The sequence below is a fragment of the Streptomyces sp. NPDC004788 genome (assembly GCF_053601115.1).
In genome coordinates this window covers 1-43,958 of the sequence record NZ_JBSGBF010000068.1, presented here as the reverse complement: position 1 = coordinate 43,958, position 43,958 = coordinate 1, and the positions used below count along the sequence as shown (strand labels likewise).

At 71.6% G+C, this 43,958-nt stretch carries 45 protein-coding genes; 19 read left to right on the top strand and 26 right to left on the bottom strand.

The window, feature by feature from the left end:
* Positions 1–305 precede the first annotated feature (305 nt).
* Positions 306–980, bottom strand: coding sequence for a DNA-3-methyladenine glycosylase (locus ACWEJX_RS26245; RefSeq protein WP_451609863.1), 675 nt, complete (start codon positions 978–980; stop codon positions 306–308).
* Between the two features lie 117 nt (positions 981–1,097).
* Between ACWEJX_RS26245 and ACWEJX_RS26240 the strand changes: the two genes are divergently transcribed.
* From ACWEJX_RS26240 to ACWEJX_RS26230, 3 genes are all read left to right on the top strand, one after another.
* Positions 1,098–1,880, top strand: coding sequence for a sporulation protein (locus ACWEJX_RS26240; RefSeq protein ID WP_451609862.1), 783 nt, complete (start codon positions 1,098–1,100; stop codon positions 1,878–1,880).
* A 42-nt stretch (positions 1,881–1,922) separates the two neighbouring features.
* The gene (locus tag ACWEJX_RS26235; protein WP_451609861.1) at positions 1,923–2,456 is read left to right on the top strand and encodes a YbhB/YbcL family Raf kinase inhibitor-like protein; all 534 of its coding nucleotides are present in this window, start codon (positions 1,923–1,925) and stop codon (positions 2,454–2,456) included.
* Between the two features lie 178 nt (positions 2,457–2,634).
* Complete coding sequence (locus ACWEJX_RS26230; RefSeq protein WP_451609860.1) at positions 2,635–3,144, top strand: HNH endonuclease; 510 nt, start codon at positions 2,635–2,637, stop codon at positions 3,142–3,144.
* Between the two features lie 83 nt (positions 3,145–3,227).
* Here ACWEJX_RS26230 and ACWEJX_RS26225 read toward each other — a convergent pair whose 3' ends face one another.
* From ACWEJX_RS26225 to ACWEJX_RS26210, 4 genes are all read right to left on the bottom strand, one after another.
* The gene (locus ACWEJX_RS26225; protein WP_451609859.1) at positions 3,228–4,001 is read right to left on the bottom strand and encodes a sulfite exporter TauE/SafE family protein; all 774 of its coding nucleotides are present in this window, start codon (positions 3,999–4,001) and stop codon (positions 3,228–3,230) included.
* Between the two features lie 116 nt (positions 4,002–4,117).
* Positions 4,118–5,068 (bottom strand): SPFH domain-containing protein, encoded by a 951-nt coding sequence (locus tag ACWEJX_RS26220; protein ID WP_451609858.1) that lies wholly within the window; start codon positions 5,066–5,068, stop codon positions 4,118–4,120.
* A gap of 105 nt (positions 5,069–5,173) precedes the next feature.
* Positions 5,174–5,602 (bottom strand): NfeD family protein, encoded by a 429-nt coding sequence (locus ACWEJX_RS26215; protein WP_403797563.1) that lies wholly within the window; start codon positions 5,600–5,602, stop codon positions 5,174–5,176.
* A 148-nt stretch (positions 5,603–5,750) separates the two neighbouring features.
* Positions 5,751–6,548 carry an ABC transporter ATP-binding protein gene (locus ACWEJX_RS26210; RefSeq protein WP_451609857.1) on the bottom strand — a complete coding sequence of 266 codons (798 nt, stop codon included), beginning with the start codon at positions 6,546–6,548 and terminating at the stop codon, positions 5,751–5,753.
* 165 nt (positions 6,549–6,713) lie between these two features.
* On the opposite strand from ACWEJX_RS26210, the gene ACWEJX_RS26205 reads away from it, so the two are divergent.
* A complete protein-coding gene (locus ACWEJX_RS26205; protein WP_451609856.1) occupies positions 6,714–7,505 on the top strand; it encodes a hypothetical protein in 792 nt (263 codons plus the stop codon).
* Between the two features lie 168 nt (positions 7,506–7,673).
* Here the strand turns inward: ACWEJX_RS26205 and ACWEJX_RS26200 are convergent, their stop codons facing one another.
* From ACWEJX_RS26200 to ACWEJX_RS26190, 3 genes are all read right to left on the bottom strand, one after another.
* Positions 7,674–7,919, bottom strand: coding sequence for a chaplin (locus ACWEJX_RS26200; RefSeq protein ID WP_451609855.1), 246 nt, complete (start codon positions 7,917–7,919; stop codon positions 7,674–7,676).
* A gap of 125 nt (positions 7,920–8,044) precedes the next feature.
* Entirely contained in the window at positions 8,045–8,695 is a 651-nt protein-coding gene (locus tag ACWEJX_RS26195; RefSeq protein ID WP_451609854.1) for a response regulator, read from the bottom strand.
* On the bottom strand, positions 8,688–9,833 hold the full coding sequence (locus ACWEJX_RS26190) for a GAF domain-containing sensor histidine kinase (RefSeq protein ID WP_451609853.1): 1,146 nt from the start codon (positions 9,831–9,833) through the stop codon (positions 8,688–8,690). Before ACWEJX_RS26190 ends, ACWEJX_RS26195 begins: the two co-directional genes overlap by 8 nt.
* A gap of 408 nt (positions 9,834–10,241) precedes the next feature.
* Here ACWEJX_RS26190 and ACWEJX_RS26185 point away from each other — a divergent pair, with 408 nt between their 5' ends.
* Complete coding sequence (locus tag ACWEJX_RS26185) at positions 10,242–11,009, top strand: transglycosylase SLT domain-containing protein (protein WP_451609852.1); 768 nt, start codon at positions 10,242–10,244, stop codon at positions 11,007–11,009.
* 88 nt (positions 11,010–11,097) lie between these two features.
* On the opposite strand, the gene ACWEJX_RS26180 is transcribed toward ACWEJX_RS26185, so the two are convergent.
* Positions 11,098–13,671, bottom strand: coding sequence for an FHA domain-containing protein (locus ACWEJX_RS26180; RefSeq protein ID WP_451609851.1), 2,574 nt, complete (start codon positions 13,669–13,671; stop codon positions 11,098–11,100).
* A gap of 279 nt (positions 13,672–13,950) precedes the next feature.
* Here ACWEJX_RS26180 and serB point away from each other — a divergent pair, with 279 nt between their 5' ends.
* A complete protein-coding gene (gene serB / locus ACWEJX_RS26175; protein WP_451609850.1) occupies positions 13,951–15,201 on the top strand; it encodes a phosphoserine phosphatase SerB in 1,251 nt (416 codons plus the stop codon).
* A 160-nt stretch (positions 15,202–15,361) separates the two neighbouring features.
* Here serB and ACWEJX_RS26170 read toward each other — a convergent pair whose 3' ends face one another.
* The 4 genes from ACWEJX_RS26170 to ACWEJX_RS26155 form a co-directional block, all read right to left on the bottom strand.
* On the bottom strand, positions 15,362–15,883 hold the full coding sequence (locus ACWEJX_RS26170; RefSeq protein ID WP_451609849.1) for a SixA phosphatase family protein: 522 nt from the start codon (positions 15,881–15,883) through the stop codon (positions 15,362–15,364).
* Between the two features lie 35 nt (positions 15,884–15,918).
* Positions 15,919–16,131 carry a hypothetical protein gene (locus ACWEJX_RS26165; protein WP_451609848.1) on the bottom strand — a complete coding sequence of 71 codons (213 nt, stop codon included), beginning with the start codon at positions 16,129–16,131 and terminating at the stop codon, positions 15,919–15,921.
* A 132-nt stretch (positions 16,132–16,263) separates the two neighbouring features.
* A complete protein-coding gene (locus tag ACWEJX_RS26160) occupies positions 16,264–16,383 on the bottom strand; it encodes an SGM_5486 family transporter-associated protein (protein WP_403797589.1) in 120 nt (39 codons plus the stop codon).
* Positions 16,384–16,400: 17 nt separating this feature from the next.
* Positions 16,401–17,789, bottom strand: coding sequence for a CynX/NimT family MFS transporter (locus tag ACWEJX_RS26155; protein ID WP_451609847.1), 1,389 nt, complete (start codon positions 17,787–17,789; stop codon positions 16,401–16,403).
* Between the two features lie 66 nt (positions 17,790–17,855).
* Here ACWEJX_RS26155 and ACWEJX_RS26150 point away from each other — a divergent pair, with 66 nt between their 5' ends.
* Positions 17,856–18,542 (top strand): FadR/GntR family transcriptional regulator, encoded by a 687-nt coding sequence (locus ACWEJX_RS26150; protein WP_451609846.1) that lies wholly within the window; start codon positions 17,856–17,858, stop codon positions 18,540–18,542.
* Here the strand turns inward: ACWEJX_RS26150 and ACWEJX_RS26145 are convergent.
* The 3 genes from ACWEJX_RS26145 to fabG all read right to left on the bottom strand — a co-directional run bounded on the left by ACWEJX_RS26145 (position 18,530) and on the right by fabG (position 20,563).
* Positions 18,530–18,919: a hypothetical protein gene (locus ACWEJX_RS26145; protein ID WP_451609845.1), complete on the bottom strand. Its 390-nt coding sequence runs from the start codon at positions 18,917–18,919 to the stop codon at positions 18,530–18,532. The two genes, ACWEJX_RS26150 and ACWEJX_RS26145, sit on opposite strands and share 13 nt — an antisense overlap.
* Before the next feature lie 146 nt (positions 18,920–19,065).
* Positions 19,066–19,842, bottom strand: coding sequence for an enoyl-ACP reductase FabI (gene fabI, locus ACWEJX_RS26140; RefSeq protein ID WP_451609844.1), 777 nt, complete (start codon positions 19,840–19,842; stop codon positions 19,066–19,068).
* A 4-nt stretch (positions 19,843–19,846) separates the two neighbouring features.
* Positions 19,847–20,563 (bottom strand): 3-oxoacyl-[acyl-carrier-protein] reductase, encoded by a 717-nt coding sequence (fabG, locus tag ACWEJX_RS26135; protein ID WP_403797604.1) that lies wholly within the window; start codon positions 20,561–20,563, stop codon positions 19,847–19,849.
* 186 nt (positions 20,564–20,749) lie between these two features.
* Between fabG and ACWEJX_RS26130 the strand changes: the two genes are divergently transcribed.
* The 3 genes from ACWEJX_RS26130 to tyrS all read left to right on the top strand — a co-directional run bounded on the left by ACWEJX_RS26130 (position 20,750) and on the right by tyrS (position 25,059).
* Positions 20,750–22,282, top strand: coding sequence for a TldD/PmbA family protein (locus ACWEJX_RS26130; protein ID WP_451609843.1), 1,533 nt, complete (start codon positions 20,750–20,752; stop codon positions 22,280–22,282).
* Positions 22,279–23,670 (top strand): metallopeptidase TldD-related protein, encoded by a 1,392-nt coding sequence (locus ACWEJX_RS26125; protein WP_451609842.1) that lies wholly within the window; start codon positions 22,279–22,281, stop codon positions 23,668–23,670. The genes ACWEJX_RS26130 and ACWEJX_RS26125 overlap by 4 nt, the downstream gene beginning before the upstream one ends.
* A gap of 117 nt (positions 23,671–23,787) precedes the next feature.
* Entirely contained in the window at positions 23,788–25,059 is a 1,272-nt protein-coding gene (gene tyrS, locus ACWEJX_RS26120) for a tyrosine--tRNA ligase (protein ID WP_451609841.1), read from the top strand.
* A gap of 71 nt (positions 25,060–25,130) precedes the next feature.
* Here the strand turns inward: tyrS and ACWEJX_RS26115 are convergent, their stop codons facing one another.
* Complete coding sequence (locus ACWEJX_RS26115; RefSeq protein WP_451609864.1) at positions 25,131–25,406, bottom strand: GlsB/YeaQ/YmgE family stress response membrane protein; 276 nt, start codon at positions 25,404–25,406, stop codon at positions 25,131–25,133.
* 181 nt (positions 25,407–25,587) lie between these two features.
* Here ACWEJX_RS26115 and ACWEJX_RS26110 point away from each other — a divergent pair, with 181 nt between their 5' ends.
* Entirely contained in the window at positions 25,588–25,923 is a 336-nt protein-coding gene (locus ACWEJX_RS26110; protein WP_451609840.1) for a DUF3099 domain-containing protein, read from the top strand.
* A 194-nt stretch (positions 25,924–26,117) separates the two neighbouring features.
* Positions 26,118–26,336 (top strand): hypothetical protein, encoded by a 219-nt coding sequence (locus tag ACWEJX_RS26105; protein ID WP_451609839.1) that lies wholly within the window; start codon positions 26,118–26,120, stop codon positions 26,334–26,336.
* Here the strand turns inward: ACWEJX_RS26105 and moaA are convergent.
* The 3 genes from moaA to ACWEJX_RS26090 form a co-directional block, all read right to left on the bottom strand.
* Complete coding sequence (gene moaA / locus ACWEJX_RS26100) at positions 26,319–27,308, bottom strand: GTP 3',8-cyclase MoaA (protein ID WP_451609838.1); 990 nt, start codon at positions 27,306–27,308, stop codon at positions 26,319–26,321. The genes ACWEJX_RS26105 and moaA overlap by 18 nt on opposite strands.
* Before the next feature lie 179 nt (positions 27,309–27,487).
* Positions 27,488–29,125 (bottom strand): solute symporter family protein, encoded by a 1,638-nt coding sequence (locus ACWEJX_RS26095; protein ID WP_451609837.1) that lies wholly within the window; start codon positions 29,123–29,125, stop codon positions 27,488–27,490.
* Positions 29,122–29,520: a DUF485 domain-containing protein gene (locus tag ACWEJX_RS26090; RefSeq protein ID WP_451609836.1), complete on the bottom strand. Its 399-nt coding sequence runs from the start codon at positions 29,518–29,520 to the stop codon at positions 29,122–29,124. Before ACWEJX_RS26090 ends, ACWEJX_RS26095 begins: the two co-directional genes overlap by 4 nt.
* A 273-nt stretch (positions 29,521–29,793) precedes the next feature.
* Here ACWEJX_RS26090 and ACWEJX_RS26085 point away from each other — a divergent pair, with 273 nt between their 5' ends.
* Together ACWEJX_RS26085 and ACWEJX_RS26080 are read left to right on the top strand one after the other, a co-directional pair.
* Positions 29,794–31,335 carry a S8 family peptidase gene (locus tag ACWEJX_RS26085; protein ID WP_451609835.1) on the top strand — a complete coding sequence of 514 codons (1,542 nt, stop codon included), beginning with the start codon at positions 29,794–29,796 and terminating at the stop codon, positions 31,333–31,335.
* Positions 31,336–31,399: 64 nt separating this feature from the next.
* On the top strand, positions 31,400–32,746 hold the full coding sequence (locus ACWEJX_RS26080; RefSeq protein WP_451609834.1) for a CoA transferase: 1,347 nt from the start codon (positions 31,400–31,402) through the stop codon (positions 32,744–32,746).
* 13 nt (positions 32,747–32,759) lie between these two features.
* Here the strand turns inward: ACWEJX_RS26080 and ACWEJX_RS26075 are convergent, their stop codons facing one another.
* From ACWEJX_RS26075 to ACWEJX_RS26050, 6 genes are all read right to left on the bottom strand, one after another.
* Complete coding sequence (locus ACWEJX_RS26075) at positions 32,760–33,803, bottom strand: zinc-dependent alcohol dehydrogenase family protein (protein ID WP_451609833.1); 1,044 nt, start codon at positions 33,801–33,803, stop codon at positions 32,760–32,762.
* Positions 33,804–33,924: 121 nt separating this feature from the next.
* Positions 33,925–34,638, bottom strand: a complete 714-nt coding sequence (locus ACWEJX_RS26070) for a VIT1/CCC1 transporter family protein (RefSeq protein ID WP_451609832.1) — start codon at positions 34,636–34,638, stop codon at positions 33,925–33,927.
* Between the two features lie 24 nt (positions 34,639–34,662).
* Positions 34,663–35,913 carry an amidohydrolase family protein gene (locus tag ACWEJX_RS26065; RefSeq protein WP_451609831.1) on the bottom strand — a complete coding sequence of 417 codons (1,251 nt, stop codon included), beginning with the start codon at positions 35,911–35,913 and terminating at the stop codon, positions 34,663–34,665.
* Positions 35,914–35,927: 14 nt separating this feature from the next.
* Entirely contained in the window at positions 35,928–37,220 is a 1,293-nt protein-coding gene (locus ACWEJX_RS26060) for an amidohydrolase family protein (protein ID WP_451609830.1), read from the bottom strand.
* Positions 37,221–37,231: 11 nt separating this feature from the next.
* Positions 37,232–38,116, bottom strand: coding sequence for an SDR family NAD(P)-dependent oxidoreductase (locus ACWEJX_RS26055; protein WP_451609829.1), 885 nt, complete (start codon positions 38,114–38,116; stop codon positions 37,232–37,234).
* Entirely contained in the window at positions 38,116–38,940 is an 825-nt protein-coding gene (locus tag ACWEJX_RS26050; protein WP_451609828.1) for an acetoacetate decarboxylase family protein, read from the bottom strand. Before ACWEJX_RS26050 ends, ACWEJX_RS26055 begins: the two co-directional genes overlap by 1 nt.
* A 113-nt stretch (positions 38,941–39,053) precedes the next feature.
* On the opposite strand from ACWEJX_RS26050, the gene ACWEJX_RS26045 reads away from it, so the two are divergent.
* The 5 genes from ACWEJX_RS26045 (at position 39,054) to ACWEJX_RS26025 (ending at position 43,922) form a co-directional block, all read left to right on the top strand.
* The gene (locus tag ACWEJX_RS26045) at positions 39,054–39,695 is read left to right on the top strand and encodes a TetR/AcrR family transcriptional regulator (protein WP_451609827.1); all 642 of its coding nucleotides are present in this window, start codon (positions 39,054–39,056) and stop codon (positions 39,693–39,695) included.
* Positions 39,696–39,783: 88 nt separating this feature from the next.
* On the top strand, positions 39,784–40,758 hold the full coding sequence (locus tag ACWEJX_RS26040; protein ID WP_451609826.1) for a DEDDh family exonuclease: 975 nt from the start codon (positions 39,784–39,786) through the stop codon (positions 40,756–40,758).
* Between the two features lie 132 nt (positions 40,759–40,890).
* Entirely contained in the window at positions 40,891–41,127 is a 237-nt protein-coding gene (locus ACWEJX_RS26035) for a hypothetical protein (RefSeq protein ID WP_403797656.1), read from the top strand.
* A 131-nt stretch (positions 41,128–41,258) separates the two neighbouring features.
* A complete protein-coding gene (locus ACWEJX_RS26030; protein ID WP_451609825.1) occupies positions 41,259–42,062 on the top strand; it encodes an SURF1 family cytochrome oxidase biogenesis protein in 804 nt (267 codons plus the stop codon).
* A gap of 60 nt (positions 42,063–42,122) precedes the next feature.
* A complete protein-coding gene (locus ACWEJX_RS26025) occupies positions 42,123–43,922 on the top strand; it encodes a glycoside hydrolase family 15 protein (RefSeq protein ID WP_451609824.1) in 1,800 nt (599 codons plus the stop codon).
* Positions 43,923–43,958 lie beyond the last annotated feature (36 nt).

Sequence of the window (43,958 nt, the reverse complement as noted above, 5' to 3'; positions counted from 1 at the left end):
TTCCTTTGTACTCACCCTCGCGGGCTTTCCTCCGGGCGCTTCCTTCGTTTCCGACTCTATCAGATCTTTCCGATCCGATTTCCTCGGTGCTTTCCAGTCCCGCTTTCCCGACTTTCGTCAGTTCTTTCGGGGCCTTCCGGCGTGTCCACTACTTTAGCGGGTTTCCCTGGCGACTCATAATCGAGCCGATTGGAACAAATTTCGGTATGCCGAAATAGGCCCCGCCGGGATCCGTTGTAAGTGAGTGAGTGGCCGCTCCGGGAGACTGGAGTAAGCACTGCCCGTCTCCAGCGGCTCGGGCTACATTACGCATCCCTCCGACCCGAGTCAAGTCCGGCGCCGGCCGTGCGCTTGCGTGGCACGTGGGCCCGGTAGGGGCTCACGGTGTGGTCGCCGTCGATCCAGAAGCGCCAGGGGTGTGGGGCTCCCTCACCGCCCACGCCGGTGCGGGGACCGCTGCGGATGAGGTCGGGTGCGGGCGGGGTGCCGTGGAGGACGGCGAGCGGGGCGTCCGGGCCGGCGCAGGCGTCGGTGCCGTTCAGCGTGCGGGCGACGTCGAGGGCCGTGGCGAGGCGGGCGGGGCCCTTCGCGAGTTCGGAGTCGTACCGCGCGGAGAGCCGGCGCTTCCGTGCCTGTTCCGCGCCCGTGCGGATCTCCCCCGCGCGGAGCAGTACTCCGCTCGCCTCGCCCTCCGGGCCGCACACCAGGTTGAGGCAGTGCCACATGCCGTAGGTGAAGTAGACGTACGCGTGTCCGGGCGGGCCGAACATGACGGCGTTGCGTGGGGTGCGGCCGCGGAAGGCGTGCGAGCCGGGGTCGATGGCGCCGGCGTACGCCTCCACCTCGGTGAGGCGCAGCTCGATGCGGCCGTCCGGGGAGTTCCGTACGAGCGTGCGGCCGAGGAGGTCGGGGGCGACCTCCAGGACCGGGCGGTCGAAGAAGCTCCGCGGGAGCGGCGTACGGTCGGGGCTCTCGCTCATGGCGTCCGAGCGTAACGGGGAGTGGTGGGGAACCGGCTACGGTCGTCGGGCGTATGTAGGGGTCAGGACAGCGCAGGACTGACAGGCGTACACAGAGACAGAGAGAAGGAGTCGTTCATGGGGTTCAAGAAGCTGCTCGCGAGCCTGGGGGCCGGCGGGGCTTCGGTGGAGACCGTGCTCACCGAGGAGAACGTCGTCCCGGGTGGCGTCGTCCAGGGTGAGGTGCGGATCCAGGGCGGTTCGGTGGCCCAGCAGATCGAGGGGCTGTCCGTCGGTCTGCAGGCGCGGGTCGAGGTCGAGAGCGGCGACTCGGAGTACAAGCAGGACATCGAGTTCGTGAAGGTGCGGCTCGGCGGGGCCTTCGAGGTGCAGGCCGGGGCGGTGCACGTGGTGCCGTTCGGTCTGGAGATCCCGTGGGAGACGCCGGTCACCGCGATCGCCGGGCAGCAGCTGCGCGGGATGCACATCGGGGTGACGACGGAGCTGGAGATCGCCCGTGCGGTGGACTCCGGTGACCTGGACCCGATCAACGTGCACCCGCTGCCGGCGCAGCAGGCGATCCTGGACGCCTTCATCCAGCTGGGCTTCCGCTTCAAGAACGCGGACATGGAGCGCGGCCACATCCGGGGTACGCGGCAGCGGCTGCCGTTCTACCAGGAGATCGAGTTCTTCGCTCCGTCGCAGTACCGGGGTCTGAACCAGGTCGAGGTCAGCTTCGTCGCGGACGACCAGGCGATGGACGTCGTCCTGGAGATGGACAAGAAGCCGGGTCTGTTCACCGAGGGCAGCGACTCGTACCGCGCCTTCCAGGTGGGGCTGCACGACTTCCACACGACCGACTGGGCGGCGTATCTGAACCAGTGGCTCGCCGAGGTCGGCGGGCGCCGCAACTGGTTCTAGGCTCGCCTTCACAAGGCTGGTCAGCGATACGGAGGTTCAGACGTGGCCGAGGGCAAGAGGGCACCACTTCCCCATGACTTCCACCCGCCGGTGGCGTCGTTCACGGTGGTGAGCGACGACGTCGTCGAGGGCGGGGTGCTGAAGGACGCTCAGGTGTACGCGGCGGGGAACACCTCGCCGCAGCTGCGCTGGGAGGGGTTCCCGGCGGAGACGAAGAGCTTCGCCGTGACGTGCTTCGATCCGGACGCGCCGACCGGCAGCGGGTTCTGGCACTGGGTGCTGTTCGACATCCCGGCGTCGGTGACGGAGCTGCCCGCGGGCGCCGGGTCGGGTTCGTTCGAGGGGTTGCCGGCGGGTGCCGTGCACGCCCGTAACGACTACGGCTCGAAGGACTTCGGCGGGGCCGCCCCGCCGAAGGGGGACGGGCCGCACCGGTACGTGTTCACCGTGTACGCGGTGGACCAGGAGAAGCTGGGGCCGGACGCCGACGCCTCGCCGGCCGCGGTCGGCTTCAATCTGCGCTTCCACACGCTCGGGCGGGCGCAGCTCGTGGGTGAGTACGAGAACCCCGCGTAGGAGTCCGCTCAGCTGAAGATTCGTTTGTTGTTTGCCCGCTTCTGGTCTTGGAGAGATCAGAAGCGGGCATCTTTCTTTGCGCGGATATTGCGTTGTCCTACCCGGCGCGCCCGGCCAGAGTTGATCCAAGCCCGGAGCCCACAAGGGGGGCTGGGCCGGCACACGGGAGGTGGGCACAATGCGGGACACGCTGGTACTGAACGCGAGCTTCGAGCCGCTTTCGACAGTCACACTCAACCGTGCGGTGGTGCTTGTCCTGCAGGACAAGGCCGTCGTGGAGCAGGAGCACCCCGGTCTGCGCGTTCGTGCCGCCGCCGTGGACATGCCGGTGCCGCGGGTGATCAGGCTCTGCCGGTACGTGCGGGTGCCGTTCCGAAGACAGGCCGCGTGGTCGAGGCGGGGTGTGCTGGTCCGGGACCAGCACCGGTGCGCGTACTGCGGGAAGCGTGCCACGACGGTGGACCATGTGGTGCCGCGGGCGCAGGGCGGTGGGGACCACTGGCTGAACACGGTCGCCTCGTGCGCGGAGGACAACCATCGCAAGGCGGACCGGACGCCGGAGCAGGCGGGGATGCCGCTGCTGCACCAGCCGTTCGTGCCGAGTCCGCAGGACGCGATGCTGCTCGCGCTGAAGGCGGCGGAGCGGTCGGAGCTGCCGGACTGGCTGGCCGGTCAGGCGGCCGCGTAACTCCTGCTGCTTCCGTACGACGTGCGGGCCCGTCCCTTTCCGGGGCGGGCCCGCTGCCGTTGTGCGGGTTGCCTCGGTGCGCGTTACTTCAGGGTGAGCTGGAGGATGGCGACGATGCCGACGGCGATGATGACGCCGCGCAGGACGGTGGGCGAGAGCCGTTTGCCGACCTTGGCGCCGATCTGGCCGCCGATGGTGGAGCCGACGGCGATGAGGAGGACGGCGGTCCAGTCGAAGTCGGCGACGAAGAGGAAGAAGACGGCGGCGATGCCGTTGACGACGGCGCCGAGGATGTTCTTGACGGCGTTGATGCGCTGCAGGCTGTCGTGGAGCAGCAGGCCCATCAGGGAGAGGTAGAGGACGCCCTGGGCGGCGCCGAAGTAGCCGCCGTACATGCTGGCGAAGAAGAGTCCGACGAGGAGGACCGGGCCGCCGTTCGGGTGGGCCTCGGTGCCGCTGGCCTCGCGGCGGCGCTGGACGGCGGCGGCGATGCGGGGCTGGAGGACGACGAGGACCAGGGCGAGTCCGATGAGGACGGGGACGATCGCGTCGAAGGCGTCGGACGGCAGGGCGAGGAGCAGGATCGCGCCGACGAGTCCGCCGACGAGGGTCACGCCGCCGAGGCGGAGGACCCGGGCGGTCTGGCCCTTGAGTTCGCTGCGGTAGCCGATGGCTCCGCTGATGGAGCCGGAGACGAGGCCGAGGGTGTTGGAGACGTTCGCGGTGACCGGCGGCAGGCCGGTGGCGAGCAGGACGGGGAACGTGATGAGCGTTCCTGATCCGACGATCGTGTTGATGGCGCCGGCTGCGGTGCCGGCGCCGAAGACTGCCAGTGCTTCCCAGATGGACAACGCCATCTCCTTACGGGGTCAGTGAGTCGCCTCCCCGCTCCGTCGCGGCGGAGTCGAGGGGCTCGCACTGATCATGCACCAGGAAGCGGATTACGTGTACGTGTCAGCCAACACCCGAACCGTCAGTCGACGGTGGGCTCTTCGCGGCGCTCGCCGCCGTCGTTCGGCGTGCCGCCCTTGGTGTTGAAGCCGGGGACGCCGGGGGCGACGTTGCCGAAGGCGCCGGAGAGGCCCTTGAGGGCGTCGCCGATCTCGCTGGGCACGATCCAGAGCTTGTTGGCGTCGCCCTCGGCGATCTTCGGGAGCATCTGGAGGTACTGGTAGGAGAGCAGCTTCTGGTCCGGGTCACCGGCGTGGATGGCCTCGAAGACCGTGCGTACGGCCTGGGCCTCGCCCTCGGCCTTGAGCGCGGCGGCCTTGGCCTCGCCCTCGGCGCGCAGGATCGCGGACTGCTTCTCGCCCTCGGCGGTGAGGATCTGGGACTGCCGGATGCCCTCGGCGGTGAGGATGGCGGCGCGCTTGTCGCGGTCGGCGCGCATCTGCTTCTCCATCGAGTCCTGGATGGAGGTGGGCGGCTCGATGGCCTTGAGCTCGACGCGGTTGACGCGGATGCCCCACTTGCCGGTGGCCTCGTCGAGGACGCCGCGCAGGGCCGCGTTGATCTCCTCGCGGGAGGTGAGGGTCCGCTCCAGGTCCATGCCGCCGATGATGTTGCGGAGGGTGGTGACGGTGAGCTGCTCGATGGCCTGGATGTAGCTGGCGACCTCGTAGGTGGCGGCGCGGGCGTCGGTCACCTGGTAGTAGATGACGGTGTCGATGTTGACGACCAGGTTGTCCTGGGTGATCACCGGCTGGGGCGGGAACGGGACGACCTGTTCGCGCAGGTCGATCCGGTTGCGGATGCGGTCGATGAACGGGACGACGATGTTGAGGCCGGCGTTGAGGGTGCGGGTGTAGCGGCCGAAGCGCTCGACGATGGCGGCGCTGGCCTGTGGGATGACCTGGATCGTCTTGATCAGGGCGATGAAGACAAGCACCACCAGAATGATCAGGACGATGATGATGGCTGACATCGTGTTCCCTGTGCCCTTCGCTGCCGGGTTGATGACCAGATGATGATCTCGATGATCGAGTTTCCCAGACCGCGGAGGGTCATGGGTGATGTTCGGTCACATGGGTCACATGACGACGGCGGTCGCGCCGTCGATGTCGACGACGTCGACCTGTTCGCCGGGTTCGAAGCTCTGCCCGGAGTCGAGGGCACGGGCGGACCAGACCTCGCCGGCCAGCTTGATGCGGCCTCCGCTGCCGTCGACCCGTTCCAGGACGACGGCCTGACGGCCTTTCAGGGCATCGATGCCGGTGGCGAGTTGGGGCCGGCCGTCGCGGTGGCGGGCCGCGACGGGGCGGACCACGGCGATGAGTGCGACGGAGACCACGGCGAAGACGACCACTTGGGAGACAACGCCGAAGCCGAGGGCGGCGGTCACCGCTCCGGCCACCGCGCCGACGGCGAGCATGCCGAACTCCGGCATCGCGGTGAGGACGAGAGGGATGCCGAGCCCCACCGCGCCGATCAGCCACCAGATCCATGCATCGATGTCCACATGGTCATGGTAGGGCGGTGGGGTCGTACGTGACAGGGCGCCGCAGCTGTGCGGACTCGGCGCTCGGAGGACTGCCGGACGACGGCCTGGAGGCTGCCGGACGGCTGCCGGATCACTGCCTGGAGGCTGCCGGACGGCTGCCCGGCGACTACTTGAGCGGCAGGCCGGTGGCCGTGTAGCGGTCGCCGTTGCGCTCGACGACGAGCGGCAGGCCGAAGCAGTGGGACAGGTTGCGGGAGGTCAGCTCGGTCTCCATCGGGCCCGCGGCGAGGACCTTGCCCTGGCGGATCATCAGGACGTGGGTGAAGCCGGGGGCGATCTCCTCGACGTGGTGGGTCACCATGATCATCGAGGGGGCGATGGGGTCGCGGGCGAGCCGGCCGAGGCGGCGGACCAGGTCCTCACGGCCGCCGAGGTCGAGGCCGGCGGCGGGCTCGTCGAGGAGCAGCAGCTCGGGGTCGGTCATCATCGCGCGGGCGATCAGGGTGCGCTTGCGCTCGCCCTCGGAGAGGGTACCGAACTTGCGGTCCAGGTAGTCGCTCATGCCGAGGCGGTCGAGGAAGGCCTTGGCGCGCTGCTCGTCGACCGGGTCGTAGTCCTCGTGCCAGGTGGCGGTCATGCCGTACGCGGCGGTGAGGACGGTCTGCAGGACGGTCTGGCGCTTGGGCAGCTTCTCCGCCATGGCGATGCCGGCCACGCCGATGCGGGGGCGCAGGTCGAAGACGTCGGTGCCGACGCCGCCGAGGCGCTCGCCGAGGACGGTGGCGCTGCCCTTGGTGGGGAAGAGGTAGCTGGAGGCGATGTTGAGGAGGGTGGTCTTGCCGGCGCCGTTGGGGCCGAGGATGACCCAGCGCTCGCCCTCCTTGACCGACCAGGAGACCTCGTCCACCAGAGCCCGTCCGTCGCGGACCACGGATACGTCCACCAGCTCCAGTACATCGCTCATGAGCGCGTTGTCTCCCCTTGTGGTCGAGTTCGGTCGTCGCCTTGCGCCGGTGGGCGCGGCGTCCAGGGAAAACCTACGCCACTGGCGGGCCGCGGCTGGCCCTGGGGGCTCCGTCGTGGCCCGGTTTGCGCCTTGGGGGTCGTCGGGAGTCCCTACTCTGGGGGCATGCTTTCGGAACCACGCTCAGGACGTCTGGTCGCCTGGGGCAATGCCCTGCTGGCCGGTGCGGTGTCGCCGGACGACGCGGCGCTCGCCATTGTCGGGGAGGACGCGGTGCACCGCGTCGAGGGGCTGCCGGGCGAGGCGGGGCCGGTGGGCCTGACGCTGGCGCTCGGGCGGCTGCGGCGGCTCGGGGTGACCGGGTGGCGGGTCGCGCTGCCGGCGCCGGGGCATCCGCTGGGGCTGAGCGGTCCGCCGGAGTTCAACGAGCGGGCGCTCGACGCGGAGGAGGCGGCGGTCGGCTTCGGCGCGCCGTACGGCCTGGTGCCGCAGGTCTCGGCGGCGGGGCCGGCGGGCGATCTGCACGTGGAGGTCGTCTGGCACTGCCTGCCGGTGCGGGAGGCGCCGCCGGCGGACGTCCCCTCGCTCGGCGAGGCGGAGCGGGAGCTGGCGGAGGCGCTGCGCGAGGCGACGACGGTCCTCACCCGCCTCGACGTCGCCGCCTCCGGCCCGGCGGCCGACGCGGCCCGCGACGCCTACCGCGCCCGCGCCGAGGCCGGCCGCGAGATCCTCGCCCCCGGCTACCCGCCCCGCGCGGTCCGCGTCCTGGAGCTGGCCCAGCGCATCGGCCTCCTCGTCGACCTGGCGTACGACCACGGCCACGGCGGCGCGGTGAGCGCCTCGGAGATGGCCGCGAGGGGCGCGGCGCTGCGGCCCGTGGAGCGGGTGGCACGCAGGGCGCAGGTCGCCGCGTACAACGCGTACGTGGAGGAGAGGGAGAGGGACAGGGGCTTCTAGCCGGTCCCGTCCGGCGGCGCCTGCGCCACGACCGGCGGACGCCCGTCGCGCGGCGACCGATGTCACGGCGACGCAGCGGGGCGAAGCCCGGGAGGTCCCCAGGGGCCGGAACGCGGCCCGGCCCCTGGGGGATCGTCCAGGGGCCGGGGGTCTTCGGGGGGGCAGCCGTCAGGAGTTGGCGGCGGTGTTGCCGAAGGCCGGGTTGAGCAGGCCGATCACGTTGATCGTGTTGCCGGAGACGTTCACGGGGACGTGGACCGGGACCTGCACCACGTTGCCGGAGGCGACGCCCGGCGAGTGGACGGCCTGGCCCTGGGCGTCGGCGCCGCTGTGGGCGGAGGCGACGCCGGTGCCCGCGGCGAGGATGCCGCCGGCGACCATGGTGAGGGCAGCGGCCTTCTTGAGGTTGTTCACGAGAGGTTCCTCCTGGTCATCGCCGCGGCCGGTCCGCCGCGGCACGCCTTGAAGAACGCCGCCGCCCCCGTTCGGTTGCGCCATGTGGGGGACATACGCCCGACAGTATGAAGAGGGGAACGCGGTTACGAGGTCAGGCCGTGCCGTACGGCCCACAGCGCGGCCTGGGTGCGGTCGGCGAGGTCCAGCTTCATGAGGATGTTCGAGACGTGCGTCTTGACCGTCTTCTCGGAGAGGACGAGCGCGCGGGCGATCTCCCGGTTGGAGCGCCCGTCCGCGATCAGGCCCAGGACCTCCCGCTCCCGCTCCGTCAGCGTGGAGCCGCGCCCCGTACCGCCGCCCTGGCCGTGGTCGTCCTGGCTGAGGAGCGCGTCGGCGACCTCGGGCTGGAGCAGGACGTGCCCGGCGTGGACGGAGCGGATGGCGCCGGCGAGGGCGTCGGGGTCGATGTCCTTGTAGACGTATCCGCTGGCACCCGCGCGCAGCGCGGGGACGACCGTGCGCTGCTCGGTGAAACTGGTGACGATGAGGACGCGCGCCGGGTTGCCGAGCTCGCGCAGCTGCTTCAGGGCCTCGATGCCGCCGGTGCCGGGCATCTTGACGTCCATGAGGACGACGTCCGGCCGCAGCTCCTCGGCGCGGGCGACGCCCTCGGCTCCGTCGGACGCCTCCCCCACCACCTCTATGTCGTCCTGTACCTCCAGGAAGGTGCGCAGGCCGCGGCGGACGACCTGGTGGTCGTCGACCAGCAGGACGCGAATTGTCTTGTCAGCCACCGGGGACCTCCATCTCGATCGTGGTGCCGCGCCCCGGGGCCGAGGTCACGCTGAGTCCGCCGCCGACGCCGGCGGCCCGGTCGCGCATGGAGACCAGGCCGAGGTGACGGCCGGCGCTGCGGACGGTCGTGGGGTCGAAGCCCTTGCCGTCGTCGGTGACGGTGAGTCTCGCGCCCTGGCCGCTGCGGGCGAGGGTGACGGTGACCAGGCCGGCGCCGGAGTGCCGCAGCGCGTTGTGCAGGGCCTCCTGGGCGACGCGGAGCACGGCCTCCTCCTGGGCGGCGGGCAGGGCCCGTATGCCGGCTGCCTCGAAGGTGACGCGCGCGGTGTGGGCGCGGTCGAGGACCTGGATCTGGGTGCGCAGGGTGTGGACGAGGCCGTCCTCGTCGAGCGCGGCGGGGCGCAGCTCGACGACGGCGGCGCGCAGCTCGTCGGCGGCTTCGGCGGCGAGCTCGGCGACCTGCTGGAGCTCGCCCTTGGCGCGGGCCGGGTCGCGGTCGACGAGGGCGGCGGCGGCCTGGGCGGTGAGCCGCAGGGAGAACAGCTTCTGGCTGACGGCGTCGTGCAGCTCGTGGGCGAGGCGGGAGCGCTCCTCGGCGATGGTGAGCTCGCGGCTGCGTTCGTACAGTCGCGCGTTGGTGAGGGCGATGGCGGCGTGCTGGGCGATGAGGGTGAGCAGCTCCTCGTCCTCGGCGGTGAAGCCGCAGCTGCCCTCGGGCTTGGGGCAGCGCTTGTTGGCGAGGAAGAGGGCGGCGAGGATCTCGTCGCCGTCGCGGACGGGCAGGCCCAGGAAGTCGGACATCTCGGGGTGGGCGGTCGGCCAGCCCTCGAAGCGGGGGTCCTTGCGGACGTCGGCGAGCCGCTCGGGCTCGGCCTTGTGGAGCATGGCGGCGAGGATGCCGTGCTGGCGGGGCAGCGGGCCGATGGCGCGCCACACGTCGTCGCTGACGCCGTCGACGACGAACTGGGCGAAGCCGCCGTGGTCGTCGGGGACGCCGAGCGCCGCGTACTCGGCGTCGAGGAGCTCGCGGGCCGAGGCCACGATCGTCTTGAGGACGTCGCGTACCTCCATCTGGCGGTTCATCGCGAGGATCGCGCTGCTCACGGCGGCCAGGCCCGAGCTCGGTCGATGGGTCATGGGATCACCGTACCGGCGGGGTGTGACAGTCCGTATCCGTCCGCGGACGGCGGCGGGGCGGGACCGGAGACCTAGGTCGGGGTGCCTGTCGGTACCTCACTGTGCGCATTGCTCACGCAACGCCTGGTGAGGCTGTTACGCGGCCGATGTGAGCCCTCGCATAGGACGCACGTCACTTACGAATCCCCCTAGTGGATACGTAAAAGCCGGATGAATGCCACCCCAACCGGTCACAAGGCGGCCCTGGGGCACTCGGGCGAGGCCCCTGATCCACTACCCGGCTTCGTACGTCACACCTTTGCCACGGCATTTTGCGGCCGCTAAGAATTGCGTCCGTCGCCGCCGATGCGAGGCGCAGCGCCGCCCCCGGCCTGAGCGACCCCCTGCGATTCGAAGAGGTATTCCTGCATGTCTGCGAACACCCCTGGCCACAGTCGTGGTCTGAAGAAGACCCACAAGGCCACCATCGCCGGCGTCGCCGCTCTGAGCGCCGCTGCGCTCGGCTTCACCCTCGTCCCGGGCAACCACGGCTCCACCGAGACCGAGCCGCAGGCCCTCGCGAACACCCAGCAGGTCGCCTGGTCCTACGACGCCAACAGCCCGCAGGCCAAGGCGCTCGCCGCCAGCATCGACCAGCAGAGCTCCACCTTCGCCCTCAAGGCGAAGCAGGAGGCCGACGCCAAGGCCGCTGCCGCCGCCAAGGCGAAGGCCGCGAAGGCCAAGGCCGAAGCCGCCGCCAAGGCCGCCGAGGCGAAGAAGAAGGCGGAGGCCAAGAAGAAGGCCGAGGCCGACGCCAAGAAGCGCGCCGCGCAGAAGGCCGCCGCGAACCGTTCCACGGTCCGCAAGCCGGTCTTCTCGAACAACCTCGACGGCTGGATCCGCGAGTCCCTGTACATCATGGACAAGCACAACATCCCGGGCACGTACAACGGCATCTACCGGAACGTGATGCGCGAGTCCAGCGGCAACCCGTACGCGATCAACAACTGGGACATCAACGCCATCAACGGCGTCCCGTCCAAGGGTCTGCTGCAGGTCATCTACCCGACCTTCAAGGCGTACCACATCGCCGGCACCAAGTTCGACCAGTACGACCCGGTCGCCAACATCGTCGCCGCCTGCAACTACGCGGCCGACCGCTACGGCACGATCGACAACGTCAACAGCGCGTACTGAGCCTGAGCCCCTTGCCGGTCCGCTCGGCAACGCCGAAGGGCGGCACCCCGTGCGGGGTGCCGCCCTTCGGGGCGTCTCTACGCAGGCGTCACTTGCGCATGACCTCGGGCTCGTGGCGGCGCAGCAGCCGCGCCACGAGGACGCCGAGGACGGCGGTCATGACCAGCAGCACCGTGATGTCGAAGCCCCACTGGCCGGCGCTGTGCTCCCACAGCGGGTCCAGGTTGGTCGGGTCCTTCGGGTCCCAGGGCGCCATCAGGTGGGTCATGTCCAGGGTGGTGGCGGCGCCGGCGATGCCCCAGCGGGACGGCATGAGCCAGGCGAACTGCTCAAGGCCCGGCGAGCTGTACACCTGGAACAGGACGCCGGTGAACACGACCTGGACGATCGCGAACATGACCAGCAGCGGCATGGTCTTCTCGGCGGTCTTCACCAGCGCGGAGATGACCAGGCCCACCATCATCGAGGTGAGGCCGAGCGCGATGATCACCAGGCACATCTCGACGGCCGGCGGCAGGACCAGGCCCTCGGTGGGCATCTTGCGCGGCGTGAAGCCGATGCCGCAGATGATCACGCCCTGGAAGGCGGTGATCAGGCCGAGGACGATCACCTTGGACATCAGGTACGCCGAGCGGGACAGGCCGGTGGCGCGCTCCCGTTCGTAGATGACCCGTTCCTTGATCAGCTCACGGACCGAGTTCGCGGCGCCGGAGAAGCACATGCCGACCGTGAGGATCAGCATGATCGTGCCGGCGGCTCCGTTGAACCTGGACGGCAGCTCGGGCGGGGCCAGGCCGAACTTGGCGGGGATGACCACGGACACGCCGCCGAGCACGGCCGGCAGGATCACCATCAGGGCCAGGAAGCCCCGGTCGGAGGCGATCACCGACACGTAGCGGCGGATCAGGGTCCACAGCTGGGAGCCCCAGCCCTGCGGCTTCGGCGGCTTGGTCATGGCCTGCTGGGCCTGGTGCGGCATCTGCACCGGCTGCGCGGCGACGGCGTCGATCTCCGCCGCGTACATCTGGTAGTGCTGCGAGCCCTTCCAGCGGCCCGCCCAGTCGTAGTCGCGGTAGTTCTCGAAGGCGGAGAAGACGTCGGCCCAGGTGGAGTAGCCGAAGAAGTTCAGCGCCTCCTCCGGCGGACCGAAGTACGCCACCGAGCCGCCGGGCGCCATCACGAGCAGCTTGTCGCACAGGGCCAGCTCAGCCACCGAGTGGGTGACGACGAGGACCGTGCGGCCGTCGTCGGCGAGGCCGCGCAGCAGCTGCATGACGTCGCGGTCCATGCCCGGGTCGAGGCCGGAGGTCGGCTCGTCCAGGAAGATCAGGGAGGGCTTGGTCAGCAGCTCCAGGGCGACCGAGACGCGCTTGCGCTGGCCACCGGAGAGCGAGGTGACCTTCTTCTCCTTGTGGATGTCGAGCTTGAGCTCGCGCAGCACCTCGCCGATGCGCTCGGCGCGCTCCTGCTCGCTGGTGTCCGCGGGGAAGCGGAGCTTGGCGGCGTACTTGAGCGCCTTCTGGACGGTCAGCTCCTTGTGCAGGATGTCGTCCTGCGGGACCAGACCGATGCGCTGGCGCAGCTCGGCGAACTGCTTGTAGAGGCTGCGGTTGTCGTAGAGGACGTCGCCCTGGTCGGCGGGCCGGTAGCCGGTGAGCGCCTTGAGGAGGGTCGACTTGCCGGAGCCGGAGGGGCCGATGACGCCGATGAGCGACTTCTCCGGGACACCGAAGGTGACGTCCTTGAGGATCTGCTTGCCGCCGTCGACGGTCACCGTGAGGTGACGGGCCGAGAAGGAGACGTCGCCGGTGTCGACGAACTCCTCGAGCTGGTTGCCGACGATCCGGAACGTCGAGTGGCCGACGCCGACGATGTCGTTCGGGCCGAGGAGCGCGGTGCCGCCCTTGGGGATCGGCAGACCGTTGACGTACGTGCCGTTGTGCGAGCCGAGGTCGCGGATCTCGAAGCGCCCGTCGGGCGTCGCGTGGAACTCGGCGTGGTTGCGCGAGACCTGGAGGTCGGAGACGACCAGCTCGTTCTCGAGGGCACGACCGATGCGCATGACGCGGCCGAGCGTCATCTCGTAGAAGGTCGTGGGGCTGCGGTCGCCGTGGACCGGGACCGCGCCCTGGGGGCCGCCGTGGCCGGCCTGCTGGTGCGGGACCTGCGGCGGGACCTGGTGGCCGCCCGGCTGGGGCTGCTGCTGCCAGCCGGGCTGCTGCTGCGGCGGGCCCTGGTGGGTGACCTCCTGGTGCAGGCCGTGAGGCAGGTGCGCGGGCTGCTGCACGGCGTGCGGCGCCTGCTGCTGCGGTACGGCCTGCTGGGCGGCCTGCTGGGCCTGCGCCTGGGCCGGTGCGCCGACGGCGGCGAGGTTGAGCCGCGGGCCGTCGGTGGCGTTGCCGAGGTGGACGGCCGAGCCCGGGCCGATCTCCACCTGGTGGACCCGCTGGCCCTGCACGAACGTGCCGTTGGTGGAGCCGTGGTCCTCGATGACCCAACTCCGGCCGCCCCAGCTGATGGTGGCGTGTCGCCACGAGACCCTGGCGTCGTCGATCACCAGGTCACCCTGAGGGTCCCGGCCCAGGGTGTACGACCTGGACGGATCGAGGGTCCAGGTCCTTCCATTCAATTCCAGTACGAGTTCTGGCACTCCATGCCCCACTACTTGTCCCCCGATGCACCCCCGTCATCGGGAGCCCAGGGATGGTGAACATCCGGTGGGAACTATTTCAGGCCGTGGCCCCGATCCGAAAGTCGGGCAGCGTGAAGAGCTTGCGTACGCGTGCGAGGGGCGTGGATCGGGCGCGGTTCGGGCGCGTGACCGGCGGGCTCGGCGGTGAACACGGGGCGCGGTCCGACGGCGACTCTGCGACCGGCCGGGTGTCCGTCAGGCGGGACGGGGGGTCGGGTGGCACCCGGTGCCCGATACGGTGGAAGCACCATGAGCGCATCGCAGACCTCAGACGTTCCCGACGTCCCCGGCGTCCCCGACGCGGACGTTCCCACTCTCCTGGTCAAGATCTTCGGGAAGGACCGCCCCGGGATCACCGCCGGCCTCTTCGACACCCTCGCCGCCTACTCCGTCGACGTCGTGGACATCGAGCAGGTCGTCTCCCGCGGCCGGCTCGTGCTGTGCGCGCTCGTCACCGAGCCGACCGTGGCCGGTCAGGGCGAGCTGCGGGCGACCGTGCACAGCTGGGCCGAGTCCATGAAGCTGCAGGCCGAGATCATCTCGGGCACCGGTGACAACCGGCCGCGCGGCGAGGGCCGCTCGCACGTCACCGTGCTCGGGCACCCGCTGACCGCCGAGCAGACGGCGGCCATAGCGGCCAGGATCGCCGAGGTCGGCGGCAACATCGACCGGATCTTCCGGCTCGCCAAGTATCCGGTGACGGCCGTCGAGTTCGCCGTGTCGGGCTGCGAGACGGAGCCGCTGCGCACCGCGCTCGCCACCGAGGCGCACGCGGTCGGCGTCGACGTGGCCGTGGTCTCCGCCGGGCTGCACCGCCGGGCCCAGCGGCTCGTGGTGATGGACGTCGACTCGACGCTCATCCAGGACGAGGTCATCGAGCTGTTCGCGGCCCACGCCGGCTGCGAGGACAAGGTCGCCGAGGTGACGGCGGCGGCGATGCGCGGCGAGCTGGACTTCGAGCAGTCGCTGCACGCGCGCGTGGCCCTGCTCGCGGGCCTGGACGCGTCGGTGGTGGACAAGGTCCGCGCCGAGGTGCGGCTCACGCCCGGGGCGCGCACCCTGATCCGTACGCTCAAGCGGCTCGGCTACCAGGTGGGTGTGGTCTCCGGCGGCTTCACGCAGGTCACGGACGACCTCAAGGAGAAGCTGGGGCTCGACTTCGCCCAGGCCAACACCCTGGAGATCGTGGACGGGAAGCTCACCGGCCGGGTGACCGGGATGATCGTGGACCGGGCGGGCAAGGCGCGGCTGCTGCGCCGCTTCGCCGAGGAGGCCGGGGTGCCGCTGGCGCAGACGGTCGCGATCGGCGACGGCGCCAACGACCTGGACATGCTGAACGCGGCGGGCCTCGGCGTGGCGTTCAACGCCAAGCCGGTGGTGCGCCGGGCGGCGGACACGGCGGTGAACGTGCCGTTCCTGGACACGGTGCTCTATCTGCTCGGCATCACCCGCGAGGAGGTCGAGGCGGCCGACGGCGGCACGGGCGAGCTGCTGCACTGAGTGCCGTACGCGCTCCGGTGCGTGCCGGTACGCGCCTCGCTCGGTTCGTGCCGGGGTGCGTGCCCGCGCGTACCGGCCACGTGCGCCACGGGAAGGGGCCCGGCTGTCGTGCGACGGCCGGGCCCCTTCCCGTACGGGATGCGTACGGAACGCGTACCGCTCAGTCGTGCGGGGTCCAGTAGTCGACCAGGGTGCCGTCCATGCCGTGCTCGACGTTCTTCCAGGAGCCGTCGAAGGCCACGACCGCGAAGGCGGCGGTCGGGAAGCCGCTGCGGGTCATCCGGGCCATGGCGTCGCCGTCGGAGGTGCCCGAGAGGGCGTCGGCGAGCGCGTGCATCCCCGGGTTGTGGCCGATCAGCAGGAGGTTGTTGACGTCGTCCGGCGTCTCGTTGATCACGGCGATGAGCTCGCCGAGCGACGCCTCGTAGATCCGCTCCTCGTACACGGTCCTGGGGCGGTGGGGCATCTCCTGGACGGCGAGCTTCCAGGTCTCGCGCGTGCGCGCCGCGGTGGAGCAGAGGGCCAGATCGAATTCGATGCCGGTGTCGGCGAGCTTGCGGCCCGCGACGGGGGCGTCCTTGCGGCCGCGGTCGGCGAGCGGGCGATCGTGGTCGGAGACCTCGGGCCAGTCGGCCTTGGCGTGGCGGAGCAGCACGATCCTGCGGGGTGTGTCGACGCTCATGGTCCTCAGCTTCGCACGAATCGGACCGGCTCGACTCAGAGAGACAGGGTTTGCTGGATCTGTTCCAGAATGCGCCCCACCTCCGGGTCGCCGGCCGTCCCCGGCGCCTCGCCCGGCGCCGCTATGAGCAGGAACAGACCGACGAACGCGACCGCGGACAGAGCGAGCGTCCACCAGGGCAGCCGGGTGTCGACGGTGCCCGGCAGGCTCCGAACGGGCCGGACTCCGGTGTGGGTTCGCGCCGTCATGGCCGCCTCCGTGGTCGGGATCTGTGCGATGCCTCCAACCTACGGAGCGCCGGGGCCCCGGCCCATCAGGTGTTCCACCCACTTGACCCTGAGACCCGCCCCCTAGGGGATGGGGGGATAGCCCCACCCCGGCTAGGACGGCGAGGCGAAGGAGGCGATGACGGCGATCACGGCCGTGATGACGAGCATGGCGCCGAGCACGACGAGCAGCTTCTTCTGACCGTTGGGGGGATTCGGTTCAAGTACGGGCATGGGGCCAGTCTCGCATCTCAGCATTCGTCCTCGACCGTCCGGTCCCTCCCGGCGAGGGTGCCGACGACCATCTGCGGGATCATCAGGCCGCCCATCAGCATGACGGGCAGGCCCCAGCCGCCGCTGTGCTGGTAGAGGACGCCGACGAGGAGCGGGCCGGGGATGGAGATGAGGTAGCCGACGCTCTGGGCGAAGGCGGAGAGCTTCACGACGCCGGTGCCGGTGCGCGAGCGCATCCCGATCATGGTGAGGGCGAGCGGGAACGAGCAGTTGGACACGCCGAGGAGCAGGGCCCAGACCCAGGCGCCGCCCGCGGGGGCCAGGTAGAGGCCGGTGTAGCCGGCGAGGCCGCACAGACCGAGGCCGACGACGATGGGGCCCTGGTGGCGCATCCGGGTGGCGAGGCCGGGGATGACGAAGGCGAGCGGCACGCCCATGACCATGGTGACGGCGAGGAGCACGCCCGCGGTGGAGGCGGGGACACCGGCGTCGCGGAAGATCTGCGGCATCCAGCCCATGGTGATGTACGCGCCGGTGGCCTGGAGGCCGAAGTAGACGGCGAGCGTCCAGGCGGTGCGGCTGCGGGTGATGCGCGGCGCGGCAGGGGCCTCGGCCGGTGCCGGGGAGGCCGGTGCCGGGGAGGCCGGTGCCGCTCCCCCGCCCGAGGGCGCCGGGACGGCGGCGGCGCGGCGGCGGACCAGCGGGAGCCACGGGAGGACGGCGAGGGCGGCGACGACGGCCCAGACGCCGAGGCCGAGCCGCCAACTGCCGCCGAGGGCCTCGGTCATGGGCACGGTCGCGGCGGCGGCCAGGGAGGTGCCGAGGGCGAGGGCCATGGAGTAGAGGCCGGTCATGCTGCCGATGCGGTCCGGGAAGTACGTCTTGACGATGACCGGCATCAGGACGTTGCTGAGCGCGATGCCCATGAGGGCGAGGGCGCTCGCGGCGAGGAAGGTCGCGGTGCCGCCGGCGAAGGGGCGCAGGGCGAGGCCGGCGAGGATCGCGGCCATGCCGGCGCAGACGACGGCGGCGGGGCCGAAGCGTCGGGCCAGGCGCGGGGCTGCGATGCCGAAGACGGCGAAGCAGAGCGGCGGTACGGAGGTGAGGACGCCGGCGACGCTGCCGCTCATGTGGAGGCCGTCGCTGACCTCTTCGAGGAGGGCGCCGAGGCTGGTGATCGCCGGGCGCAGGTTGAGCGCGGCGAGGACGAGTCCGACGACGACGAGCCGGCCGACCCAGCGGGCGGACGCGGTTCCGGTTCCGGTTCCGGATGCGATTCCGGGCGCGGCCGGCACGGTTCCGGGCGCGGCGGATGCGGGAGAATCGGCGCCCGTGGCGGCGCCGGTCGGCTTGCTTCCGGTCTGCTTCCTGGTGGTGGGCGCGAGTGTCTGCGGCTCGTCAGGCATGGGGCTCATCATAGAATCATGGGATGATTGGTTGTCCAATCTCGAACAAAAATGGAAGGTGCGGCCATGGCGCTCGGCCAGCCCCGTCGCAGCGGGCTCTCCGACCAGGTGATCACCCAGCTGCGCAACCAGATCACCTCGGGCGAGTGGCCGGTGGGCACGCGCATCCCGACGGAGCCCGAGCTGGTCGAGCAGCTCGGGGTGGCCCGTAACACCGTCCGCGAGGCGGTCCGGGCGCTCGCCCACAACGGGCTGCTCGACATCCGGCAGGGCTCGGGCACGTACGTCGTCGCGACGAGCGAGCTGGCCGGGGTGATGCACCGCCGGTTCGCCGACTCCGATCCGCGGCACGTGGCCGAGCTGCGCGCCACCCTGGAGTCCTCGGCGGCCCGCCTCGCCGCCCGGCGGCGCACCGACCGGGACCTGAAACAGATCGACGCGCTGCTCGCCCGGCGCGAGGAGGCGTGGCGGTCGGGCGACGCGGAGGAGTTCGTGACGGCGGACGCGGCCTTCCACCACGCGGTGGTGGTCGCCTCGCACAACGACGTGCTGACCGAGCTCTACGCCGACCTCGGGCACGTGCTGCGCGCCTGGCTGCGCGAGGACGTGGGCCGGGAGCTGCGGCCGGAGAACCACATGGACCACGGGCGGCTGGTCGAGGCGATCCGCGAGGGAGACGCCGAGCGGGCGGCCGCGGAGGCGGCCGGCTACCCCTTCATGTGCCTGCGCACCCCGGAGCCTCAGGAGCCCTGAGCCGCCGGTTCGTGGGTGATCCAGGCCGAGCGGACCTCTTTCCAGCAGCGGCCGGTGACCTGGGCGTAGTCGGCGGGGTCGACGGCGACGGGGGCGCTGTCGGTGTCCACGTCCCACCAGCGGGCGCACTCCACGTGGAGGCGGACGCGGTCGGTGCGGGGGAAGGGGTTCTGGCAGTGGGCGGTGACGACGGAGCCCTGGACCAGGGTGCGGCAGGAGGCGCCGAAGTTCTCGGAGTCCTTCCGCGCGACGGCGGAGGTCCGCTCCGCGGGGGCCACGGGAGCGGGTGCGGCGCGTACCTCGGCCGCGACGGCGATGCCGGTGAGGAGGGCGGCGGCCGTGGCGAGTGCGGCGGCCCCGCGATGCAGCGCGCGCATGTCCGCACCTCCTCCCCACGCAGTAGCCGGAACGTCACGCTCTGGTCCAGTCTGCGGGGACTCGCCCGACTTTTCGACTCGGGAGACGGCGAGGGGCCGGGGGCCCGCCTTACCGGCGGGCACCCGGCCCCTCGTATCACCTGAGGTCAGGCGCCGATCGCGTGCAGACCGCCGTCCACGTGGACGATCTCGCCCGTCGTCTTCGGGAACCAGTCGGACAGCAGCGCGACGATGCCGCGGCCGGCCGGCTCCGGGTCGGTCAGGTCCCACTGGAGCGGGGAGCGGGTGTCCCAGACGCTCGCCAGCTCGGAGAAGCCCGGGATGGACTTCGCGGCCATGGAGCCGAGCGGACCGGCCGAGATGAGGTTGCAGCGGATGTTCTGCTTGCCCAGGTCACGCGCCATGTAGCGGTTCGTGGCCTCCAGCGCGGCCTTGGCCGGGCCCATCCAGTCGTACTGCGGCCACGCGAACTGCGCGTCGAAGGTGAGGCCGACGACGGAGCCGCCCTCGGTCATCAGCGGCAGCAGCGCCATCGTCAGGGACTTCAGGGAGAAGGCCGAGACGTGCATGGCGGTGGCCACCGACTCGAACGGCGTGTTCAGGAAGTTGCCGCCGAGCGCGTCCTGCGGCGCGAAGCCGATGGAGTGGACGACGCCGTCGAGGCGGTCGCCCAGGTGCTCGCGGACCTGGCCCTCCAGGCGGGCGAGGTGCTCGTCGTTGGAGACGTCGAGCTCCAGGACCTTGACCTTGTCCGGGTGGGGCAGCTTCTTGGCGATGCGCTCGGTCAGCGTCGGCCGGGGCCAGGCGGTGAGGATGATCTCCGCGCCCTGCTCCTGGGCCAGCTTCGCGGCGTGGAAGGCGATGGAGGACTCCATCAGCACACCCGTGATCAGGATGCGCTTGCCCTCGAGAATTCCGCTCATGTGATCAGTGACCCATGCCCAATCCGCCGTCAACCGGGATGACGGCTCCAGTGATGTACGACGCGTCGTCCGAGGCGAGGAAGCGCACGGTGGCGGCGATCTCCTCGGGCTGCGCGTAGCGGCCCAGCGGAACCTGGGACACGATGCCGGCGCGCTGCTCGTCCGTGAGGACGGCGGTCATGTCGGTGTCGACGAAACCGGGCGCGACGACGTTGAAGGTGATGTTGCGCGAGCCGAGCTCCCGGGCCAGCGAGCGCGCGAAACCGACCAGTCCGGCCTTCGAGGCGGCGTAGTTCGCCTGACCCGCCGAGCCGAGCAGACCGACGACGGAGGAGATCAGCACGACACGGCCCTTCTTGGCGCGCAGCATGCCGCGGTTGGCGCGCTTCACGACCCGGAAGGTGCCGGTGAGGTTGGTGTCGAGGACGGACGTGAAGTCGTCCTCGGACATGCGCATGAGGAGCTGGTCCTTCGTCACGCCGGCGTTGGCCACGAGGACCTCGACCGGACCGTGCTTCTCCTCGATCTCCTTGTACGCCTGCTCCACCTGCTCGGAGTCGGTGATGTCGCACTTGACGGCCAGGAACCCGGCCTTCTCGAGCTCCGCCGGGTCGCCCGAGCGGTACGTGATCGCGACCTTGTCGCCGGCCTCGGCGAACGCGCGGGCGATGGCGAGGCCGATGCCCCGGTTGCCTCCGGTGACGAGAACCGAGCGGCTCAACGGATCACCCTTTCGATAGCGGTCTGGTATGCCGAAAACCTATCGGTCCCTTCCGCGATACGGAGAATCGGGGCCTGACAGTGGCGTACGGACGGCACTGTCGGATCCCTACAGAAACCTCTGGGCATCCCGGCCGAAAGCGCGACATGATCGGGGGCGACCGGTCTCACACGACAGGAGACAGCTGTGCAATCTGGGACGCACTCCCTCGACGAAGCCTTCACCCAGCTTCCGTTGCGGGCGCTCGCCGACGCCGCCCTCGCGCGGGCGCGGGCGCTCGGCGCCGATCATGCCGACTTCCGCCTGGAGCGGGTGCGCAGTGCCACCTGGCGGCTGCGGGACGCCAAGCCGGCGGGCTCCTCGGACACCACGGACCTCGGCTACGCGGTGCGGGTGGTGCACGGCGGGGCCTGGGGGTTCGCGTCCGGGGTGGACCTGACCATGGACGGGGCCGCGCGGGTGGCCTCGCAGGCGGTGGCCATGGCGAAACTGTCGGCGAAGGTGATCGCCGCGGCGGGCTCGGACGAGCGCGTCGAGCTGGCCGACGAGCCGGTGCACGCCGACAAGGTGTGGGTGTCCTCGTACGAGATCGATCCGTTCACGGTCTCGGGCGAGGAGAAGAGCGGGCTGCTCGCCGACTGGAGCGCGCGGCTGCTGCGGGCGGACGGCGTGGCGCACGTCGACGCCTCGCTGATGACCGTCTTCGAGAACAAGTTCTACGCGGACACGGCCGGCACCGTCACCACCCAGCAGCGGGTCCGGCTGCACCCGCAGCTCACCGCGGTCGCGGTGGACGAGACGACCGGCGAGTTCGACTCGATGCGGACGCTCGCGCCGCCGGTCGGGCGGGGCTGGGAGTACCTGACCGGGACCGGCTGGGACTGGGACAAGGAGCTCGACGAGATCCCGGCGCTGCTCGCCGAGAAGATGCGGGCGCCGAGTGTCGAGGCCGGCCGCTACGACCTGGTGGTCGACCCGTCCAACCTGTGGCTGACCATCCACGAGTCGATCGGCCACGCCACCGAGCTCGACCGGGCGCTCGGCTACGAGGCGGCGTACGCGGGCACCTCCTTCGCCACCTTCGACCAGCTGGGCAAGCTGACGTACGGCTCCTCGATCATGAACGTGACGGGTGACCGGACCGCCGAGCACGGCCTCGCGACCATCGGGTACGACGACGAGGGCGTCGAGGGGCAGAGCTGGGACCTGGTGAAGGACGGCACGCTCGTCGGCTACCAGCTGGACCGCCGGATCGCGAAGCTGACCGGCCTCGGCCGCTCCAACGGCTGCGCCTACGCCGACTCCCCCGCCCATGTGCCGGTGCAGCGGATGGCGAACGTGTCGCTGCAGCCGGACCCGGGCGGGCTGTCCACGGAGGACCTGATCGGCGGCGTGGAGCGGGGCATCTACGTGGTCGGCGACCGGTCCTGGTCGATCGACATGCAGCGCTACAACTTCCAGTTCACCGGCCAGCGCTTCTTCCGCATCGAGAACGGCCGGCTCGCCGGCCAGCTGCGGGACGTCGCGTACCAGGCGACGACCACCGACTTCTGGGGCTCCATGGAGCAGGTCGGCGGCCCGCAGACGTACGTCCTCGGCGGCGCGTTCAACTGCGGCAAGGCCCAGCCGGGCCAGGTCGCCGCGGTGTCGCACGGCTGCCCGTCCGCCCTGTTCCGGGGTGTCAACATCCTTAACACCACGCAGGAGGCCGGTCGATGAGCCGCGTCAGCAAGCCGTACGAGATCGTCGAGCGGGCCCTGGAGCTGTCCCGCGCCGACGGGTGCGTCGTCATCGCCGACGAGCAGTCCTCCGCCAATCTGCGCTGGGCCGGCAACGCGCTGACCACCAACGGCGTCACCCGGGGCCGTACCCTCACCGTCATCGCCACCGTCGACGGCGCCCAGGGCACCGCCTCCGGGGTCGTGTCGCGCTCGGCGGTCACCGCCGAGGACCTGGAGCCGCTGGTGCGGGCCGCCGAGGAGGCGGCGCGGGCCGCGGGCCCGGCCGAGGACGCCCAGCCGCTGGTCGAGGGCGTGGCCGCGTCGCCCGACTTCACCGACGCCCCGGCCGAGACCTCCTCCGCCGTCTTCGACGCCTTCGCGCCGGCGCTCGGCGAGGCCTTCGCCCGGGCCCGGGCGGGCGGCCGCGAGCTGTACGGCTTCGCCAACCACGAGCTGACCTCCAGCTACCTCGGCACGTCGACCGGGCTGCGGCTGCGGCACGACCAGCCGAACGGCACCCTGGAGCTCAACGCCAAGTCGCCGGACCGCACCCGCTCCGCGTGGGCCGGGCGCTCCACGCGGGACTTCAAGGACGTCGACCCGGCGGCGCTCGACGCCGAGCTCGCCACCCGGCTCGGCTGGGCCGAGCGGAGGATCGAGCTGCCGGCCGGGCGGTACGAGACGCTGCTGCCGCCGACCGCCGTGGCCGACCTGATGATCTACCAGCTGTGGTCCTCGGCGGCCCGGGACGCGGCGGAGGGCCGCACGGTCTTCTCCAAGCCGGGCGGCGGCACCCGCGTCGGCGAGACCCTCTCCCCGCTGCCGCTGACCCTGCGCAGCGACCCGAACGAGCCGGGCCTGGAGTCCGCGCCCTTCGTGCTCGCGCACGCCTCCGGCGACGACTCCTCCGTCTTCGACAACGGCCTGCCGATCGCGCCGGTGGACTGGGTGCGGGACGGCAAGCTCGCCCACCTGATCACCACCCGGCACACCGCGGGACTCACTCACCTGCCCGTGGCGCCCGGGGCCGGGAACCTGGTCCTGGACGGCGGCGGCGAGAAGTCCCTGGAGGAGATGGTGGCCGCCACGGAGCGCGGTCTGCTGCTGACCTGCCTCTGGTACATCCGCGAGGTCGACCCGGCGACGCTGCTGCTCACCGGCCTCACCCGGGACGGCGTCTACCTGGTGGAGAACGGCGAGGTCGTCGGCGAGGTGAACAACTTCCGGTTCAACGAGTCGCCGGTCGACCTGCTGTCGCGGGCCACCGAGGCGGGCCGGACGGAGAAGACGCTGCCGCGCGAGTGGAGCGACTGGTTCACCCGGGCCGCGATGCCCGCCCTGCGGGTGCCGGACTTCAACATGAGCTCGGTCAGCAAGGGCGTCTGAGCCGTTCCGAGCCGTGAGACCGGGCCGGGAACGGCCCGGACCCGACCCGGACACCACCTAGACTGGCCGGGTTACATCCGTGACCATCACGATGACCACCCCGAGGAGACGGACGACGTGACCGACATCGTCGACGAGCTGAAGTGGCGCGGGCTCTTCGCCCAGTCCACCGACGAAGACGCCCTGCGCAAGGCGCTCGCGGACGGTCCCGTCACGTTCTATTGCGGCTTCGACCCGACCGCGGCCAGTCTCCACGTCGGCCACCTGGTCCAGGTGCTCACCGTCCGCCGGCTCCAGCAGGCCGGGCACCGGCCGCTGGCGCTGGTCGGCGGGGCCACCGGCCAGATCGGTGACCCGCGGCCGACGGCCGAGCGCACCCTGAACGACCCCGAGACGGTCGCGAACTGGGTGAACCGGCTGCGTTCGCAGATCGAGCCGTTCCTGTCCTTCGAGGGCGAGAACGCCGCGGTCATGGTGAACAACCTGGACTGGACCGCCGGCCTGTCGGCGATCGAGTTCCTGCGGGACATCGGCAAGCACTTCCGGGTCAACAAGATGCTGACCAAGGACTCCGTCGCCCGGCGCCTGGAGTCCGAGCAGGGCATCAGCTACACCGAGTTCAGCTACCAGCTGCTCCAGGGCATGGACTTCCTGGAGCTGTACCGGCGCTACGGCTGCACGCTGCAGCAGGGCGGCTCCGACCAGTGGGGCAACCTGGTGGCCGGCCTCGACCTGATCCACAAGCTGGAGCCGGGCGCCGAGGTCCACGCGCTCGCGACCCCGCTGATGGTGAAGGCCGACGGCACCAAGTTCGGCAAGACCGAGAGCGGCGCCGTCTGGCTGGACCCGGAGATGACCACGCCGTACGCGTTCTACCAGTTCTGGCTGAACGTGGACGACCGTGACATCTCCACGTACATGCGGATCCTCTCCTTCAAGTCCCGCGAGGAGCTGGAGGAGCTGGAGGCGCTCACCGCCGAGCGGCCGCAGGCCCGCGCGGCCCAGCGCGCGCTCGCCGAGGAGCTCACCACCCTGGTGCACGGCGCCGACCAGTGCCGGGCCGTGATCGACGCCTCCAAGGCGCTGTTCGGTCAGGGCGAGCTGGCCGAGCTGGACGGGGCGACGCTGGCGGCGGCGCTCTCCGAGCTGCCGCACGCGCGGGTCTCGGAGCTCGGCCTGGTCGTGGACCTGTTCGCCGAGGTCGGTCTGGTGCCGAGCAAGTCGGCGGCCCGCCGCACGGTGAAGGAGGGCGGCGCCTACGTCAACAACGCGAAGGTGACGGCCGAGGACGCCGAGGTGTCGGCGGACGATCTCCTCGACGGGCGCTGGCTGGTGCTGCGCCGGGGCAAGAAGAACCTGGCGGCGATCGAGTACGTGCCGCAGGGCTGAGCCCCGTACCGTACGCGCACAGGAGGAGGCCCGGGACCGACGTCCCGGGCCTCTTCCCGCGTTTTCCGGCGTCAGGCGCGCTGTTTGTCGCCCTTGACCGAGACCCACAGCATGTCCCCGAGACCCACCACGGCGACCGCGCCGATGAGCTGCAGCAGATGGCGGGTCCAGTCGATGCCTTTGGTGTCGTTGACTCCGATCCAGGTCGCGACGGCGTTGCCGAGCACGCTGCCCAGCATGCCGAAGATGATCGTCAGCCAGATCGGGATCTGCTGTTTGCCCGGCAGGATCGCCTTCGCGATCAGGCCCAGGACCAGGCCCACAATGATCGCCCACAACCAGCCCATCGTCGCCTCCTCGGGCGCCCTCGCGTGCGCATGTGTGCCCAGTCTCGGCCGGTCGGCCGTACGGCGCACGTCGGGCGAGGCCATACGTGCCCCGGTCTCCTCGGCGCGGCACGGCGGGCGTACCGTGGAAACAGGTCCGGACCGGGGAGGGTCCGGCATGGCCCTTGGGCGGTGGATTGTGATGCGGAAGCATGGCGGAACCGAGGTCTTCCGGATCACCGGTGCCCGGCAGGGCCTCGCCGAGGACGTCCGCGGCCGGCAGCGCCGGTACGTGGTGTCGATGTCGATCCGGACGGTGTCCGTGATCCTCGCCGCCACCCTGTGGAACGTGGAACGGCCTGTGGCGATCGTGGCCCTGGTGCTCGGCGCGGTGCTCCCCTACATCGCCGTGGTGATCGCCAACGCCGGCCGGGAGAGCACGCCGTCGCTGCCCTCGACCTTCGTCGCCGGGCCGGTGCGGGAGGCGCTCGCCCCCGGCAGGGACGCCCGGGACGGCCAGGGTCCTCACGGTCAGTGACGCGCGGTGAGCGCACAGCTCAAGAAAAGCTCAGATCAATCATGAAGTTCCGGTGCACTGCACCCCATGCGCCGTGACATACTGCCTACGCGCTCCGCATCCCCCGTCGGAGCGACGGACCGATGCCGGGCAGCTCCCCCCGTGGCTGCTCGGCATCGCCCTTGCTGGACAATGATCAGGTGATCCTGGGTCCAGTGAGTGAAGACAAGCCGATCTGTTCCGCGAAGGGGTGCCGGGCCGACGCCGTCTGGGTCCTCGCCTGGAACAACCCCAAGCTGCACACGCCGGAGCGGCGCAAGACGTGGCTCGCGTGCGAGGAGCACCGCGAGCACCTCTCCCAGTTCCTCGGGGTACGGGGCTTCCTGAAGGACGTCGTCCCGCTCGCCGAGTGGGACTCAGCCGCCGATCGCTGACATCGGGCGCTCGGGCTGCGCGAAGTCCGGGTCGTCCAGGCCGGAGCCGGCCTTCTTGCCCCACATCGCCTTGCGCCAGATCTCCGCGACCACCGCGTCCGGCGCGTCCGAGCGCAGCGCGCCGCGCAGGTCCGTCTCCTCGGTGGCGAACAGACAGGTCCGCACCTGGCCGTCGGCGGTGAGCCGGGTGCGGTCGCAGGCCCGGCAGAAGGGGCGGGTCACGGAGGCGATGACGCCGACCGTGTGCGGACCGCCGTCGACGACCCAGCGCTCGGCGGGGGCGGAGCCGCGCTCGTCGGCGCCCTCGGGGGTGAGGGTGAAGCGGGTGCGCAGCGACTCCAGGATGTCGCCGGCGGTGATCATGCCGTCGCGCTTCCAGCCGTGCTGGGCGTCCAGCGGCATCTGCTCGATGAACCGGAGCTCGTACGCGTGCTCCATGGCCCAGGCCAGGAGCTCGGGGGCCTCGTCCCCGTTGAGCCCGGGCATCAGCACCGCGTTGACCTTGACCGGGGTGAGGCCCGCGTCGCGGGCCGCGGCCATGCCGTCGAGGACGTCGTGGTGGCGGTCGCGGCGGGTGAGGGTCTTGAAGACCTCGGGCCGCAGGGTGTCGAGCGAGACGTTGACCCGGTCGAGGCCGGCGGCCTTGAGGGCGGTCGCGGTGCGCTTCAGCCCGATGCCGTTGGTGGTCAGGGAGAGCTTGGGGCGGGGCTCCAGGGCGGCGCAGCGCTCGACGATGCCGACGAGGCCGGGGCGGAGCAGCGGCTCGCCGCCGGTGAAGCGGACCTCGGTGACGCCGAGGTCGGTGACGGCGATCCGGACGAGGCGGACGATCTCGTCGTCGGTGAGCAGGTCGGGCTTGGCCAGCCACTGCAGGCCCTCTTCGGGCATGCAGTAGGTGCAGCGCAGGTTGCACCGGTCGGTCAGGGAGACGCGCAGGTCGGTGGCGACGCGTCCGTACGTGTCGATGAGCACTGGGCCCCTCCCCTTCTTCCGGTCCGGGCACTTCCGGTTCGGGTTCTTCCGGTTCGCTTGATCCCGAGCCTACGTGACCGCTCGGACATCGGGCAGGGGCTGTTTGCCATAAGGACAGGACCGGCCGCGTCGTAGAACCCTACGACGCGGCCGGTGGTGCGCAGCGGAACGTGTACGGCTCAGTGCGCTCCGGTACCGGTGAGGGACTTGACCTCGAGTTCCGCGTACTTGCCGCGGTCCGGTTTCTCCTTGGACAGCACGGTGCCGAGCCAGCCGAGCAGGAAGCCGAGCGGGATGGAGATCAGGCCGGGGTTCTCCAGCGGGAACCAGTGGAAGTCGACGCCCTTGAACATCGACGTCTTCGGGTTGCCGGAGACGACCGGCGAGAAGAGCACCAGGATCACGGAGCTCGCCAGGCCGCCGTAGATCGACCACAGGGCGCCGGTGGTCGTGAAGCGCTTCCAGAAGAGGCTGTAGAGGATCGTCGGGAGGTTCGCGGAGGCGGCGACCGCGAAGGCGAGCGCGACCAGTCCGGCCACGTTCATGTCGCGGGCGAAGGCGCCCAGCACGATCGCGACGGCGCCGATGAGCACGGTGGCCCAGCGGGCGGCCCGCATCTCCTCCTGCTCCGTCGCCTTCCCCTTGCGGATGACGTTGGCGTAGATGTCGTGCGCGAAGGAGGACGACGAGGCGAGGGTCAGGCCGGCGACGACGGCGAGGATGGTGGCGAAGGCCACCGCCGAGATGACGGCGAGCAGGACCGCGCCGCCGGTGGTGCCCACTCCGCCGCCGAGGTACTCGGCGAGCTGCGGGGCGGCCGTGTTGCCCGCGGGGTTCTGGGCCTTGATCGCGGCCGGGCCGACCAGGGCGGCGGCGCCGAAGCCGAGCGCGATCGTCATCAGGTAGAAGGCGCCGATGATGCCGATCGCCCAGTTCACCGACTTCCGGGCGGCCTTGGCGGTCGGCACCGTGTAGAAGCGGATCAGGATGTGCGGCAGGCCCGCCGTGCCGAGCACCAGCGCGATGCCGAGCGAGATGAAGTCCAGCTTGGAGGTGCCGCTGGCACCGTACTTGAGGCCGGGCTCCAGGAACGCCGTGCCCTTGCCGCTCTGCTGCGCCGCGGTGCCGAGCAGGTCGGAGATGTTGAAGTGGAACTTCAGCAGCACCAGGAAGGTCATGAGCAGCGCGCCCGCGATGAGGAGCACCGCCTTGACCATCTGGACCCAGGTGGTGCCCTTCATGCCGCCGATGGTCACGTACACGATCATCAGCACGCCGACCAGGGCCACGATGAGGATCTTGCCCGCGTCGCTGGTGATGCCGAGCAGCAGTGAGACGAGGACGCCGGCGCCGGCCATCTGGGCGAGCAGGTAGAAGATCGACACGACGATCGTGGAGGTGCCGGCGGCGGTCCGGACGGGACGCTGCCGCATGCGGTACGCGAGGACGTCTCCCATCGTGTAGCGGCCGGAGTTGCGCAGCGGCTCGGCGACCAGGAGCAGCGCGACCAGCCAGGCGACGAGGAAGCCGATCGAGTACAGGAAGCCGTCGTAGCCGAAGAGGGCGATGGCGCCCGCGATGCCGAGGAAGGAGGCGGCGGACATGTAGTCGCCGGAGACCGCGAGGCCGTTCTGGAAGGCGGTGAACTGCCGTCCGCCGGCGTAGAAGTCGGAGGCGCTCCTGGTCTGCCGGCCGGCCCACACGGTGATGCCGAGGGTCGCGGCGACGAACACCGCGAACAGGGTGATGATCAGGGGCCGGTGCTCGGTGGAGGCGGCGGCGAGCACGGCGTGCGCAGCGGGTGCCGGGTGGCTCATGCGTCGGCCTCCGTACGAGTCTCCGGGTGGGCTTCCAGGCGGGACTTGATGGCCTCGGCCTTCGGGTCGAGCCGGGCGGCGGCGTGCCGCGAGTAGAGCCAGGCGATGAGGAACGTGGTGGCGAACTGGCCGAGGCCGAGGACCAGGGCGACGTTGACGTTGCCGAAGAGCTTGGTGCCCATGAAGCCGCCCGCGTAGTTGGAGAGCAGCACGTAGAGCAGGTACCAGGCGATGAAGGCGATCGTGAGGGGGAAGGCGAAGGAGCGGTAGGTGCTGCGGAGTTCGCCGAACTCCTGGCTCTCCTGGACCTCGACGAACTGTTCCGTGGTGGGCTGGGCGGGACCGCTGTCGGTCCCGCTTCCGTTACTCGGCGGCGGCGGTGCTTCGGTAGCCACGGACTCTCCTCGTGACGCGGGGGCGGACGGCTTGGTCAAGGGGGCCTCACCAGGGGTGCGGAGACAAGGGTTCCGATCGGGACCCCTCCCCTGCACAACGGCACGGGACGCGGCGCGAAGTGGTTCAGGCGAGTGGATTTCTTTCGTCGGATCTTCATGAAGTCTTCTCAACTCATTGATGGCCGGGGAAGATCGGCGATAACTTCGCTCGTCATGCACCTGCCCGCGCGCAATCGGCGTCCGGGCAGTACATACGGATGATGTGGAGAACCCATGGCTCATCTGGGATCGCGGCGCGGCCGAGTACTCGCTCTGCCGGTCGGTCTCGCGCTCACGGCCTCGCTCGGCTTCCTGCCCTCGGGCGCCGCCTCCGCCGCGGAGCTGAGCGACGTGCCGACGGCCGCCGTGGCCACGGACGGCCCGATGCTGTCGTACGTCGTCAACGTCGACAACGCCCCCTGGTCGGCCGATGCGGTGCGCAAGGCCATCGCCGCCGCCGGCGGTGAGGTGGTCGTCTCCTACGACCAGATAGGCGTCATAGTCGTCCACTCGCAGAACCCCGAGTTCGCGAAGACCATCCGCCAGGTGCGTGGTGTGGTGTCGGCGGGCGCGACCCGTACGGCCCCGTTGAAGGCCGCGGCCGACGACTCCCTCGACGAGGCCGACCAGGCGCTGACCCCGGCCGAGATCAAGGCCGCCGAGGCGGCCGCCACGGACGGCCAGGACCCGTTCGAGCCGCTGCAGTGGGACATGCCGGCCATGAAGGCGGACAAGGCCCACGAGATCACCCTCGGCAGCCGGAACGTGACCGTCGGCATCATCGACACCGGTGTGGACGACACCCACCCGGACCTGGCGCCGAACTTCGACGCCGCCGCCTCCGCCAACTGTGTGAGCGGCAAGGCCGACACGACTCCCGGCTCGTGGCGTCCCCGGAAGGGCGAGAGCGACCACGGCACGCACGTGGCGGGCACCATCGGCGCCGCCAAGAACGGCATCGGCATCACCGGTGTCGCGCCGGGCGTGAAGCTCGCCGGCATCAAGGTGGCGACCCCGGACGGCTTCTTCTACACCGAGGCCGTGGTCTGCGGCTTCGTGTGGGCGGCCGAGCACGGCATCGACGTCACCAACAACAGCTACTACACCGACCCGTGGATGTTCGCCTGCAAGAACGACGAGGACCAGAAGGCCCTCATCGAGGCGGTCACCCGCGCGACCCGCTACGCGGAGCGCAGGGGCACGGTCAGCGTGGCGGCGGCCGGCAACTCGAAGTTCGACCTGGCGGCCGACGCGATCACCGACACCACCAGCCCGAACGACACCACCGCGGCCACCCGGACCATCGACCCGAAGGAGTGCTTCGACTACCCGTCGATGCTGCCGGGCGTGGTGACGGTCTCCGCGACCGGCGCCAAGGGCCTGAAGGCGTCCTACTCCAACTACGGTTACGACGTCATCGACGTGGCGGCGCCGGGCGGCGACAAGACCGAGTGGCAGACCCCGGACGCCCCGGCGGTCAACGGCCGCATCCTGTCGACCACGGTCGACGGCGGCTACAACTACAAGGCCGGCACCTCGATGGCCTCGCCGCACGTGGCGGGCGTCCTCGCGCTGCTGAAGTCGACGCACCCGAACGCCAGCCCGGCGGCCCTGAAGGCGCTGCTGTACGCGCAGGCGGACGAGCACGCGTGCACCGACCCGTACGACATCAACGGCGACGGCACCGTCGACGCGGTGTGCAAGACCGGCGCCGACAAGAAGAACGGCTTCTACGGGGCCGGCATCGCGGACGCGCTCGCCGCGGTCCGCAAGTGATCTCGTAGCTCTTCCTCGAACCGCCCGTGGCACTCAGTGCCACGGGCGGTTCTACTGTGTCCTCATGGACAACACAGTGCACACGGGTACGGAGTTGTTGTGGTCGGCCCTGGGCGGCGATCCCGCCCTGCTCGACCGGGTGGCGTACGGCGGCCCCGCGGGGCTGCTCGGGGCCCGGCTGCCGGTGATGGACCTGGCCCGGGCGGCGGTCGCGGTGGCGGGGCTCGCGGCGGTGGAGCACGCGGGGGCCGCGGGACGGGTGCGGGTCGACGACGGGGCGGTGGCCACGGCCTTCGTCAGCGAGCGGCATCTGCGGGTGGACGGGCGGGCGCCGGTGAACTTCGCGCCGCTGTCCCGGTTCTGGCGGGCGGCCGACGGCTGGGTGCGTACGCATGCGAACTACCCGCACCACAAGGCGGCGTTGCTGGCGGCGTTGGATCCGGGATCCGACTCGGTGGAGGATGTGGCCGCCGCGATCGGCGAACGGAAGGCCGTCGAGGTCGAGACCGCGGTGTACGGGGCCGGCGGCCTCGCGGTCGCGCTGCGCACGCCTGAGGAGTGGGCCGCGCACGAGCAGGGCCGGGAGGTGGCCGCGCGCCCGCTGCTGACCCGGGAGCGCCTCGACGAGGCGGCGCCGCGGCGAGGTACGGCCGGCCGGGGTGCGGGCGGCGGGCGTGCGGGCGGGTCCGAGGGGCGCCCGCTGCGGGTGCTCGACCTGACCCGGGTGATCGCGGGCCCGGTGGCGACCCGGACGCTCGCGCTGCTCGGCGCGGACGTGCTGCGGATCGACCCGCCGGGCAACCCCGAACTGCCGGACCAGCACGCCGACACGGGCGTCGGCAAACGGACGGCGGCCCTGGACCTGGACCGGCCGTCCGACCGGCGCACCTTCGACGAGCTCCTCGACGCGGCCGACGTGCTGGTGACCGGCTACCGGCCCGGCGCCCTCGACCGCTTCGACCTGCACCGGCCGGGCCTGGTGGTGGCCCGGCTCTCCGCCTGGGGCGACTACGGGCCCTGGGGCGGGCGGCGCGGCTTCGACAGCCTGGTGCAGGTGGCTACGGGCATCGCCGCCGTGGAGGGCTCGCCGGACCGGCCGGGCGCGCTCCCGGCGCAGGCCCTGGACCACGGGACCGGCTATCTGCTGGCCGCCGCCGTGCTGCGCTCGCTGACCGAGCAGCGCGAGCAGGGCGGCACCCGGCTCGTACGGCTCGCGCTCGCGCAGACCGGCCACTGGCTGACGCACGTCCTGCCCGGCTACGACCCCGAGGACCACCTCACGGAGACGGACGGCCCGCTCGGGCGGCTGCGGCACGCGCTGTCACCCGTCTCGTACGAGGGCGGCCCGACGGGCTGGTCGCGCCCGCCGGGCGTCGCGGGGGCCGACGCCCCCGTGTGGCTCGGGGCCTGAACCACGGCCTGGACTACGGCTTGACGAGGACCTTCAGGGCGGTGCGCTCGTCCATCGCCTTGTAGCCCGCGGGGACGCCGTCGAGGCCCACGGTCAGGTCGAAGACCGGGGACGGGTCGACGGTGCCGTCGAGGACGTCCGGGAGCAGCTCGGGAATGTAGGCGCGGACGGGGGCGACGCCGCCGCGCAGGGCGATGTTCCGGTCGAACATGACGGAGAGGTCGAGGCCGGTGCCGGAGCCGTGCGGGACGCCGACGTAGCCGATGGCGCCGCCGTCGCGGGTGATGTTCACGGCGGTGCGCATGGACTGCTCGGTGCCGACGGCCTCGATGACGGCGTGGGCGCCCTGGCCGCCGGTGAGCTCGCGCACGGCGGCCTCGGCGGCCTCGCCGCGCTCGGCGACGACGTCGGTGGCGCCGAAGGCGCGGGCGATGTCGGTGCGGGCGGTGTGCCGGCCGAGCGCGATGATCCGCTCGGCGCCGAGCCGCTTGGCGGCGAGCACACCGCACAGGCCGACCGCGCCGTCGCCGACGACGGCGACGGTGGCGCCCTTGCGCACGCCGGCGCCGAGGGCCGCGTGGTGGCCGGTGCCCAGCACGTCGGAGAGCGCCAGGAGCGCGGTGAGCAGGTGGTCGTCGGAGGCGGCGTCGGCGGGCAGCTTGACGAGGGTGCCGTCGGCGTGCGGGACGCGGACGGCCTCGCCCTGGCCGCCGTCGGAGCCGACCGAGCCCCAGAAGCCGCCGTTGGGGCAGGAGGTCTGGAGGCCCTCGGCGCAGTAGTCGCAGCTGCCGTCGGACCAGACGAACGGGGCGACGACGAGGTCGCCCTTGGCGAAGCCGCGGACCTCGGCGCCCGCCTCCTCGACGATCCCGAGGAACTCGTGGCCGATCCGCTGGCCGGGCTGCCGGGCGGACTCGCCGCGGTAGGCCCACAGGTCGCTGCCGCAGATGCAGGCGCGGACCACGCGGACGACGACGTCGGTCGGGCTCTGGATGACGGGGTCGGGCACCTCCTCCACGCGCATGTCGAAGGGGGCGTGGATGGTGGTGGCGCGCATGACGGACGTTCCTTGCCTCAGGTGCTGCTGGTGCTGCTGGTGCTGCTTTCCAGTGTTGTACGACGTTCACCGTACATCGCGCGCGGGGTTCCGTACGTGAGGAGGCGCTCCCCAGGGGTGTCTAGACGCCCGCCGCGCCGAGCAGTGACCCCGCCGCGTACGTCACCGCCATCGCCAGCGCGCCGCCGCCGACGTTGCGCGCGACGGCCCGGCCGGCCGGGGCGTCGCCGAGGCGGGCGGACCACCAGCCGGTGAGGGTGAGGGCGGCGAGGACGGAGACGACCGTGACCCAGAGGCGGTGGGCGGACGGCGGCAGGACGATCGCGAGGAGCGGGAGCAGGGCGCCGGCGGTGAAGGCGAGGAAGCTGGCGCCGGCCGCGTGCCAGGGGTTGGTGAGGTCGTCCGGGTCGATGCCGAGCTCCACGCGCGCGTGCGCGCGCAGGGCGTCGCGTTCGGTGAGCTGGACGGCGGCCTCGCGGGCCACGTCGGGGGTCAGGCCGCGGCGGGCGAGCAGGTCGGTGAGTTCGGCGAGTTCGGCCTCGGGCTGTTCGCGCAGTTCGCGGCGTTCCTTGGCGAGGGCGGCCTTCTCGGAGTCGCGCTGGGTGGAGACGGAGACGTACTCCCCCGCCGCCATCGACATCGAGCCGGCGAGGAGGCCCGCGAGCCCCGCCGTGAGCAGGGCGTCGCGGGACTCGGTGGCGCCGGCCACGCCGACGACGAGGCCCGCGGTGGAGACGACTCCGTCGTTGGCTCCGAGCACGGCGGCCCGGAGCCAGTTGAGCCGGGAGCCGAGGCCGGCGGCGTGGGCCTCGTCGTGTACGGGAGCTTCGGTCACCCCTGGAGGGTCGCACCCGGCCGGTCACCAGACGCGTACCGACCCGCCCTTCGCGAAGGCCGGGCTGGTGGCGCCGGCCGGGACCTCGGTGAGCGGTGCGGCGATCTCCTCGACGGTCGGGCCATGGACGGCGGCGAGGGTGTCGAGGTACGCGAGGTCGAAGCCGTAGACGCGGGCCGCGTTGCCGCCGACCATCGCGGCGACCTCCTCCCGGGGCAGGCCGGCGTAGGCGATCCGCAGGCCCTCGCGGGAGTAGGGGGTGGTGCCCTCGTCGTGCGGGTAGTCGGTGCCCCACATGATCTTGTCGAGGCCGATCTGTTCGCGCAGCGGCACCTCGTGCGGGCGCATGAAGCTCGCGCCGACGAAGCAGTTGTCGCGCCAGACCTCGCTCGGACCCTTGCTCTCGCCCATGGACTCGGCGAGGCCGGTGCCGAACTTGGACTCCGCGGTCGAGGCCGTGGCCCCGGCCGCGACGAGCCGGTCGTGGTAGTAGTCCAGCATCCGCAGGACACCGGGGATCCAGCCCGAGCCCTGCTCGGTGAGCACCAGTCTGAGCCCCGGGTGGCGCCGGAACGCGCCGCCGAAGATCAGGTGCCACAGCGCCCGGTGCGAGAACCAGGTGGTCTCCACCATGAACACCGCCCGGGCGGCCGGTTCGTCGCCGAGCGGCGGCGAGGCGGAGCCGCCGTGATGGTTGACCGGCACGCCGAGCTCGGCGCAGACCGCCCAGATCGGGTCGTAGACCGCGGAGTACAGCTCCGGGACCGGCGAGCCGGGCGGGACGCCGGGCAGCAGGATGCCGCCGGTGAGCCCGGCCTCGCGGGTGCGGCGGATCTCGGCGACGGCCGCGTCGACGTCGTTGAGCAGGATCTGCGCCACGCCCGCCCGCCGGCCCGGCGCGTCCGCGCAGAAGTCGGCGAGCCAGCGGTTGTGCGCCTGGAGCCCGGCCCAGCGGCGCTCGTACTCGGCCCGGGTGGGCGGCTGGGCCATCAGCGACGCCTTGGGGAAGAACGGCGGGATGGTGTTGGGGAAGACGACCTCGGCGACGACGCCGTCCGCCTCCAGCTCGCTCAGCCGGCGCTTCGAGTTCCAGTTGCGGTCGGCGGTGTCGGCGAGCAGGTCCTCGTACGGGTTGACGTAGGTGGCCGCCCAGGCGTCGAAGTCGTCGTGGTGCCTCTTCTCCAGGTACGGCTTGTAGTCGAGGAGGTCGGCGCCGGCGTGGCAGTCGGCGGAGATGACGGTGTAGCGGTCGGTCACGGGTTCACGGTCGGTCATGGGTTCACGGTCGGTCACGGGTTCACCCCCAGTGCCGGGAAGTCGTGGTCGGTGAGCCAGTGCCGGCCGACCTCGCGGGAGCGGGCCCAGGAGGCCTCGACGGCGGCCTGGTCGGCGCTCTGGCCGAGGTCGGCGGGGGTGGGGCCGATGCGCTTGGATATCGGATCCAGTTTCTGGACATCGAATCCGAAGACCTCCGCCGCGGCGAGCCCGAGCATCCGCCGCGTCTCCGCCACCGGGATGTCGTGGAAGGTGTTCCGCAGCCACGCCCGGGTGTTCGGCCAGGTGCCCTCCGGGTGCGGGAAGTCGGAGCCCCACAGGATGTTGTCGACGCCGATCTCGTAGCGCTGCGCCAGCTCCCGCCGCTTGGTGTTGGTCGCGCAGATGAACACCTGCCGGTCCAGGTACTCGCTCGGCGGCCGCTTCAGCTCCGCGAACGGGGACAGCTTCTTGCCGCCGTGCGCGCCCAGATAGAGCCGGTCCATGAACCACAGCAGGTTCGGCAGCCACCAGCAGCCGGACTCGGCGATCCCGAAGCGCAGCCCCGGGTGCCGCTCGAACACCCCGGACCAGAGCAGGAACCACAGCGGCCGGGACGGCCACCACGTCACCTCGGAGACGTAGATCCCGAGGTGGTCGCCGTACTCCTGGCGCGGCGCCGCGCCCGAGTGGGTGACCACCGGCATCCCGGTCTCGGCGGCGGCCGCCCACACCGGGTCGTAACGCCGGTCGTGGTAGGGCGGCTTGTCCACCCACATGGACGGGATCATCAGCGCGCCGAGCCCGGACTCCCTGGCCCGGTGGATCTCGGCGACCACCTCGGCCGGCTCGGCGGTGACGGGCAGCAGCGCCACCCCGCAGTGCCGGGCCGGGTTCTGCGACACGAAGTCGGCGAGCCAGCGGTTGTGCGCCCGCGCGCCCGCCATGCCGAGCTCCGGGTCCTGGTCGCCGGAGAGCCCGAGACCGACGCCGAAGGGCGCGGCGGTCTGGCTGTCGACGGCGTCCGCGTCCGGGAAGACGACCTCGGCGGCCACCCCGTCGCCGTCGAGCTCCTTCATCCGCTGCGCCGCGTCCCAGCCGCCGCGCAGTCCCTCCTCGTGGTCGCTGAACCACTTGTTCGCGAAGTCCTCGTTGCGCACCCCGAGCCGGGTCATGGCCTCGCGGCGGGCGTCGCGCCCGGCGAGGAAGTCGTCGAAGGCGCGGTGGAAGCGGGAGTCGAGATAGGGCCGGTACCGCTCGGTCGGCAGCCCGGCGTGACAGTCGGACGAGATGATCAGATACGGGTCCTCATGGCGCTCGTTGGTCATGGCGAAGCCCCTCAGTCGAGGATGAAGCTCTCCAGGTACGACGGGTTGGCGCGGTCGAGCATCGACTGCGAACGCGCCCTGATCTGCCGGTCGCTGTGCTCGCTCGCCGGGAGCATCCAGAACCGGTCGGCCCTGATCCCGTCGACGACGTGTCCGGCGACCTCCTCCACCGGCGTGAAGGCGACCTCGTGCCCGGCCTCCTTCATCGCGGCCTCCCACTGGTCGAGGCTGCGGTACGGGGTCCTGCGCGGCCGCTGCTTGGCGTACCGCTCGGGCCGGTTGCGGTGCGACTCCCACAGTCCGGTGCGCAGCATGTGCGGCCCGGGGAAGAGCACGGAGGCGCCGACCCGCGCCCGCTCCGCCCTCAGGTGGGCGTAGAGCGACTCGGTCATGGTGACGACGGCGGACTTGGTGACGGCGTAGACGGAGGCGGTGGGCAGCGGGGCGATGCCGCCGTCGCCGGAGGAGGTGTTGACGACGTGGCCGGGCTCGCCGCCCGCGAGCATCCGCGGCACGAAGGCCTGGATGCCGTGGAAGACGCCCCACACGTTGACCGCGAAGGCCCACTTCCAGTCGTTCGGCTCGTGCTCCCACATGCGGCCCTCGGCCCCGGAGCCCACGCCCGCGTTGTTGCACAGCACATGGACGGCGCCGAAGGTCTCGTACGCGGCGTCGGCGAAGGCCCGCACGGAGCCGGGGTCGCTGACGTCCACGGTACGGGCGAGGATCTGCGCCCCGCCCGCCATCAGCTCCTCGGCGGCCTTGGCCAGCGGCGCCTCCTCGACGTCGCCGAGGACGACCGCGAGGCCCTCGGCGGCGAAGCGGCGGGCCATGGCAAGTCCGATGCCACTGGCGGCGCCGGTGACGACGGCGACCTGTCCCTCGCGCAGTTCCATCAGACGCGCCCCTTTACGGAGCCCTGCGGCACGGAGCCCTCGGGCGGCGCGTCGAGCGCCTGCTGCGGGTCGTCGTACCGCTGGTGGAGGTACGGCAACAGGGCCTCGGCGGCGACCCGTTCGACGACCCGGCCCCGCTGGTCGGTGGTCTTCTCGCCGATGGTGATCTCGACGAGCCGGCGCACCGGCAGGTCGGCGACGGGGTCGAACATGGACTCGCGCAGGACGACGTCGCCGGTGACCCGCTCCAGCTTCCGCACCTTCTCGTTGCGCAGGCAGTGGACGAGGACGGGGTCGCCGTCGAAGCCCGAGCCGTCGACCGCCGGCAGGAACTTGAAGTAGAAGTCGGTCTTCTCGGTCGGCTCGGGCAGCGGCAGCGCGCCGGAGACCGCGCCGCGCACCTCGACGAAGGCGATGCCGTGCCGGGCCAGGGAGGCGTGGACGACCAGGCCGTCGCGTTCGACGACGACCTCGCCGAGCTTCTTCGGCTCGCCGAAGACCTCGCGGCCGCCGGTCAGGGCGCGCTCGTGGGTCATCGGCATGACCAGCGGATACCAGCCCTCGGTGGCGCCGTGGGCGGCGGCGACGGCGACAGAGCCGGCGCCCAGCGGATAGCCGGGCAGGTCGACCTTGCTGATGTTCGCGCGGACCAGCGGGCGCGCGGTGGGCTTCAGCGGCGGCGGCAGGACGGCCGCCACCACGTCCGGGTCGGTCTCCCAGACGGCGACGACCCCGGTCGACCAGATGTCGGGGAGCCCGGCGCTCTTCTCGCGCGTCGCGGCGAGCTCCGCCGCGCTGCGCGCCCCGTACCGTACTCGTGCCATGACGTACCACCCTTCGGGAATGCGGGAAGGTATCGGCCCTGTAACACAGTTACACCGGCCACCCCGACGGGTAAAGAGGCGTGACACACACGGGAGTTGGGGGAGCTGATCGGATGGCACGCAGTGCGTTGACCCGCGACGAGGTCCTGGACACGGCCGCCGCCCTGGTCAGGGAGCACGGCCCCGAGGCCCTCACCATGCGCCGCCTCGCCGCCGAACTCGGCACCGCCGTCACCTCGATCTACTGGCACGTCGGCAACCGCGAGTCGCTCCTCGACGCCCTCGTCGAACGGACCGTCGCCGACCTCGGCACCCTCCGCCCGCGCGGCGCCGGCCCGGCCGAGCGGATCGTCTCGGTCGCCCTGCTGCTGCGCCGCGCCCTGCGCGAGCGCCCGCACCTGGTCGCCCTGGTCCACGAACGCGGCCTCACGGAACGCATGTTCCTGCCCGCCCAGCGCGCCCTCGTCCACGAGGCCCACGCCGCCGGCCTGCGCGGCCGCCGCGCCGCCGAACTCGTCCGCGCGGTCCAGTTCCAGGTCGTCGGCCACGTCCTCGTCGAACGCAACCGCGAGCGCGCGCCCGCCCAGTCCCCCGCCGAGACCGAGCTGTGGGCGGACGACGCGGCCGTCACCGGCACCGCGGAGGCGGACCCGGGCCTCGCCCGCGCGCTCGCCGCGCCGATCGACACGGAGGCGCTGTTCGGGACGGCGGTACGGGCGCTGGTGGCCGGGCTGCTGGCGCCGCCGACCGGATGAGCCCCTCCTCGTCCCGGCCTCCGGTGACGGGTTCCGGACACAAAAGGGACACCGGGGGCCGGGCTGTCAGTGCGGGCCCGTATTCTCAGTGACCATGCTCGACGACCGTACGACAGCAGCGACGTGGCCGGCCGCCTACCCACAGGGGTACGCGGTCGTCGACGTGGAGACCACCGGCCTCGCCCGCGACGACCGGATAGTGTCGGCTGCCGTCTACCGGCTGGACGCGCAGGGGAACGTGGAGGACCACTGGTACACCCTGGTCAACCCCGAGCGTGATCCGGGGCCGGTGTGGATCCACGGGCTGACCAGCGACGTGCTGGCCGGTGCGCCGCTCTTCCCGGAGATCGCCGAGGAGTTCTCGGCCCGGCTCGACGGCCGGGTGCTCGTCGCGCACAACGCCATGTTCGACTGGCAGATGATCGCCCGTGAGTACGCGCGCGCCGAGGCGACCGCGCCGGTGCGGCAGCGGCTGTGCACGATCGCCCTGTCCAAGGAGCTGTCGCTGCCGCTGCCCAACCACAAGCTGGAGTCGCTGGCCGCGCACTTCGGCGTGGTGCAGCAGCGCGCGCACAACGCGCTCGACGACGCCCGGGTGCTCGCCGAGGCGTTCCGGCCGAGCCTGCACGCGGCCGCCGAGCGGGGCGTACGGCTGCCGCTGCTCGAATGCCGTCCACTGACCGAGTGGGCGTCGGCGCCCGCGCAGCCGCGGATCGGCTACCAGGCGTCGTACCGCACGAACGGCTGGCGCCCCTCGCGGAAGCGGCCCGCGTGCCCGTACCCGAACCCGGGACGGTACGAGTCGGACAAACCACTCAAGCAGGGCATGCGGGTGGCGTTCTCCGGCGACACCTCCATCGACCGCGAGCTCCTGGAGGACCGCACGGTCGAGGCGGGACTGCACGTGGCGTCGAGTGTGTCGAGGCTCACCAGCCTGCTCGTGACCAACGACCCGGACGCGGCCACCTCCAAGACGGTCAAGGCCAAGTCCTTCGGCACGCCGATCGTCGACGAGGCCGCCTACACCCAGCTGCTGCGGGACGTCGCCCCGGCCGACGCGTGACGCCCGCGGGTGACACCCGCCCGTGGCACCCGCCCGTGACGCCGCCCGTGACGCCTGCGGACGAGTGACGGACCGGCGGAAACCGGGCGTGCCGCCCGGTCTTCCGCCGCACGTGGCGCCACCCTGTGGCGCATGGCACGTTGTGAGGTCTGCGGAAACGATTACGGCATGTCCTTCGAGGTGCACGCGCAGGGCGCGGTGCACGTCTTCGACTGCTTCTCCTGCGCCATCCACCGCATGGCGCCCATCTGCGAGCACTGCCGGGTCCAGATCATCGGACAGGGCGTCGAGGTGGAGGGCCACTGGTACTGCGGGGGCCACTGCGCCCGCGCCGAGGGGAAGGTGGGCATCGTCGACAAGGTGGGATGAGCGCCGGCACCGGTCCGCAGGATCCGAGGAAACGGGTCCGAGCCGTCCGACGAAACGATCCTCTGTTCCGGTCGCCCGCGACCGGAACCCCCGCTGCGGTCACCCCGTGGCCCGAGTTGTACGGTCATGGGGTGTACCGCTTCCTGTTGTCCCGGCAGTGGGTGATCCTCACCCTCATCGCCCTCGTGCTCATCCCGGTGATGATCAAGCTGGGCTTCTGGCAGTTCCACCGGCACGAGAGCCGGGTCGCCCAGAACACCCTGATCGCGGACAACCTCAAGGCGCAGCCCGTCCCGGTCGAGCGCCTGACCTCCCCCGGGCACACCGTCCCGCGCGGCGACTTCTGGCGCCAGGTCACCGCCACCGGCACCTTCGACACCGCGCACGAGGTCGTGGTGCGCCGCCGCACCTCCTCCGACGACCGCGTCGGCGTGCACGTCCTGACCCCGCTCGTCCTGCGGGACGGCAAGGTCGTCATGGTCAACCGCGGCTGGATCCCGGCCGCCGACGACCAGCGGTCCTTCCCCAAGGTGCCGCCGGCACCCAAGGGCGAGATCACCGTCACCGGACGCCTGATGGCCGACGAGACCAGCGGCGCCAGCGGCATCAAGGACCTCAAGGGCCTGCCGGACCGCCAGGTCATGCTGATCAACAGCGCGCAGCAGGCCGCGCTGCTCGGCCGCACGGTCCTCGGCGGCTACATCGAGCAGGCCGCGCCCGAGCCGCCCGGCGGCTCCCCCGAGCTGATCCCCGGGCCCGACCACGACTCGATCGGGCCGCACATGGCCTATGCCGTGCAGTGGTGGCTGTTCGCCGCCGGCGTGCCCGTGGGCTGGGTGATCCTGGCGCGGCGCGAGCGGCGCGACCGGGAGGCCGCGGCCGGGGAGGCCGACGCCACGGCGGGGACACCGGAACCGGCCGCCGCGAGCGCCTGACCCGCGGGGCTCCCGTCTCCTCCTGATTGACCGTCGCCGCTTCCGGGAACAGCCCAAAGCGTGACGCAACGTATCGACGACTACGCCCTCATCGGCGATCTCCAGACCGCCGCGCTCGTCGGCCGCGACGGGTCGATCGACTGGCTGTGTCTGCCCCGCTTCGACTCCGCCGCCTGCTTCGCCGCCCTCCTCGGCGACGAGAACAACGGCCACTGGCGGCTCGCGCCCAAGGGCGCCACGTCCTGCACCAGCCGCCGCTACGCCGAGGACAGCCTGGTCCTGGAGACCACCTGGAAGACCCGTACCGGCGAGGTCAAGGTCGTCGACTTCATGCCGCAGCGCGACAGGGCACCCGACGTCGTCCGCATCGTCGAGGGCGTCAGCGGCAAGGTGGAGATGAGCGCGGCGCTGCGGCTGCGCTTCGACTACGGCTCGATCGTGCCGTGGGTGCGCCGCGCCGACGGCCACCGGGTGGCGGTCGCCGGGCCCGACTCCGTATGGCTGCGCAGCGATCCGCCGGTGAAGACGTGGGGGCAGCAGTTCGCGACCTGCTCCAGCTTCACCGTCGCCGCCGGCGAGAAGGTCGCGTTCGTGCTCACCTGGCACCCCTCCCACGAGCCGCGCCCGGAGCTCGTCGACCCCTTCGAGTCCCTGGAGCAGTCGCTCGCCGACTGGCGCGAGTGGGCCGCCCGCTGCACCTACGAGGGGCCCTACCGGGACGCCGTCGTCCGCTCGCTCATCACCCTCAAGGCGCTGACCTACGCCCCCACCGGCGGCATCGTCGCCGCGCCCACCACCTCCCTGCCCGAGGATCTCGGCGGCGTGCGCAACTGGGACTACCGGGCCTGCTGGCTGCGCGACTCCGCCTTCACCCTCGACGCGCTGCTCGCCACCGGATACGTCGACGAGGCGGCGGCCTGGCGCGACTGGCTGCTGCGCGCGGTGGCCGGCGACCCGGCCGACCTGCAGATCATGTACGGGCCGGCCGGCGAGCGCAGGCTGCCCGAGACGGTGCTGCCCTGGCTGCGCGGCTACGCCGACTCGGCGCCGGTGCGGACCGGGAACGCGGCCGTGGACCAGCTCCAGATCGACGTCTACGGCGAGGTGATGGACTCCCTCTTCCGGGCGCGGGAGGCCGGCATCCCGCCGCGGCGGCACGCGTGGAACCTCCAGCTGAGCCTGCTCGGCTTCCTGGAGTCGACCTGGCGCGAACCCGACGAGGGACTGTGGGAGGTGCGCGGACCGCGCCGTCACTTCGTGCACTCCAAGGTGATGGCCTGGGTGGCGGCCGACCGCGCGGTGCGCACCCTGGAGGCCGACCCGTCGCTGCCGGGCGACGCCGCGCGCTGGCGGACCATGCGGGACGAGATCCACGCGGAGGTGTGCGCGAAGGGCTACGACCCGGAGCGCAACACCTTCACCCAGGCGTACGGCTCGCGCGAGCTGGACGCGGCGACCCTGCTGATCCCCCGGGTGGGCTTCCTGCCGCCGGAGGACCCGCGGGTGGTGGGCACGGTCGACGCGGTGCGGGCGGAGCTGGTGCAGGGCGGTCTGGTGCGCCGCTACTCGACGCCGGGCGCGGAAGCGGGGTCCGGGACGCCGGTGGACGGTCTGCCGGGCGAGGAGGGCACGTTCCTGGTGTGCTCGTTCTGGCTGGCGGACGCGCTGCGGCTCACCGGGCGGGTGAAGGAGGCGCGCGAGCTGTTCGAGCGGCTCGTCGGGCTGTGCAGCGACGTGGGGCTGCTGGCGGAGGAGTACGACCCGGTGGCGGGCCGGCAACTGGGCAACTTCCCCCAGGCGTTCAGCCACATCGGTCTGGTGGGCGCGGCGCTGGCGCTGGCCGCGGAGAGCGCCTCGTAAAGGCGTCGGGGCCCTGCCCGCGGGCGACGCGGGCCG

What these genes read in the sequence shown, in the direction of transcription:
- ACWEJX_RS26085 (WP_451609835.1), top strand. Translation starts at nt 29,794, where the DNA reads ATGGCTCATCTGGGATCGCGGCGCGGCCGAGTACTCGCTCTGCCGGTC.
- ACWEJX_RS26185 (WP_451609852.1), top strand. Translation starts at nt 10,242, where the DNA reads ATGTCTGCGAACACCCCTGGCCACAGTCGTGGTCTGAAGAAGACCCAC.
- ACWEJX_RS26240 (WP_451609862.1), top strand. Translation starts at nt 1,098, where the DNA reads ATGGGGTTCAAGAAGCTGCTCGCGAGCCTGGGGGCCGGCGGGGCTTCG.
- ACWEJX_RS26115 (WP_451609864.1), bottom strand. Translation starts at nt 25,406, where the DNA reads ATGGGCTGGTTGTGGGCGATCATTGTGGGCCTGGTCCTGGGCCTGATC.
- ACWEJX_RS26225 (WP_451609859.1), bottom strand. Translation starts at nt 4,001, where the DNA reads ATGGCGTTGTCCATCTGGGAAGCACTGGCAGTCTTCGGCGCCGGCACC.
- ACWEJX_RS26065 (WP_451609831.1), bottom strand. Translation starts at nt 35,913, where the DNA reads ATGACCGACCGTGAACCCGTGACCGACCGCTACACCGTCATCTCCGCC.
- fabI (WP_451609844.1), bottom strand. Translation starts at nt 19,842, where the DNA reads ATGAGCGGAATTCTCGAGGGCAAGCGCATCCTGATCACGGGTGTGCTG.
- ACWEJX_RS26155 (WP_451609847.1), bottom strand. Translation starts at nt 17,789, where the DNA reads ATGCCTGACGAGCCGCAGACACTCGCGCCCACCACCAGGAAGCAGACC.
- ACWEJX_RS26210 (WP_451609857.1), bottom strand. Translation starts at nt 6,548, where the DNA reads ATGAGCGATGTACTGGAGCTGGTGGACGTATCCGTGGTCCGCGACGGA.
- ACWEJX_RS26060 (WP_451609830.1), bottom strand. Translation starts at nt 37,220, where the DNA reads ATGACCAACGAGCGCCATGAGGACCCGTATCTGATCATCTCGTCCGAC.
- ACWEJX_RS26160 (WP_403797589.1), bottom strand. Translation starts at nt 16,383, where the DNA reads ATGCCCGTACTTGAACCGAATCCCCCCAACGGTCAGAAGAAGCTGCTC.
- ACWEJX_RS26170 (WP_451609849.1), bottom strand. Translation starts at nt 15,883, where the DNA reads ATGAGCGTCGACACACCCCGCAGGATCGTGCTGCTCCGCCACGCCAAG.
- ACWEJX_RS26055 (WP_451609829.1), bottom strand. Translation starts at nt 38,116, where the DNA reads ATGGAACTGCGCGAGGGACAGGTCGCCGTCGTCACCGGCGCCGCCAGT.
- ACWEJX_RS26080 (WP_451609834.1), top strand. Translation starts at nt 31,400, where the DNA reads ATGGACAACACAGTGCACACGGGTACGGAGTTGTTGTGGTCGGCCCTG.
- ACWEJX_RS26050 (WP_451609828.1), bottom strand. Translation starts at nt 38,940, where the DNA reads ATGGCACGAGTACGGTACGGGGCGCGCAGCGCGGCGGAGCTCGCCGCG.
- ACWEJX_RS26220 (WP_451609858.1), bottom strand. Translation starts at nt 5,068, where the DNA reads ATGTCAGCCATCATCATCGTCCTGATCATTCTGGTGGTGCTTGTCTTC.
- ACWEJX_RS26150 (WP_451609846.1), top strand. Translation starts at nt 17,856, where the DNA reads ATGGCGCTCGGCCAGCCCCGTCGCAGCGGGCTCTCCGACCAGGTGATC.
- ACWEJX_RS26165 (WP_451609848.1), bottom strand. Translation starts at nt 16,131, where the DNA reads ATGACGGCGCGAACCCACACCGGAGTCCGGCCCGTTCGGAGCCTGCCG.
- ACWEJX_RS26205 (WP_451609856.1), top strand. Translation starts at nt 6,714, where the DNA reads ATGCTTTCGGAACCACGCTCAGGACGTCTGGTCGCCTGGGGCAATGCC.
- serB (WP_451609850.1), top strand. Translation starts at nt 13,951, where the DNA reads ATGAGCGCATCGCAGACCTCAGACGTTCCCGACGTCCCCGGCGTCCCC.
- ACWEJX_RS26145 (WP_451609845.1), bottom strand. Translation starts at nt 18,919, where the DNA reads ATGCGCGCGCTGCATCGCGGGGCCGCCGCACTCGCCACGGCCGCCGCC.
- ACWEJX_RS26190 (WP_451609853.1), bottom strand. Translation starts at nt 9,833, where the DNA reads ATGACCCATCGACCGAGCTCGGGCCTGGCCGCCGTGAGCAGCGCGATC.
- ACWEJX_RS26075 (WP_451609833.1), bottom strand. Translation starts at nt 33,803, where the DNA reads ATGCGCGCCACCACCATCCACGCCCCCTTCGACATGCGCGTGGAGGAG.
- ACWEJX_RS26035 (WP_403797656.1), top strand. Translation starts at nt 40,891, where the DNA reads ATGGCACGTTGTGAGGTCTGCGGAAACGATTACGGCATGTCCTTCGAG.
- ACWEJX_RS26095 (WP_451609837.1), bottom strand. Translation starts at nt 29,125, where the DNA reads ATGAGCCACCCGGCACCCGCTGCGCACGCCGTGCTCGCCGCCGCCTCC.
- ACWEJX_RS26125 (WP_451609842.1), top strand. Translation starts at nt 22,279, where the DNA reads ATGAGCCGCGTCAGCAAGCCGTACGAGATCGTCGAGCGGGCCCTGGAG.
- ACWEJX_RS26245 (WP_451609863.1), bottom strand. Translation starts at nt 980, where the DNA reads ATGAGCGAGAGCCCCGACCGTACGCCGCTCCCGCGGAGCTTCTTCGAC.
- ACWEJX_RS26110 (WP_451609840.1), top strand. Translation starts at nt 25,588, where the DNA reads ATGCGGAAGCATGGCGGAACCGAGGTCTTCCGGATCACCGGTGCCCGG.
- ACWEJX_RS26045 (WP_451609827.1), top strand. Translation starts at nt 39,054, where the DNA reads ATGGCACGCAGTGCGTTGACCCGCGACGAGGTCCTGGACACGGCCGCC.
- ACWEJX_RS26230 (WP_451609860.1), top strand. Translation starts at nt 2,635, where the DNA reads ATGCGGGACACGCTGGTACTGAACGCGAGCTTCGAGCCGCTTTCGACA.